Below are 55174 nucleotides of genomic sequence, written 5' to 3' on the forward strand. Positions count from 1 at the left end.
GTTCTCGTACGGGTCTTCGCCGAAGATCCGGGGCTCACCGGACGTCGCGAAGTTCTGAGCGGTGAGGATCGACATCAGCGTGGTCTTGCCCGCGCCGTTGCGGCCGAACAGCCCGCAGACGGTGTTCGCCGGAAGGTCGAAGCTCACGTCGTCGAGGGCGTTCGTCGATCCGTATCGCTTGGTGAGGCCTCGCGCGCTGATGGCGGGTGCGCTGGTCTGGCTGGTCATGGCCGGACTCCTTCCGACGGCTGATCGATGGTGGTGGAACGTTCGTGAATGAGGGCGACGACGTCGTCGGTGGTCAGGTTCAGCCGGCGTGACTCCACCAGCAGCGGAGTTACGAACCGGTCGGCGAAGGCCTCCCGGCGACGCACGCTCAACGCGGCGCGGGCCCCGGCGGCGACGAACATTCCCACGCCGCGCTTCTTGTAGAGGACGCCTTGGTCGACGAGCAGGTTGATGCCCTTCGCTGCGGTCGCGGGATTGATGCGGTAGAAGGCGGCGAGTTCGGTGGTGGAGGGCGCGCGAGTCTCCTCGGGCAGGGTGCCGTCGATGATCGAATCGGCAACGTGGTCGGCGACCTGCTGGAAGATGGCCCTCCCGTCGTCAATCATTGGACCGCCTCGGTTTCTTGGTTAATTACTCGACTAACTAACCATGCAACCAGTCGTCGGAGGTTGTCAAGGGGTGCGGTGCGATAGGTTGGCCGAATGAGCGATCGGCGATGCCCGTGCGGTTCGGGAGAGGTGCTGTCGGAGTGTTGCGGGCGCTACCTCACGGGCCTCGGTGTGGGGAGGCCGGCGCCGACGGCCGAAGCGTTGATGCGCAGCAGGTTCACGGCGTTCGCGCTCGGTGACGAGGAGCACCTGCTCGCGACCTGGCATCCGGACACCAGGCCGGACGAGTGTGCGCCCGACCCCGGCACGCGCTGGCTGCATCTCCATATCGACGAGGTCGTGGACGGGTCGCCCTTTCATCAGACGGGTGTCGTCGCCTTCACTGCCGTCTTCCGCGACTCCGGAGGCCGCGGTGAACTGCACGAGCGCAGCAGATTCGTCCGAGTCGGCCGTGTCTGGCTCTACGTGGACGGCGTGCACGCGGGGTGAAGCGGCCGCCACGCGCTGTGAACGGGCTGCCGCGGCGTTCTCCTGCGACAGGCGGCAGTCGTCGATACTCAACCAAGGGGTTGACAACGCACCTCACGCGGCGTCTACTCGTAGACAACCATTTGGTTGAATAAGGAGGTCGACGGCGATGGCCGACGAGTTGTCTCTCATATTCGCGGCACTGGCAGATCCGACGCGTCGAGACATGGTCGCGCGTCTCACGTCCGCGGACGCGACCGTGGGGCAGCTCGCCGAACCCTACGACGTCAGCGTGCAGGCGATCTCCAAGCATCTGAAGGTGCTCGAAGAGGCCGGCCTGGTGACGCGCTCACGGGACGGGCAACGACGTCCGGTGCACCTGGAGACCGAGGTCTTCGACCTGATGGCCAAATGGATCGAACGGTATCGCCGCCGAGCGGAAGCGCGGTACCAGCGGCTCGACGCAGTCCTCGCAGAGATGACGGGCGCCGATGCCGCGCACTCCACCGACACCGAAGGGGCCGCATCATGAACACCGAGACCTATCCCGAAGCCGCGATCGACGCCGACCCGGCGCTGCCGATCATCCGGATCACCCGCGACTTCCGGGCCACACCGGCCCAACTCGCCAAAGCGCACCTCGACCCGGAACTTTTCATGCGGTGGGTGGGACCCGACGCCATCACCTCGCGCGTCGTGATCTGGGATGCCCGCAGCGGCGGCGAATGGCGGTACGTCTCCGAACACGAGGGGCAGGAGTTCGGGTTCCGGGGCTGCTTCCACACCGTCGGCGACGATCGCATCGTTCAGACTTTCACCTTCGAGGGCATGCCCGACGAGGTGTCGTTGGAGACCCTCCGCTTCATCGATCTGGGCGACGGGCGCACCCGATTGGAGGCGCAGTCGCTCTGCGACTCCATCGAGGTCCGTGACGCCTGGCTGCGGTCGGGTATGGAGGTCGGCGTGCGGGAGGGCTATGCGAAGCTCGACCGATTGCTCGCCGACGGCGAGGTCCGGGCGTGAGCCGACTGAGCGGTCTCACGGCGTCCGATCGTCACCGCGTGGTCGCCTCCGACTTCGGTTCGCAGGCGGCCGCCACGGCCGACTGGGACGCGCCGTCGCCCGTCGACGGCTGGCGGGCACGGGACGTCGTCGCCCACCTCACCGGGTGGTTTCCGGCGTTTCTCGCCGACGGCGGCGTTCGGTTCGACGCGGCGCCGTCGGCCGACGATCCGGCCGCCGTCTGGTCGGCGCACTCGGCGCGTGTCCAGGAGCTGTTCATGCGCGACGACGTCGAGTTCTCGCACCCGAGGGTGGGCACGATGCCGCTGGCTGATGCCGTCGACCGCTTCTACACAGCCGACGTGTTCATGCACACCTGGGATCTCGCGCAGGCGAGCGGCCGTCGCCCGGACCTGGACGCGGAGTTCGCGGCGCAGTTGCTGGACGGACTGCGGGGGATGGAAGAGGTGCTGCGCTCGTCCGGTCAGTACGGTCCCGCGAAGACCGCACCGGCCGGCGCCGACCCAGTGATGCGCCTGGCGGCGTTCATCGGCCGCGACCCGCACTTCGCCGACGCCCGATAGCCGTCCGGAGCAGGGCCCTCAGGCAGACCAGTCCGGGTCCCGGCCGGCGAATCCGAGGATGTGGTCCGTCTCGTCGCGATCCGCGCCGACCTCGACGGGGGCGCCGAAAACGCCGGGCCTGCGGGTCACCTCGTCGGGGACGTGGGCGAAGACGTCGCGGATGAACTGGACGGCTTCGGCCGGGAACCGCACGCGCGAGCCGGTGGCCGCGGCGAGGTCCCAACCGTGCAGGTACAAGTCCACCGCGGGGAAGGACAGACCCTCCCTGACCGTCCGGCGTCCGACGGGGCTGTCGACCTCGCGGTCCAGATCGGTCACCTCGGCCAGTGCCTGACGGGCCTGTGCCGCTGCGGCCGCCCACCACACCGCCGGGTCGCCCTCGACCGCCGACGAGGGCGGATCGTGTCTGTTGAACTCGCGCTCGCCCCCGCGGAGTATGCGCGCGCCGACCAGTGCCGCCTCGCCCACGTGCCCGAGGACGTCCAGTGCCGTCCATCCGTCGCAGGGAGACGGAGCGGTCCAGCGGTCGGCGGGCACGGTCTCCACCACGCCGGTGAAGAAGGTCAGCCCGTTGTCGTAGGTGTCGAGGGAATCCCAGGGAGCGGTGTTCGAGGACATGATGCGAATCCTTCCGAAGAGGTGAGTAGAGCGTATCGACGAGCACTGACAGACCACGGACGAATTCGCCGCCTTCAGCGGGCGGGCCGGATCGGGAGGTAGCGTGGATGACGTGGCTGTCACCGATATCGACACTCCTGCACCGGCTCTCACCACCGTCGGCGAACTGCGTGCCTCCGGGCACGTGGAACGTGACGTCCGGGACGAGATCCGCAACAATCTGCTGACGGCGCTGCGCGCGGGCGACGACCCGTGGGACGGCATCGTCGGATTCGACGACACCGTGATCCCGCAGCTCGAACGCGCGTTGATCGCGGGGCACGACGTGGTGATGCTCGGTGAGCGCGGACAGGGCAAGACCAGGCTGCTGCGCACGCTGGCCGGGCTGCTCGACGAATGGACGCCGGTCATCGACGGCTCCGAACTCGACGAGCATCCGTACAACCCGATCCTGCCCGCCTCGATCCGGCGGGCCGCGGAGCTCGGTGACGCGCTGCCGGTGGCATGGCGGCACCGCAGCGAACGGTACAGCGAGAAGCTCGCGACCCCGGACACCTCGGTGGCCGACCTGGTCGGCGACATCGACCCGATGAAGGTGGCCCAGGGGCGGAGTCTGGGCGATCCGGAGACCATCGCATTCGGTCTCATCCCGCGGGCTCATCGCGGCATCATCGCGATCAATGAGCTGCCCGACCTCGCCGAACGGATCCAGGTGTCGATGCTCAATGTGATGGAGGAGCGAGACATCCAGGTCCGCGGCTACAGCCTGCGACTGCCCCTCGACGTCCTCGTGACGGCCAGCGCGAATCCCGAGGACTACACCAATCGAGGGCGGATCATCACTCCGCTCAAAGACCGGTTCGGTGCCGAGATCCGCACGCACTACCCGCTCGACCTGCAGGACGAGGTGGACGTCATCGAGCAGGAGGCCGACCTCGTCGCCTCGGTGCCGTCCTATCTGATCGAGGTGCTGGCGCGATTCACCCGCTACGCCCGCGAGCATCCGTCGATCGACCAGCGCTCGGGTGTGTCCGCGCGGTTCTCGATCGCCGGTGCGGAGACGGTGGCCGCGGCCGCGCTGCATCGTTCCGTGGTGGCCGGCGAGGAGTTCCCGGTCGCGCGACCGGTCGACCTGCACGCGGTGATCGAGGTGCTGCGCGGCAAAGTGGAATTCGAGTCCGGCGAGGAGGGGCGTGAGCTCGAGATCCTTGACTACCTGCTCCGCAAATCCGTCGCCGACACCGTCCGGGCCCACCTCGGCGGCGTCGACATGGCGCCGCTCGTCGCGGCGTTGGAGGCGGGCGAGGAGGTGCTCACCGGCGACCGCGTTCCCGCGGGCGACGTGCTGACAGCGCTCGGCGACACCGGCGCGGTGGCCGAGGTGATCGACGAGATCAGCCGGCGCCTGGACTCCACCGACGCCGCCGAGCGCGCCAGCGCCGCCGAACTGGCCCTGGAGGGGTTGTATCTCGCGCGCCGGATCGGCAAGGACACCGACGAGTACGGCCGCACCGCCTACCTGGTGGAACAGGTCGACGAGGACGACACGGCGTAGCTCATGAGCAGAAGGCGCTTCCACCGCTCGTCCTACCGGCGCTACACCGGCGGGCCCGACCCGCTGGCGCCGCCCGTCGACCTCCGCGACGCCCTGGAGGCGATCGGTGACGACGTGATGGCGGGATCCTCGCCCGACCGTGCGCTTCGCGAGTTCCTCCGTCGCGGGAGCGAGAACATGCGCGGGCTGGACCGGCTGGCGGAGATGGCGAACCGCAGACGGCGCGAACTGCTACGGAACCGGAACCTCGACGGGACGTTCGACGAGATCCGCGAACTGCTCGATTCGGCGGTGCTCAGCGAACGCAAGCAACTCGCGCGCGACCTCGACGACGACGCGCGGCTCGCCGAGATGCAGATCGAGAGCCTTCCGGCGTCGACGGCGCAGGCGGTCCGCGAACTCGCCGACTACGACTGGCGCAGTCCCCAGGCGCGCGCCGACTACGAGAAGATCTCCGACCTGCTCGGGCGCGAAGTGCTCGACCAGCGGTTCGCCGGAATGAAGCAGGCTCTGGAGGGCGCCACCGACGACGATCGTCGGCGCATCTCGGAGATGCTCGACGATCTCAACGACCTGCTCGCCGCGCACAATCGCGGCGAGGACACGAGCGAGCAGTTCGCCGAGTTCATGGACAAGCACGGCGAGTTCTTCCCGGAGGATCCGCGCAGCACCGAGGAGCTGATCGACTCCCTGGCGCGCCGGTCCGCCGCAGCGCAGCAGTTCTTCAACTCGCTGACCCCCGAACAGCAGGCGGAGCTCGCCGAACTGTCGCAGCAGGCCTTCGGTTCGCCTGCGCTGATGTCGCAGCTCGCGCAGATGGACGACGCGCTGCGTCAGGCGCGGCCTGACCTCGACTGGAACGGCGGCCAGGAGTTCTCCGGCGATCAGCCGATGGGACTCGGCGAGGGCGCGGCGGCGCTGCGCGATATCGCCGAGCTCGAGAACCTGGCAGAGCAGCTGTCGCAGGGATACGCGGGGGCGCAGCTCGAGGACGTGGACCTCGACGCCCTCGCGCGGCAACTCGGCGACGAAGCCGCGGCGGATGCGCGGACGCTCGCCGAACTCGACCGGGCGATGCGCGAGGAGGGCTTCTTCGACCGCGCCCCGGACGGTCAGACGAGGTTGAGTCCGAAGGCGATGCGCCGACTCGGGCAGGCGATCCTGCGTGACATCGCCCAGCAGTTGTCCGCACGCGGCGGCGACCGGCAGTCCGACCTCGCCGGCCGGCTCGGGGAGCCCACCGGAAGCAGCCGTGAGTGGCAGTTCGGCGACACCCAGCCGTGGAACGTCACCCGCACCGTCACCAACGCGGTGTTGCGCACCGTCGCCGAGGACCCGTCCGCGGCCGCTCGTCTCGCATCGGGCGACGGCGTGCGCCTCGACGTCGGTGACATCGAAGTGATCGAGACCGAGGCGCGGACCCAGGCCGCCGTCGTCCTCCTCGTCGACACCTCGTTCTCCATGGTGATGGAGGGCCGTTGGACTCCGATGAAGCGGACGGCATTGGCCCTCAATCAGCTCATCAGCACCCGGTTCCGCACCGACGAACTGCACTTGATCGAGTTCGGCCGCGTGGCCCGCGACACCACCGTCGACGTATTGACCGCGCTCGAGCCGCGGATGGAGCAGGGCACCAACCTGCACCACGCGCTGTTGCTGGCGCAGCGGCACCTCCGGCGGTTCCCGAATGCCCAGCCGGTGGTGCTGATCGTCACCGACGGTGAGCCGACCGCGCATCTGGAGCCGGACGGAGAGGACTTCTTCTTCTACCCGCCGCATCCGCGCACTATCGGGCTTACGGTGTCGGAGTTGGATCATCTCTCGCGCATGGGCACCCAGATCACGTTCTTCCGGCTGGGCGAGGATCCCGGCCTGGCGCGGTTCATCGACCGCATCGCGCGCCGGATCGGCGGCCGCGTCGTGGCGCCGGACCTCGACGGTCTCGGTGCGGCCGTGGTCGGGGATTACCTCCGGTCGCGACGGGCCCGGTAGCCGGCGGTGGGGTTCACCCGAGAGGAACTGCTCGACCGGATCGGTGCGACCGTTCCGGATCTGATCGGCTCCGACTGCCGGCTGCTGATCGCGGGCATCAATCCCGGGCTGTGGACCGCGGCGACCGGGGCCCACTTCGCCCGGCCCGGCAATCGCTTCTATCCGGCACTGCACGCCGCGGGCATCACCGATCACGTGATCGACGCATCGGCGGGGATGTCCGACGACGACGCCGCGGCGCTCACCGATGCCGGGATCGGCATCACCAATGTCGTCGCGCGGGCCACCGCGAAAGCCTCCGACCTGACTCGGGACGAGCTGCTGCGCGGCGGTCGGGAACTGGAGGCGACGGTGCTCCGGGTGCGGCCGCGCGTCCTCGCGATCCTGGGGGTCACCGCCTATCGCGCGGCGTTCGGGCGCCGCACGGCCGTGGTGGGCCGGCAGCCGGAGTCGATCGGCGGCGCCGAGCTCTGGGTACTGCCGAACCCGAGCGGGTTGAATGCGCACGAGACCGTCGAGACCCTGGCGGCTGCGTACCGGCGGGCGGCGGACGCGGCCGGGGTACGCGATCTGCGTCGCCGGTGAGCCGGGCGATTCTTGTCTAGGCTTGGGCAGATGAGCGACATCGAGCCCCGCACCTCCCGTGCTCCGCAGCCATCCGCCGGTGATGCCGCCGCGATGCTGGTCAGCGACGCCGACCGCGAACGCACTCATTCCTATCTATCGGCCGCGATGACGATGGGCGTGCTCACTCCGGAGGAGTACAGCCGGCGCGCCGGCGATGCCTCGGTCGCGCGGACGCGGGCCGATCTGGACGCATTGACTCGGGACCTGCCCCTCGATCAGCTCCGCTCGGTGGCCGCCGACGCCGCATTCGGCCAGACCCGCGTCAGTGCCTCCGGTGCCGATCCCGTCACGTCCGCGTCCGGCTTCTTCGGCGGAACCGAAGTCGGCGGGGGCGCGGTCGTGGGTGATCGACTGAAGGCCACCGCAGTGATGGGCGGCGTGGTGCTCGACCTGCGGAACGTCGAGTACACGGCGCCTGTGCTCACGGTGAAGTGCAAGGCGATCATGGGCGGCGTCGACATCGTGGTCCCGCCGGACGTCACCGTGGAGGTGCACGGGAGGGCTGTCATGGGCGGCTTCGACGGCAGCGCCGCCGGTCCCGGCGGCGAGGGCGCCCCGCGGGTGGTGATCACCGGGTTCTCGTTGATGGGCGGGGTCCGTGTGCAGCGGCGCGGCCGGGCCGACCGGCTCGGCCCCCGTCGTGCCCGCTGACGGCGGGCCGGTCAGGCCAGCGTGGCGGCGATCAGCGCGATGACGGGGATCGACAGGAGCGTGGTGATCAGGGCCGAGTCGCGGGCGAGGACCTCACCGCGCCGGTATCTGGTCGCGTAGACCAGGACGTTCTGCGCGGTCGGCAGGGCGGCGATCACGACCTGCGCGAACAACCGATGCCCGGTCATCCCGAATCCCCAGCGTGCGAGCGCGTAGGCGACGAGCGGCATCGCGACCACCTTCATCGCGGCGGCCAGCGCGACGTCTCGCCGCGGACTCTGGCCCTTCTTGAAGACGGTGACGCCGGTGAGCGTGAGACCGAAGGTGAGCAGCGCCAGCGGGACTGAGGCCTGCCCCAGCATGTCCAGTGGTTCCATCACGGCCTGCGGCGGATGCCATCCGGCCACCGAGACGATCAGGCCGATCACGCCGCCGACCAGGATCGGGTTCTTCAACGGCGTGGTCACCGTGCGCAGCGTCGAGGTCCGTCGCTCGGCCGACAGCGCGGTCAGATCGAGGGTCGCGAGGGCGACCGGGGAATAGAAGACGATCTGGAACAGCAGCAGGGGAGCGATGAACGACGCGTCGTCGAGCACGAAGATCGCGATCGGCAGACCCAGGTTCACGCTGTTGACGTACGAGGAGGACAACGCGCCGATCACGATCTCCGGTACGGCGCGGCGCAGCCAGAACCACGCGATCAGCGCGTAGACCGCGCCCACGGCGACGGCCGATGCCGAGGCGACCACGAGCGTGGACGAGAAGATCGCCGACAGATCGCTGGTGGCCAGAGAGTGTATGAGCAGTGCGGGTGTGCAGACGAAGAAGACGGTGCGCGCCAGCACCGCCGCCGCGTGTTCGCCGAGACTGCCCGTCCGGCCGAGAACGTAACCCAGGGCGACGACGATGAAGATGACGGTGAACCCCGAGATGACGCCAGACACCCGACGCATTATGCCCGCGGCGCCCGAACCCTCCGGTCACGACCTCGTCCGGGCCGCCGCGTTTTGCATCCGGGAGCCCGCGGCGGCTAACCTGGTCTGGTTGTGTGCCGCGGCCGCTGTGCCGTGGTGAGAAGACTTCAGCGGGTCTGGCGGGTCGGGAGACAGCCCGAGCCCACCCGCGCCAGGTAAGAGAAGGGCTGGAACCATGGCAGTACCCAAGCGCCGGATGTCGCGGGCCAACACCCGTAGCCGTCGTTCGCAGTGGAAGGCGGACAACGTCGCACTGCAGGAAGAGAAGATCAACGGTGTTTCGCAGCGCATCCCGCGCCGCCTGGTCAAGGCAGCGAAGCTCGGTCTGGTCGATCTCGACCGTCGCTGAGCGCGGCTGACACACAGACTTCAACGGCTGGGGCCGGCGAGAGATCGCCGGCCCCAGCCGTTTCGTCGTGGGGCCTGCGGAGGCTCCGTCTCGTCGGAGGCTACTGCGAGAGGATCTTGTTCACGCCGCGGTTGAGGACGTTGGGAATGAACTTGGCCGCGTTGCCCAGAACCGTGGTCTGCAGCCCCACCGAGTAGCTCGTGCGGCTCAGCACGCGGTCCGCGATGGTCGGATGAACCGATTCCCAGACCTTGTCGGCGACCTGTTCGGGGGTGATGCGGACACCGAGCGTCCTGGTTGATTTCGCATCGTTGTCGGCGAGCGCGGTCTTGGCCCACAGCGGCCAGATGCTCACGACGCGGATGTCGTCGGCCGCCCACTCCAACTCCAGCGCCTCGGTGAGGCCTGCGACGTAGAACTTGGTCGCGCTGTAGGTGGCGATTCCCGGCTGGCCGTAGATCGCGGATGCGGAGGCGATGTTCACCAGATGCGATCCCGGAGTCGCCTTGAGATACCGGTGGGCCGCCTGGGCGCCCAGGGTCACTCCCAGTGCGTCGATGTCGATCTGCGCCTTGATCGCGTCGGTCGAGATCTCGGTGAGGGGGCCCGCCACCAGGATCCCGGCGTTGTTGTCGAGCACGTCGAGGCGGCCGTCGGTGTGCGAGGTGAACTCGGCCAGTGCCGTCGACCACTGCTGCGGGTCGCGGACGTCGAGGTGACCGGTGATGAAGTCGGGGTGCTCCTCGCGGACGGCGGCCAGCGCCTCGTCGCTGACGTCGTAGACGCCGACCGTCCAGCCTTCGAGGGCGAATCGCTCGGCGGTCGCGAGGCCGATGCCCGCGGCACCGCCGGAAATGAAGATCGAAGGCATGACTCTGGATTCTCCCCACTGTGACCTGCGAGGACGCCCCTCGCATTGATATTACTCTCCGGTAGGAACTCTAGACCGTTTACGTCTCAGGACGCGAGTGTTACCGTGACAATGATTGTTGTTACAAGATGCGATGGAATAATGTACCGGAGGTCAACATGACGGCAGCGATCGAACGGGAGAACGCGGGCGACAACCTGATCAGCCTGCAGGACTCGGGTGCCGAGCAGGTGTCCGAACGGTTGCTGCGATCGGCCGCCCGGCTCTCGCGCAATGCGATGACCGAGATCGACTGGTCGTTGCCGATGGATCCCGACAAGTACGGATGCAGCCCGGAGTGGTCGTCGCTGTACGGCACCGACTACTGGGACGAGCTCACCCACGAGCAGCGAGTCGATCTGACGCGTCACGAGTTCGCGTCGATCATGAACATCGGCATCTGGTTCGAGATGATTCTGCAGGAGATGGTTCTGCGCGATCAGTACGTCGGCGACTACCACTCCTCCGAGTTCCAGTTCGCGCTGGTGGAGATCGCCGATGAGTGCCGGCATTCGCTGATGTTCGCCAAGGCGTCGGAGAAGATGGTCGGCACTTCGTATCATCCGCACCCGAAGATCGCCCAGTTGGGCAAGTCTTTCAAGCTCCTTGCGCGCAACGAGGTCGCCTATGCGGGCATTCTCGTCGCCGAGGAGGTTCTCGACGTGTTCCAGCGCGGATGCATGCGCGACGAGCGGGTGCTCCCCTTCATCCGGACCGTCAACGAGATCCACGTTCTCGAGGAATCCCGGCACATGAAGTTCGCGCGCGAACAGGTGCGTGAGTCGGTCGACGGGATCGGCTGGGCCCGCAGGCAGTTCAGCGCGCTGTCGGTGGCGGCGGGCGCGTACCTCATCGTGAGCAGTCTGATCCAGCCGAAGGCCTACGCCGATGCGGGACTCGACGTGAAGCGTGCGCTGGCCGAGCGCCGCGACAACGGCCACTTCCACTCGATGATCCGCAGCAGCTGCGGTCACCTCATGGAGTTCCTCGACGAGGTGGGCCTGCTGACCAAGCCGGCCATGCACTACTACCGCAAGGCGCACATGATCTAGCGGCGGATCGATCGCCGGACCCGCTTCCCGACCAGCCCGGACGCGCTCGAAGTAAAGGGGCACTCGTTGTCGTTCGTCATCACCCAGTCCTGCTGCAGCGACGCCGCGTGCGTGTCGGTGTGCCCGGTGAACTGCATCCACCCGACGCCGGAGGAACGGGGTTTCGGCACCTCCGACATCCTGCACATCGACCCCGACGCGTGCATCGACTGCGGAGCATGCGCCGACGCGTGCCCGGTCAATGCGATCTTCCCGGCCGACCGGCTCGGTGAGCGCGACGAGATCTTCGCCGACATCAACGCCGCCTACTATCGCGACCACCCCGATGTCTCGTCCGGCTGGACCGATGTGGTGTACCCGGAGATCCCGCGTTTGCCGCGCGATCTGCGGGTCGCGATCGTCGGCACGGGTCCGTCGGGCGGATACGCCCTGCGGACGGTGCTGAACCGGACGGACGCGCAGGTGACGGTGTTCGACAAGCTGCCCACACCGGGCGGATTGGTCCGCGCGGGCGTCGCGCCCGACCATCCGAGCACCAAGGACGTCATGAAGACCTTCGACATCCTGTACCGGGACCCGCGGGTCACGATGGCCACCAATGTCGAGATCGGCCCCGATGTACGGGCCGGTCAGATCACGCCGGGCGAACTGGCGCACCACTTCGACGCCGTCTTCTACGCGACCGGTGCATCGCAGGCCCGCCGCCTCGGGATCGCCGGCGAGGATCTGCCGGGCAGTACGTCGGCCACCGAACTGGTGGCCTGGTACAACGCCGTGCCCGGCGCCTCGGGTCCGAACATCCCGGTCGACGGCAGCGGCCGGGCCGTGATCGTCGGGACGGGCAACGTCGCGCTCGACATCGCCCGCATCCTCGTATCGCAGCCGGAGGCACTGGCGGTCACCGACATCGCCGACCGTGCGCTCGACCTCCTGCGCAGGCAGGACATCCATGAGGTGGTTCTGCTCGGCCGGCGAGGTCAGGACGCCGCGGCGTACACCGCGGCCGAGCACCGCGCGCTGTCGGTGCTTCCCGGCGTGGAGGTGGTGGTGCACGACGGCACGGCCTCGCTCGACCTGCTGCCCGACCTGCTGCCCGACCTCTCGGGACCCGCGTCCTCCGACCGCCGCCGGATCGTGTTCCTCTTCAACACGGTCCCCGAGGCCGCACACGGAGACGGCGCGCTGCAGTCGGTCTCGGTGAACACCGGCGGACGCTCGTACCGCATCGCCGCAGATCTGCTGGTCCGATCGATCGGTTACCGGTCCGTACCGGTCGGCGGGCTTCCGTTCGACACCGAAGCGGGCCGGTTCCCGGTGCGCGAGGGCCGAATCGTCGACGCCGAGGGCATGCCGATTCCCGGTGCGTACGCCGTCGGCTGGGCCGCCCGCGGATCCACCGGCGGTATCGGCTCCAACAAGTTGCACGCCATCGACACGGTCGAGGCGTTCATCGAGGACGCCGCATCCGGTCTGCGTCGCGCAGGCGGTACCGCCGAGGAGTTCAGTGCACTGTTGCGGCGCAGGCGACGTCAGGCGATCGGCTACCGGGGGATCGCGGCGATCGACCGGCGCGAGCGCGAGCTGGGCGCCCGTCAGGGGCGTCCCCGGGTGAAGTTCACCGAGGTGGCCGACATGCTGGCGGCGGCGGGACGGCGGCGTCGCTGAGCGCGACCGAATCGCGCCGAACGGCGTGTTCGCTCAGTCGAATCTCAGTTGTGGATATAAGACTGTAACCATGCGCATCCTGGTGGTGGACGACGATCGTGCGGTCCGCGAATCGCTCCGACGGTCGCTCAGCTTCAACGGATACTCGGTCGAGACCGCGGGCGACGGGCTGGAGGCGCTGGAGAAGGTGATCGCCGATCGCCCGGACCTGATGATTCTGGACGTGATGATGCCGCGTCTGGACGGTCTCGAGGTGTGCCGGCGACTCCGGTCGGCGGGCGACGACCTGCCGATCCTCGTGCTCACGGCCCGCGATTCGGTCTCGGAGCGGGTCAGCGGGTTGGACGCGGGCGCCGACGACTACCTGCCCAAGCCCTTCGCACTCGAGGAACTGCTGGCCCGGTTGCGGTCGCTGCTGCGCCGCACCACCCGGGACGAGGAGGAGAGCGAGGCGGTCTCCTTCGCCGACCTCACCCTCGACCCCGTGACCCGCGAGGTGACCCGCGGCGAGCGCCAGATCAGCCTCACCCGCACGGAGTTCGCGCTGTTGGAGATGCTGATGAGCAACCCGAAGCGGGTGCTGACCCGCAGCCGCATCCTCGAGGAGGTGTGGGGCTACGACTTCCCGACCTCCGGCAACGCGCTGGAGGTCTACATCGGCTACCTGCGCCGCAAGACCGAGGCCGACGGCGAGCCGCGTCTGATCCACACCGTGCGCGGCGTCGGATACGTTCTGCGCGAGGGCACACCGTAGCCGATGCGTGGTCCGTTCCGCCTGACGCGCGCGGTCTCACTGCGACGCCGCGTCGCGCTCCTGGCCGCCGCGGTGGTCCTGCTGTCGGCGGTGCTGATGGCCGGAGCCGCGTACTTCGTGGTGTCGCGCGCGATGTACAACGACGTCGACACCCAGCTCGTCGCCCGTGCCGACGGTCTCACCGCCCTCGCCAAGCTCGGCCGGCTGAGCAACGGTCCCGAGGCGCTGGTGGCGGGCACCGTGTTCTCCACGTCCATCTCGATCGCACTGATCGAGCAGGACGGCCGCGCCATCATGGTCGGCGACGTCCCCTTCGGGGATCCGGAGAAGGATGTGGCGAAGTCGACCAATCCGCCGGGCAAGCTCAATCAGAGTCTGCGAACCACCGCCAACCACCGGGTGCTGGCGCGCAAACTGTCCGACGGCAGCACGCTGGTGCTGGCGCAGTCGCTGGACCGGACGGACGCGGTCCTCGGCCGGCTCGGCTCGGTGCTGTTCATCGTCGGCGGAGCGGGGGTGGCCTTCGCCGCGATCGCCGGAACCGCGGTGGCCCGCACCGGACTGCGCCCGGTCACCCGTCTCACGGCCGCGGCCGAACGCGTCGCACGAACTCAGGACCTCACGCCGATCCCGGTGACCGGCAAGGACGAACTCGCGCGGCTCACCGAGAGTTTCAACACGATGCTGCGCGCGCTCGCCGAGTCGCGCGACAAGCAGGCCCGTCTCGTCGCCGACGCCGGACACGAACTCAAGACTCCGCTCACCTCGCTGCGCACCAACCTCGAACTGCTCATCGCCTCATCGGCACCGGGTGCACCGCCTGTACCCGCGGCCGACATGGTGGAACTGCGCTCGGATGTGATGGCGCAGATCGAGGAACTGTCGACCCTGGTCGGCGATCTCGTCGACCTCGCGCGCGACGACGCGCTGGAGGCCGTGCATCAGGAGGTCGCCCTCGAAGACGTCATCGACGCCGCACTCGAGCGGGTCCGGCGCCGGCGCGCCGACATCGACTTCGACGTGGAAACCGTTCCGTGGTTCGTCTTCGGTGAGGAGCACGGCCTCGCGCGGGCGGTGCTGAACGTGCTCGACAACGCAGCGAAGTGGAGTCCGCCTGGCCGCACCGTGCACGTGCGGCTCCGTCAGGTGGGACCGGCCAGTGCCGAGCTGACGGTGGCCGACGCGGGACCGGGCATCGCCCCGGAGGATCGCGAGATGGTGTTCGAACGGTTCTACCGCGCCGACGCGACTCGATCGATGCCGGGTTCGGGCCTCGGCCTGGCGATCGTGCGGCAGGTTCTCACCCGTCTCGGGGGCTCGGTGGCGGCCGAGGGATCCGACCAGGGAGGTGCGCTGATTCGCATGCGGATACCCGGTCTGCCGCACCATACTGAGCCCGATCCGATCGTCGTGAGACGCTGACGATCGTTCACAGGTACTCGGCAGGAACCTCGCAGTAACTCGGCAACGGGGACTGAGCGGCTTCACAGAATGGTGCAATAGGGTTTAATCCATGACCAACGGCGAACACCCCGGCAACGACGATTGGCGTCAGGTCCCCGGAGATCCGAATCAACCTCCGACCGGCGGACTTCCCACGAATCCCTACGGCAGTGCGGACGCTGGAAACCATTCACCGGGCTCGCCGTCGAACCCGCCCAGCGGTCAGTTCCCGTCGCCGCCTCCGGGAGCGACCGGCCCGCTCGGTCAGTACCCGCGGCCCGATCAGCCGAATGCGCCGTACTACCAGCAGCAGCCGGGCGGAACCGCACCGCTAGGGCAGATGCCGCAGGCGACCGGATCGTCGTCGGCCGACGTTCCGCCGGCACGGTCGAACGGGGGCCGCAAGCTTCTCATCGGCGCCGTGGCCGTCGCGCTCCTCGCGGGCGGCGCGGGAGGAGCGATCGGCGCCTCGGTCGCGGGCGGTTCAGACAAAGACGGATCGTCGACGTCGAACGTCGTCGCCTCCGGACCCACCAACACCGCGCAGCCCAGTGCCGCGCCGGGTTCGGTCCAGGCCACCGCGGCCCAGGTCCTCCCGTCGGTCGTCTCGATCACCGTCGAGGTCGGGAATCAGGTCGGATCGGGCTCGGGCGTCATTCTCAGCGACAACGGCGTGATCCTGACCAACAACCATGTCATCAGCGCCGGCGGCGGTAAGCCCGCGGACAAGATCCTGGTCAGCTTCTACGACGGCAGTCGAGCGATGGCGAAGGTGCTCGGCACCGATCCCACATCCGACATCGCGGTCATCCAGGCCGACAAGACCGGTCTGAGGCCGATCACCATCGGCTCGTCGGCCAACCTCTCGGTAGGCCAGGAGGTGATCGCCGTCGGGTCGCCGCTCGGACTCGAAGGGACGGTCACGACCGGCATCATCAGTTCCCTGAACCGGCCGGTGTCCACCTCCGGCGCCGACGGTTCGGTGGAATCGGTGATGGACGCCATCCAGACCGACGCGGCGATCAACCCGGGCAACTCCGGCGGTGCACTCGTCAACGCCAACGGTGCGTTGATCGGCATCAACACCGCCATCGCGACCGTGAACGGCGGCACTGAGCAGCAGTCCGGCAGCATCGGCCTGGGTTTCGCGATTCCGGTGGACCAGGCGATGCGGATCGCGAACGCGCTGCGCTCGGGCGGCCGTGTCCAGCAGGCGAGCCTCGGCGTCAACGTCCGGCCCAGCAGCGACGTGACGCAGCCGGGCGCCCAGGTGGTGAATGTCGTCGGCGGCGGTGCCGCCGATCAGGCGGGAATCCCGAAGGGCGCGGTCATCACGCAGGTCGAAGACCGCAAGATCGCTTCGTCGGACGCGCTCGTCGCCGCTATCCGTTCCTATGCTCCGGGGGATACCGTGAAGATCACGTACGTCGTCAACGGGCAGACCAAGACCGTCGACGTGAAGCTGGGCGCCAGCTGATCGGCACCGGGCGCCCGGAGGACAAGCCACACACGAGCGCCGCGACGGCGGTGCACTCGAGGAAGGTCGAATCATGATTGACGCCGCAGAAGCCGAAGCCGAAGCCGTGGTCCAGGGCATCGTGACGCCGCGGGCCCTGGTGGTGGTGATCGACGACCGCGCCGTCGGCGGGGAGGATCACGATCTGCTGGGGCCGCTGGTGGTGGAACTGCTCGAGGAGGCGGACTTCCACGTCGACGCGACCACCACGGTCTCCGGCGACGAGGTGGAGATCCGGAACGCGATCAACACCGCCGTGATCGGCGGCGTCGATCTCGTCGTCTCGGTCGGCGGTGTCGGGGTGGGGCCGCGGGACGTGACGCCCGAGGCGGCCGAGCCCCTGCTCGATCGTCGGCTGGCCGGCATCGAGGAGGCCATTCGCAGTTCGGGACTGTCCGCGGGCGCTACCGACGCGGGGCTCTCGCGCGGACTCGCCGGCATCTCGGGGCAGACGGTCGTGGTCAATCTCGCCGACTCCCGCGCGGCCGTCCGTGACGGCATGGCGACGCTGATCCCGTTGGCGCATCACGTCATCGCCGCGATCAGTGAGTTCTGAGACGTCTTCGGCCGACCGGTCGGAGGAGGAGGCGTGGCGTCGCAAGCGGCGCCTCGACGCCGTCTTCGGCGATGAATTGCCCGAGGTCAGGACCGACCCGGGCGAAGACGCGCATTCCGGGCGTGGTCGTCGTTGGTACGACGAGAACCGGCCCCCACACCATAACTAGCGGGTAAGTGACCCTTCTCACGTGAAATCCGGCAATCCTCTCCGGCGCCGAGCGGCGACTGTGCGGCTGGGTTAATCTAAGCCGCGGCTGAGAATCCATTATCTGCCGCACAGTCTTAAGCCGACCATGGTGTCGGTCACGTTGAAGGGTGATACGTGTGAAGTTCAGTGGTGTCGGTAAGCGCCGCGCTGCAGCCCTGGCTGCAGTCGCGCTCACCGCAGTAACCGGAGCAGTAGTCGGAGCAGGTCAGGCTGACGCAGGTCGTCTGCCGGGTGGCCACACCAAGGCCGTCGGTGTCGACGGCCAGGTGGTGGAGATCTCGCGCAGCGGCGAGAGCAGCCGGATCATGCCGTCGTTGGCCGCCAACGGTGCGGGCCGCGCGGCCGCCGTGTCGGGAACCTACAAGACGACCTTGAGCAAGGGCACCGGTGTCATGACCGTCGGTTACCTGGTCGGTTGCCAGGTGAACCTGACGGGCTTCAAGGGCACTCTCTCCGGATCGATTGATCTAACGAAAGCTAGCGTGAGCGCTGGACTGTCTGTGCCTCTGGCACCGGGCCAGGTCGTATTCGCTACGACCGACAAGCTCACCCTCAAGAAGGGTAAGGGCACGGTCATGGTCGACAGCTTCTCGATCGACGTGCAGCAGTGCGGCGGCTACGCCTCGGCACGCTCGGTGGTTCGGGTCGTCGCGGCCGACGGCTACGACGCCCAGGAGAAGTCCCTGTCCGGCAACAGCGGTTACGTGCAGGCCAACCTGCTCGGCACCCCGTTCAGCCTCGGCTGACCCGAGATCACAGACTCACGAGGTAGAAGAATGAACAAGCGCGTAGTCCGCGGTCTCACCGCGTCCGCAGCACTCGTCGGCGCCGTCGCCGCCGGCGCCACGCTCGCCGCTCCGGCCAATGCGGTCGCACTGCCGAGCGTCTCGAAGACCAAGTCGCTGCCCGAGGGCAGTGTCTCCATCAAGCTGTACGGCGAGTCGGCCAGGATCAGCCGCGCCGTCACCAGCACCCCTCTCTCGCGCGAGGTTCTGGTCTCCGGCAAGGTTCGCGTCACCACCACCGGTGGCGTCAAGGGCGGCAGTGTCAATGCCGGTTACATCGTCGGTTGCCAAGTCAATTTCGGCGCAAGTGCGAACGGCGGTGTGGGCGAGACGTACACGTTCGAGTCGGAGAAGGCTGCCCCGTCGGCGAACGCCGGCGGAGCGATTGAGCTTTCCCCGGGCAAGGCTGCTTACACGCCGGTCATCCATTCCGTGGTCGACGACTACGAGACCAACGCGTTCACCTTCAAGAACGCTCAGGGCGGCGTCGCCTACAGCAACGAGCGCTTCGGCGTCGACGGCTGCGCGGGCTACGCCCAGGCGCGTGCCAAGGTGACCGTCCGCGTCTCCACCGACACTTACGTCGGCAACGTGACGCTCTACGGCAAGCCGTTCAGCATCGGCTGACCGAGCACCAGGCGAAAAAGGGCCGCGACCTCCGAGGAGGTCGCGGCCCTTTCCTGTGCCGGTGGCTTTCGAGCCGGGCGCCGGTCAGCGGCGGTAGTCGTCCAGCAGGCCGACCAGTTCGGCGAAGAGTTGCTGGTTGAGTCGGAAGGCCACCCGGACCTCGTCGACGATGCGCTCGCGGTCGGCGGCGCTGAGCGAATCGCCGATCGCGTCGAGCTTGGCCCGGTACGCGTCCTTGTAGGGCTTGTTCGCGGTGGCGAGCTCGAAGGAGTACATCGAGACGCCCTCGCCGCCGAGCTCGAACTCCCGGTCCAGGAGGCGGCCGATGGCCTGGCCGCCGGACAGGTCGCCGAGGTAGCGCGTGTAGTGGTGAGCCACCAGATGGCCACCCCACGACGCGGATTCGGTGATGCGCGCGGCATAGGCGTCGGCGGCCGGAGAGTCGACCGGCTCGGGAACGATGCCCCCGCGCGCGCTCCAGTGAGCCAGATCGGCGTCGATCGTCGCGACCCGCTCCAGCGCCGGGTCGTGGACCAGTGACACCTGGGGGTCGTCGGCGAGGGCACGCGATGCGCGCTCGAGCGCGTCGTACACGATGCGCAGGCGCTGCAGGTAAGCGATGTACCCAGCCTCGTTGATCCGGCCGGCCAGCAGCTCAGAGATGAACTCGGAGTTCTCGGCCTGCTCGTGCTCGGAGGACGATCCCTGCTTCATCTGCTCCGACAAGCGGAGGTCTGCCGCGAGGTCGGGAGATGCGGTGGTCGGCATAACGTCCCCTTCAGAGATCGAGTTAAAGGCAAGGCTAAGGTAACAATTTCGCGTCGTACACGCGAGTCGGAGTGCCCGAAAACGACGCACGGCACCCGCCCCGCAGCGGGTGCCGTGCGTCTCGTCGAGAATTCGGTCTCGTCGATGAGTCAGCGTGAGTGACGCGGCGCGTCACCGGGATTCTGACCCGGAGGCGGCGGGTACTGGCCCGGAGCGTACTGACCCGGGGGCAGATTGCCCGGAGGCGGGTACTCGCCCGGCGCCGGATTCGGGGTCGGAAAGCCTCCGGTCGGCGGGCCGGACGGCGGCGTGAAACCCTGGTGCCCCGGCTGCTGCTCGTGCTGCGGGTGGGCCTGCGGCGGAGCCTGCTGCGCCTGAGGCGGGATGTTCATGGTCTGCGTCCGATCGCCGTAGCCGGGTGACGGGGGAGGCGCCATCGGCGCAGGCGTCGGTGCCGGCTCGCGGTTCGCGCGATCGGCGGCAGCCATCTCCGCCTCCTTCGCGGCCTTCTCGGCTTCGTCGCGCTCCTTGGCGTCGGGGTCGAGGGCATTGCGGATCTGCGTCAGCAGGACGATCTCGGGATCCGGATCCTCCTCCTTGTCCTGGAGCTTCCGGAGTTCCTGCAGCTTGTTGTACGGAACGACGATCAGGAAGTAGACCACCGCGGCGACGATGATGAAGTTGATGACCGCGGAGATGACGGCACCGAAGTCGAGGAAGGTCGCGGGGTCGTCGGACTTGATCGAGAATCCGAACCCGCAGATCTGGGCGGGGCCACTGGCGGCGCCGTCCGCGGTGGGGCAGTCGCCGCTGGGAATCGTGGCGAGGAGGGGATTGATGATCTTCTCGGTGAATGCGGTGACAATCGCCGTGAACGCCGCACCGATAATCACCGCTGTGGCCAGTTCGACCACATTGCCCCGCATTATGAAGTCTTTGAAACCTTTGAGCACGCGCGTCCCCTCTGATCTTGGTGCTATTGCTGGTTGCTGAGTCTAAACCACATATAAAGGTTTCGTGCGGTGGAACAGGACCGTTCGGCTGTCATTCAGTGGAGTATGACGGCCAAGGCCATGTCTAATCCGGTCGATGCCACTCGGCGGGCCGCCTGCTCGTTCATCGCCAGAAGAATCGGCGTCGCCGCCGAGTTCATCGGTTTGCCCGACGGATTCGACGGTTCGCCGGCGACTATCGCGCCTCGGGCCAGAACGGTGGCCTCCGAATCGAGGACGTCCACCACGTCGCCCTGGCGGACCAGGGCGACGACCGACTCGTCGGCGGGGCGGATCGGCACCAGCCGCGCTCCCGGATCGCCGGTCAGTGCGGTGGGCAGCCGCGACGTGAGCAGCCGTGTCTCGGTGATCATCTCGCCGCGGCGCACCGGTCCGGTCAGCTTGCGGCCGATCGCGGAGCCGGTATCGGTGAGCGCACCGGGAGGGGACAGGTCGGCCGGTACGGCACGCGCGGCGAGATCCGCGGCGGTGAGGAGAGTGCCCGGTCGAAGATCGGTCGCAGCCGTCAGTACGATCGGCGAACCGACGTGCCGCCGCGATACGGCGAATGCGCCGAGCGCGGCGATGACGAGAAGTGCCGCAGCGATTCGTCGAATCCGAATTGACCGAAATCGTCCAGTGCCGAGAATGGCCTGCACCCGAGACAACGCGCTCGGTGAGAGGTGGCCGGGGCGATGCGAAATCGTCATACCTCAACAGTCCGCTGGGTGGCGCCGCCGGTCGTGGGCAATTCGCCGATTGTGGATGCGCACGCTCGCTCGACAACGATTTCCACAGATTCGGTGTCTGCAAAGATGTGTACATGAGCGATCACGGGGTCTACGGCCCATCGACGACCGACTCGGGGACCGATCAGGGATCGTCGCGGCGACAGGCGTGGAAGGGCTGGATCAGCGGTGACATCCAGGGCGGCGCGGTTCTTCTGGTCGCCGCACTGCTCGGCTTCGCCCTCGCGAACTCGCCGTGGCGCGAGGGGTATCACTCGATGCTGGAAACCGTGGTGGGGCCGGCGTCGCTTCATCTCGACCTGTCGCTGGCCGAGTGGGCGGCCGACGGTCTGCTCGCGATCTTCTTCTTCGTCGTCGGGCTCGAACTCAAGCACGAATTCGTCGCAGGCAGTCTGCGTGACCCGCGCCGCGCCGGTGTGCCCGTGGCGGCGGCGGTGGGCGGGATGGTGGTTCCCGCACTCATCTATGTGGCGATCGTCGCCACCAACGATCCCGAGGCGCTGCGCGGGTGGGCGACGCCGACCGCTACCGACATCGCCTTCGCGCTGGCGGTGTTCGCGATCTTCGGCGCAGGACTGCCCAGCGCGCTGCGCGTCTTCCTGATGACACTCGCGGTGGTCGACGACCTGCTCGGAATCATCGTGATCGCCACGGTCTACACCGAGACCATCGACTTCGTGATGCTCGCGATCGGGCTGGTCTGCGTCGTGGCCTTCGGGTTCGCGGTGAGATTGCGTCGCACGCACTGGTGGATTCTGGCGCCGCTGGGGCTGGCCGCGTGGGGATTCGTCCACGCGTCCGGTGTCCATTCCACCGTGGCCGGCGTCCTCCTCGGTTTCGCGGTCCCCGCCGCTCTGGTATTCGACGAGCGTCACCCGCGCACCGAATCGTTCGCGGAGACCGTGGCGCCGATCTCGGCGGGCATCGCCCTGCCGTTGTTCGCGTTCGCCTCTGCGGGTGTGACGGTCATCGGGGTGGGGCACATCGTGCAGCCGGTGAGCATCGGCGTGTTCTGCGGTCTCGTGGTCGGCAAAGTGCTCGGAGTGGTGGTCACCACCTTCCTGGTGACACGGCTGACGCCGCTGCGTCTCGCGGAGGGCATCTCTGTGCGCAGCCTCGTGCCCGTGGGACTGCTGACAGGTATCGGCTTCACAGTCGCACTGCTGATCGCCGAACTGTCGTTCTCCGACGCCACCGGTCTCCCCGCGGATCACCAACCCGCGGCGAAGGTGGGGATCCTGCTCGGTTCGCTGGTCGCGGCCGTCCTCGGCGGTGCGTTGCTCCGGTGGGACGTGCGGCATGCGCGCGTGAACGGCGAGGCCGCCGTCGAGCTGGACGACTAGGCCGAAAGCACTCGATCCGCACCGTCGCTGGCACTCGGAATGATTGAGTGCCAGATTCGGTTTACACTAGACAACGAGTTCTCGACCTTCGGAGGTTTCCGTGCCCACCTACAGCTACGCGTGCACTGAGTGCGACAACAAGTTCGACATCCAGCAGGCGTTCTCTGACGACTCGCTGACCGAGTGCCCGCAGTGCAGCGGCCGCTTGCGCAAGCTCTTCAATTCGGTCGGCATCGTCTTCAAGGGCAGCGGTTTCTACCGCACCGACTCTCGCTCGGGCGGATCGGTGGCGGCCAATTCCTCCTCCAGCGACTCCGGCTCGACCTCGTCGTCGTCCGACTCGTCGACGAGCGGTTCGGCCTCCGGGACGAGCGCCGCGGCGGCACCGGCGGCAGCCTCCGCCTGACACGGGCTCGCGCGGGTCGCTCCGCGCAAATGTCCGATCAGCCCGGTGACACGCGGCTGAATCCGCCGCCCGGGGTCAGCACCCAGTCCATCGGGACGTCGTTGGCCTCGTGCGGGACGCCGTCGTCGAACAACTCGGCATCGTGCACCACGGCCACCACCGGCGCCTCCACAGCGGCGAGGGTGCGGTCGTAATAGCCGGCACCCCGGCCGAGCCGCGCGCCGGTGCGGTCGGCGGCCACCGCCGGGACCAGGATGAGGGCGGCGTCGTGCAGCACATCCGGATCGAGCCGGTAGCCCTGAGGTTCGAGCAGGCGCCACCGGCCCTGAGTCAGTGAGCTCTCGCCGCGGTACTCGCCCCACTGCAGTCGTGCCGGATCGCCCTCGGGGACGATCGGCAGCAGCACCCGCAGCCCCTGATCGAGCAGCGCGTCGAGCATCGCGGTCCCGCCGGGTTCGGCGCGGGTGGCGACGTACGCCGCGACCGTGTCGCCCGCGGCGAGTTCGACGGGCAACCGATACATCCATTCGGCGAGTTCCGCATTGCACTGGGCGAGAACGAAGGGCGACATCCGGGACCTGGCATCGAGGACGCGGCGCCGCATGTCGGACTTTTCGGTGCTCATGGCTCCCTTTCAGAGACTCACGTCCGATCCTGCCAGAAACGGCCATTACGCTGAGGCACATGTCCGACACCTCCGCTCGACCGTCAGGCCGGCGCGCCGTGATGCATGCGCCGCCCATCCCGTACACCGCCGTCGTTCCCGCGGCCGGTCTCGGCACCAGGTTTCTGCCGGCCACCAAGACGGTGCCGAAGGAACTGCTGCCCATCGTCGACACCCCCGGCATCGAGTTGGTGGCCGAAGAGGCGAAGTCGGCGGGTGCCGAGCGGCTGCTGATCGTCACCTCGCCGGGTAAAGACGGTGTGGTCGCGCACTTCGTCGAAGACCTGGTCCTCGAGGGCCGCCTAGCCAAGCGCGGCAAGGAGGCGATGCTCGCCAAGGTGCGGAACGCCCCGTCGCTGCTGGAGGTGGACTCGGTGGTGCAGGACCGCCCGCTCGGCCTCGGCCACGCCGTCGGCTGCGTGGAACCGGAACTGGCCGACGACGAGGATGCGATCGCGGTGCTGCTGCCCGACGATCTGGTGCTGCCCGGTGGAGTCCTCGGCCGGATGGCGGCCGCACACGCTCGGTACGGCGGCAGCGTCCTGTGCGCGATCGAGGTGCCCGGGGAGAAGATCAGCGCGTACGGCGTCTTCGACGTCGAGGAGGTCGCCGACGATCCGGAGGTCAAGCGGGTGCGCGGCATGGTCGAGAAGCCGCCCGCAGCGGAAGCTCCCTCGAATCTGGCGGCGGCGGGCCGGTACATCCTCGACCGCAAGATCTTCGACGCGTTGCGCACCATCGAGCCGGGCGCGGGCGGCGAACTCCAGCTGACGGATGCGATCGCGTTGTTGATCGAGTGGGGCGAGCCCGTCCATGTCGTGGTCCACGAGGGCAGCCGGCACGATCTCGGGAATCCCGGCGGATATCTGAAGGCCGCCGTCGACTTCGCTCTCGACCGTGACGACTACGGTCCGGAGCTGCGGGAATGGCTGGTTCGACGGCTCGCCGACGACTGACCGATCTCGCTGTGTTCAGCGCGCCTGCGGGCTCTGCGCGAAGCGGGCCGTTAGCCTCGAACTGCGCGTTGCCCGGTCGTGCGAGCGGTCGGCGCGCACCGATCTGAGACCACTCGGGGGACGTGAGGAGAACTATGCGCTCGGTCGAGGACCATTTGAGCCTCGTGACGGCTTCGGTGGTCGCACCGCGACCGGTGCAGGTGGCCATCTCCGAGGCCGAGGGCCTGCTGTGCGCGGAGGAGGTCGTCACCTCCGACCCGCTGCCCGGTTTCGATCAAGCCGCCGTCGACGGTTACGCGGTGCGCGCGGTGGATGTGGCGCCGGCCGGCGCTCCCGCCCCCGACGATGTGACCGAGCTGAACGCGGACGGGATCGAGGTGGAGGAACTCGACGACAGCGGCCGGCTCGTGGTGCATCTCCCGGTGGTCGGAGACGTGACCGCGGGTTCGCGCACCCCGACCCGGCTGCAGCCGGGACAGGCGGTCCGGGTCGAGACCGGAGCGCCGATGCCCACGCTGGCCGACGCGGTCGTGCCGGTCAGATGGACCGACGGGGGCGAATCGCGGGTGATGGTCGGGCACGCCGTCGACAGCGGCGACTACGTCCGGCGCACCGGCGACGACGTCCGTCCCGGTGACGTCGCGGTCAGCGCGGGCGCGGTGATCGGCCCCGCGCAGGTCGGTCTGCTGGCCGCGGTCGGACGGTCGCGGGTCCTGGTGCATCCGCGACCGCGGGTCTCGGTGATCGCCGTCGGCAACGAACTGGTCGACATCGATCGGAAACCCGGTGCCGGGCAGGTCTTCGACATCAACAGCTATTCCCTCGCGGCCGCCGCGCGCGACGCCGGCGCCGACGTGCACCGCCTCGGGATCGCCGAGCGCGACCCCGCCCGCCTGCGCGAAGCCGTGGAGGCCCAGCTGATCCGGTCGGAGATCGTGGTGATCTGCGGATCGATCGGCGGGGCCGCGTCGCGCGCCGTGGGCGAGGCGCTCGCCGATCTCGGCGACCTCGAGATCGGGCGTGTGGCAATGCATCCGGGATCGGTGCAGGGCTTCGGACGGCTCGGGCGGGACGAGATCCCCACCTTCCTGCTGCCCGCCAACCCGGTCAGCGCGCTCGTCACCTTCGAAGTGATGGTCCGGCCCCTCATCCGCATCGCCCTCGGCAAACGGCAGCCGATGCGGCGCATGGTGACGGCACGGACGATCGGCCCGATTCTGTCGGTGGAGGGCCGGCGCGGATTCCTGCGCGGCCAGCTGATGCGCGACGAGCGGTCCGGGGAGTATCTCGTCCAGGTGATCGGCGAGTCGGAGAGCGGCGCCTCCCATCTGCTGGCGGAGTTGGCCGAGGCCAACTGCCTGATCGTGGTGGACGAGGACGTCGAAGAACTGCGGACCGGTGATCACGTCGATGTCATGTTCTTGGCGCAGCGCGGATAGCGGGCCGGGCCGCCTGACTACAATCGCCCTGTGCTGAGGTGGTTGGTCGATTCGCCGCGGAGCCCGGGTTGGCCGGCGGAGCTGGGACCCGTCCGGGTCAAGTCCGGTGTGGTTCGCGTGCGCCCGATCCGGATGCGTGATGCGGGCGAGTGGAGTCGACTGCGGATCAAAAACCAGAACGACCTGCTTCCGTGGGAACCGACCGGCCAGGGGCCGTGGGACGCGCGCCACCAGCCGTCGTCCTGGGCGCCGCTGTTCTCGCTCCTGAAGTCCGAGGCCAAGCGCGGAACGGTGCTGCCCTTCGTGATCGAGGTGGACGGACGGTACGCCGGGCAGCTGACCATCGGCAACGTTCAGCGCGGGGCGGTGCGCAGCGCGTGGATCGGGTACTGGGTCGATTCCGACGTGGCGGGCGGTGGCGTGGCCTCGGCCGCCGTGGCGCTGGGTGTCGATCACGCCTTCGGGCCGGTCGGACTGCACCGGCTGGAAGCCACCGTGCAGCCGGAGAACGCGGCGTCGCAGGCGGTGCTGACCAAGATCGGCTTCCGTCGCGAGGGATTGTTGAAGCGGTACATGGATGTGAACGCGCGGTGGCGCGACCATCTGCTGTTCGGGCTTACCGTCGACGAGGTGTCGGGGAGCGCGGTCGACACACTGATCCGCGCCGGTCGCGCCCACGCCGTCTGAGGTGCTGATCGTTCGCTGAGAAATGGAAGTTCCCCGGCGCGCCTGAGCCGCACGCCGTCGGACGGTTCCTACCCTGTGGAGTGGATACTCGTCGCTCGACCCGGAAAGGAGCTGCCGGTCATGCCGACTTCTGTGCTGTGGGTGACCCTGATCGCAGTTTGGCTGTTCGTGCTGGTCCCCATGGTGCTGCGCGGTCGGCCTCAGGCCCGCAAGACAACCGAAGCGGCTGCGAACACCCGCCTGGTGCACCGTGGCGGCTCGAGTCGGCGGACGTCGAGCAGGACCGCGGCTCGGGCGCGCGCCGCCCAGCGCGCAGCCGCGAAGGCCGCCGAACAGGCGAAGGCCGCGCAGCGCAAGGCCGACGTCACGGCCGTTTCCGCGACGCAAGCGGCGGACGAAGCGGATGCGGCAGTCGACGATCGGGATGACGACGTCGACCGTCTGGAGGCCGATTCGGGGGTCATCGAGACCGTCGACGCGGAGCTCGTCGACGAAGCCGGAGACCAGACACCGGCGGAGACCGAGGACGACGATGTGGTCGATGTCGAACTCGACGACGCCGACCTGGATGGACTGGACGACGCCGAGATGGTCGACGCCGAAGAGTCTGCCGAGGAGCCTGAGGCGGAGTCTGAGGCGGGGCCGGATGTGGACGTCCTGTCGGCGGTCGAGATGACCGACCAGATCCCGGTGGTTGTAGCGGACGTGGTCGACCTCGACGAGGCACAGGCCGCGCGTGACGCGGATCAGATCCCGGTGGACGAGGCATACGACGAGGCGAACGACGGCGAGGTGTTCGAGGAAGACCAGTACGAGGAGCACGCCGAGGACGACCAGGACGCGTACGAGTACGACGAGTACGACGCCGAGGACGACGAGAGCGAGTACGCGCAGGACGAGTACGCGCAGGACGATGACGACGATGCAGCGGCGGCGGGCGAGTTCGGCTCCGTCCTGGACGACGACGCGGGGTCTGCTCCGACGGCGCGCGAACTGCGCGGTCGCGGCGGGCGCGGACCGGACCATGTGGCCGAACGCGAGCGGATGCAGTACCGCGAACGGCAGCGGATGGTCCTCATCCTGGCGGTGCTCACGATCGGATCTATCGTCGGCGCATTCGTCTTCCGGCCGTGGGGGATCATCGCCGCGGTCGCGATGGTCACGGTGTTCTCGCTGTATCTGGTGTTCCTGCGCAGAACGGTGCGTGAGGAGCACGCGCGAGCTGCTCAGCGCGCGGCTCGCCGCCGACGTCAGCGGTTGGAGGACGAGCGGCTGCAGTCTCGTCGAGCCGAACCCACCTACATGGAGCCGCCCGCACGCCTCCGCCGGCCCGGCGGAGCGATCGTCCTCGAGATCGACGACGAGGACCCGGCCTTCGACCATCTCCCGGCTTACGACTTCGCCTACCAGTCCGAGTACGACGACAGCGCCGACGATGATCACGACAGCCTGCAGTTCCGTCGAACGGCTGTGTAACGCTGCCGTGCGGCATGATTCGCCCTAGGCTGGAGACATGAGCGACGACGACCAGTGGTACTTCGATCTCTCCACGGGCAACGTGACGCAGGGCAAGATCGGCAACGTATTCAATCGGATGGGACCCTATCCGGATGAGGCGACGGCGCGTCGTGCGCTGGAGATCGCCGCCGCGCGCAACGCGGCGGCCGATTCTCAGGACGACGAGGAGTCGTAGGCGTCTTCCGCGAGATGCACGCTGTCAGGGCTGCTCGCCGGTGCTGATCGTGTCGGGGTGGGCGACTACCCATTCCCTGCACAGTTTGGCAGCGCGGCGAAGTGCGATGAGTTCACCGAGATAGCTCGCGGCGCCGCCGACGAACGGGATCCAGCCCAGCCAGCTCAACAGGCGTGGAGAGCCCGGTCGATCGCCGAGCGACCGGGACAGGTCGTGAAGGGTGCGGCCAACGCTCCACAGCCGGGACACGAACGCCTTCTCTCGGCGGGTCGAACCGTCGTCGAAGGGTTCGGCGTCGGCAGGGGATTCGAGTCGGACATCGAGGTTCCGGCCGAACAGGATCGATGCGAGCATCGTGACCGCGGCGTCGCGTGACACCACGCCGTACTCACGGCTCACCGCACGCAGCACCAGCGCCTGGCTGGCGAATCCCAGGTAATCGGACATCGGCAGCTTCTTGGTCCAGGGACCGAAGATGCTGGGGAACGCGACGCCGCCGGTCGTCACCAGACCGATGCGGGAGACCCACCAGTCGGCGTGGTCGCGCAGTGGCAGGTCGTCCCATCCGGCGGTACCCGGCCAGTCGAGGACGTTGAGAACGCCGGACGCTGCGACGGCACTGCGGTCGAGGCAGTTCCGCGGATTCTGGAAGGCGTGCGTCCGAGGCTTCAGGTCCAGCGGATCGGCGGTGATGAGCACGTCGAGCATCGGGTCGATCGTCGCGATCGCACGGTCGAGGACCGTCGCGACCTCTGTATCACTGAGCGCCATGCCGCTGAGCTTATCGTCGTGGGCCGGGGCGTGCAGGTCCCGTCATGGCGACGGGACCTGCGGACAACCCGGGCGATTAGCTGCTCGGCTGGCTCTCCTCGGTGGGAACGCTGTAGGTGCAGTTCGCGGTGGCCGCCGGACCCTTGCTGGTCTGGGTGTTCTTCACCTGGCCGTTCACCAGGATCTCGCAGGTGATCGTCTGGCTCGCGTCGGCCTCGAAGTCGTTCGTGGCGGTGAGGCTGGCGATCTTGCCGAACCCCTGCAGGGTCACGTCCTTGGTCCAGGGCAGCTGCGCTGCGGTGTCCTGGGCCATGTTGAAGTCCTTGTCGCTGTAGGTCACCGACGCGGTGCCCCCGCCGGTGACCCGGTAGGTGACGGTGGCGGTGCTGTTCGCGGCCTTGTCGATCTCGTTCGCGACGCCGCCGACCATGGCTGAGCAGCCCGCGATCACGGCGATGAACAGCACCACCAGTCCGCCGACGATCCACGGCCACTTCTTTCGCTTCTTCGCCGGCGGCTGCGGGGCGTACGGGTACGGCTGACCGTAAGGATTCGGCTGCTGACCGTACGGATTCGGCTGCTGAGGCTGCGACTCGGGGTTTGTCATCTCGGACTCCTGTGAAAGGTGTTGCCTGAGGGATGAAACCCTCAGTCGGACATCCGGGATGGTATGCGAAGGGTCGGACAAACCGGCTTAAGTCGTCTAGTCGGACGACAGAACGGCGTCGCGTGAACGGACGCGCGCGGTGGAATGGCGCGCTCAGTAACTCCGCGCGAATCCGAGGACGTTGCTGACGTACTCGGCGGAGTTGTTGTATCGCAGGACGGCGCGGCTCTGCCCGGCCGGATCGGCCAGGTCCAGGTTCTCGTCGCAGAGGTAGCGCGCCGTCGTCAGTGCCGCGTCGAAGAGGTTCTGCGGGTCGGCTTTGCCGTCGCCGTTGCCGTCGGCCGCATAGTGTTCCCACGTCGCGGGGAGGAACTGGGTCGGTCCGACGGCGCGGTCGTACTGTGCGTTGCCGTCGAGGCGTCCGCCATCGGTGTCTGCGATGACCTGGTTGCCGGCGAGCGAGCCGTCGAGGACGGGGCCGTATATCGGATGCCGCAACTGGCCGCGCGAGTCGGCGTCACCGAAGTTGGCGTGCTGCGACTCCACCCGGCCGATGCCTGCGATCAGCTTCCAATCGATATGGCATCGGGGCGTGGTCTTGGCCATCGTGGCCGCAGCCGAGCGGTAGGCCTCGAAGTTGATGCGCGGGATCACGCCGGTCGTCACCGAGGCGGGCAGCGCGGGTGCGGGAGGGGTGGCGTGCCGTGTGGCGGCGACCGGCCGGACTGGGGTCTGGGTGGTCGACGGTGCCGGACGGGGGTCGGCCTCGGCACGGATGGGCGTCGAGGCCGCGGCGTGGTCGGAGGATGCCACGCGGTCCGGGGAACTCGACGTCACGCCCATCAGGGCTCCGGTGACCGGAACCAGGCCGGCCGCGACGAGCAGGGCGGACTTCAGCGGTTTGCGATTCGGATGCATGGTCAGACCTTGGTGTCGGGGAGGGTGGCTTCCTCTCGACAGCCGGCCACGCAGGCGATTCGGGCCGCGAACGGCGGCTGTTCGAGGACTGCGGACGAACGTACATGAGTTCGTCGCGATACCGTTATTAGGTCGTTACCAAGCTCCTATGGTGCTTTGTAGTAGTTCGGTGATATTGCAGGTCAACGACGGCGCCTCGCCCAGTTTGTGAGGTGAGACACGAAACCGCAGGTAGCGTCCGATTTCCGGAGTTCGGGGTGGAGCTCACGCGCGGTGTGTCTCGCGCGGCTTGCACCTCACGCGACGTGAGGTTGCATGGTGGAGACATGGCGAACGTGTCGAAGCGGTGGAGCGCCGGTCAGGTCGCGGAGACGAGCGGACTGACGGTGCGGACCCTGCATCACTGGGACGAGATGGCTCGCCCCGCTACGGGTGCTGTCTGATCAACTCCGGCGCGTCGATGCGGAACTGATCGCTCTGGGCCGGTTGCGGGAACGACTGGCCGCAGTGGTCGCCGCCGGGGACGCCAGTGTCGAGTGCGTCGACCCTGCGGAGATGCTGCGGCTCATGCGAGCGGCTCGCACCGGCGCGGGCGAGGTGCTCGACCGCCACTTGAACGGGGAGCAACGCGAGCGCCTCGCTGCCGCAGCGGCGGAGACCGGTCCGGGCCTGGCCTACCGGACCGAGATCGAATGGCCTCATCTGTACCGACGAGTCGAGGAATTGCGCCTGTCCGGTGCGACCGCCGACGACCCGCGCGTGCAGAAGCTCGTGAGCCGGATGGAAGAACTCTCCGTACAGGTCACGGGTGATGACGCTGAGATCAGCGCCGCAGTGCGCGGCGCGTGGCGGGATGATCCTGCGGGCATGTCGGGGGGCCGCACAGGTAGCGGACCCGTGGCGTGCGTTGGCGGAGTTCGTCGATCACGCGCGGCGCGTCCACCTACCCGACGCCGCCGCCGGCGACGGCTCATGAGCTCGTGGCCCGGTGCGGGCTCGCTCCTCCCGCTGTTCGTGCCCCTGGTGATGCTGCTGATCTTGGCTGGTCTCGGCGTGATCGCGTGGGCGGTGCCGATCAGCGTGGCGATGGCGTGCGCCGTCTTCTCATCGCTCGTCTGTTGGCGGAAGCGCTTCCGGGGATGCGGCCGTGAGAACGAGTGAGGCCAGGTCGAGGATTTCCTCTGACCTGGCCTCACTTCTGTGGAGCTAAGGGGAATCGAACCCCTGACCTACTCGATGCGAACGAGTCGCGCTACCAACTGCGCCATAGCCCCTGAGCGTCTTGCCGACGACCGGAGATCAGTCTAACAGGACGCGAACGCCGGTACGCAAAGCCCCTGCGTCGAGGGGCCGCGTACCGGCGTCCAACGGTGGCCTATCCGCCGAAACCGATGGTGATGGCGACGTGCAGGAGGTCGCCGCCGAAGACGGTGAAGTCGTTGAAGAACTGGGTCAGAGCGGGGAACATGTGTTCGCCTTTCGGTAGGAGTTGGCCGCATCGGGCGATGCCAGAAAATCGTTACACAACCGGTCGAATCGGTATCTCTATGCAGACCCGAATCACATTCACCTGCGGTGGTGGCTACGAACACAGTGCCGTTCGTGCATGAAAGAAAGTGCGTTTTACCTGCGGGTTTGCTGTGAATATCTGGTGCGCGCCGCGCTCCGCGGAGATCCGGACACCCGAAGTTAACCTGACCTCACTTCTGGTTAACGCACGGGGCGCCGGGGAAGTCTTGAGTGGCAGTCGAGACTCGCTGGTTCCGGTGTCCGAGGCGCCGTCTACTCTCGCGCATGTGGGAATGACGAGGAGGCCGCGACGGACAGCTCTGGCAGTCGCCTCCGGAGCGCTCGTCGCCGGCCTGGTGTCCGGATGCTCGCTGCCCGCGCCCGCCGCGCAGGCTCCGGCAACTCCCTCGGTGACGCGCTCGCACGTTCCCGTACCGGTGTCCCCGTCCGGGGCCGTCGAGCCGGAGACGCAGGCGCCCGCTCCCGTGGGGACGGCGCGGGCCGGGCTGGCGCGACTCGCGGTCAAGGGGCGGGCGCCGAAGACGGGGTACGCGCGCGCCGAGTTCGGTCCGGCATGGACCGACGACCAAACCGCCGCCTGGGGTCGCAACGGGCTGAGTACGCGGGAGGACATCCTCTCCCGCGATCTGACCGATGTGACGTGCAAGGTCCGCGGCACCTCGCCCCGCGTGCCGCCGTGCGTGGTGCAGTCAGGGACTCTGCACGACCCGTACACCGGCTCGGTGGTCGAATTCGTGCGCGGGAACAAGACATCGGCATTGGTGCCGATCGACCACGTCGTGAGCCTGGGCGACGGGTGGCAGAAGGGCGCACAGCAGTTGAGCCGGGCCGAGCGGATCGCCTTCTCGAACGATCCGCTGAACCTGATCGCCTCGACGCGCGCCCCCAACTCCGCCAAGTCCGACTCGGACGCGGCGTCCTGGCTCGTGCCGAACAAGAGCTTTCGCTGCGCATACGTGGCGCGGCAGGTGGCGGTCAAACTCAAGTACCGCCTGTGGGTCACCGGCGCCGAGAAGGACGCGATCTCCCGGGTTCTCGAGAAGTGCCCTGATCAGCCGCTGCCGACCGAGTCGGACGCCGTGCGCCGCACCTACGGTTGACGGCGAGGTCTTATCGCCGAGTGGGGTCGTCGACGCCGGAAAGTGGCGTGACCATTCGGACGGCCGAAATCCACTGATCTGGAACACATTCCGCGCCATCGGGTGCTACCGTGCGCCGGTCTTCGGGCGAGTTGTCCAGAACTCAGCGGCGAGTCGGAGCCGGTGCTAGTTCAAATCACATGAGTCACACCGCGGTCTTCCGTGCGGAGACGGCGGCGGGATCACCGCTCGATGTCTTTCAAGGGGATGGCATGCATTTGACGCCGCGTGAGCTCGACAAGCTGACGATTCTGAATCTCGCGATGGTGGCCGAACGTCGAAAAGCCCGCGGGCTCAAACTGAACCACCCCGAGTCCGTCGCGATCATCACCGCCGCCGCACTCGAGGGCGCTCGCGACGGCAAGACCGTCGAACAGGTCATGAGCGAGGCCGCCAACGTCCTCACCGTCGACGACGTGATGGAAGGCGTCGGCGACATGATCACCAAGGTCCGAGTGGAAGCCGTGTTCACCGACGGCACCCGTCTCGTGACGGTCCACAATCCGATTCGTTGACCACCACTCGGCGAGCTTACGAAGGGTAGCGCAGCATGGCCTCGGAGAATTCGACGAACGACGATGGGGTGCCCTCGGGAGTCCCGGTGGGCGGGTACGTCCTGCGGGACGAGCCGATCGAGCTCAACGTCGGGCGGCCCCGACAGAAGATCACCGTGCGCAACACCGGTGACCGGCCGGTCCAGGTCGGATCACACTTCCACTTCACGGAGGCGAACCGGGCACTCGAGTTCGATCGGCCCGCCACCTTCGGATGGCGCCTGGACATTCCGGCGGGCACCGCGGTGCGATTCGAGCCGGGCGACGAACAGGACGTGACGCTGGTTCCGTTCGCCGGCAAGAGCCGGGTGTACGGGTTCAACGGCATCGTCAACGGCTGGGCTCCGGTGCGCGACGTCTACCGGCCGCGCTATCAGCACGTGGTGGACCTGCTCGAGCAGCGAGGCTTCAAGTCCGCGCCACAGCCCGCACAAGCCCGTACGTCAGAAATTGAGGACAAGTGATGACCAGCATTTCTCGGAAGGATTACTCGGGACTCTTCGGTCCGGTCGCCGGCGACAAGATCCGCCTCGGCAACACCGATCTGTACGTCGAGGTGGAGAAGGACCTCCGGGTCATCGGAGACGAAGCCATCTACGGCGGAGGCAAGACGCTGCGCGACGGTATGGGCCAGGACCCGTCGTCGACGAGCGACACCGGCGCCCTCGACATCGTCATCACCAACGTCGTCATCATCGACGCCGAACTGGGCGTGGTGAAGGCCGACGTCGGTATCAAGGACGGCAAGATCGCCGGTATCGGCAAGGCGGGCAACGCGTCCACCATGCACGGAGTCACGCCGGGCCTGATCACCGGGCCGGCCACCGATGCGATCTCCGGCGAGCAGTTGATCCTCACCGCGGCGGGCCTCGACTCGCACGTCCACATGATCTCGCCGCAGCAGTCGTACACCGCACTGTCCGGCGGCATCACCACGCTGATCGGCGGCGGCGTCGGTCCCACCGACGGAACCAACGGCACCACGATCACCTCCGGCGCATGGAATCTGGAGATGATGCTCAAGGCCAACGAAGGTCTGCCGGTGAATGTCCTGCACTGCGGCAAGGGCAACTCGTCGCGGCGTCCGCCGATCGAGGAGCAGCTGCTCGCCGGGGCGGGCGGTCTCAAGATCCACGAGGACTGGGGTTCCACACCGGAGGCGATCAAGACGGCGCTGGCCGTCGCCGACGATTACGACATCCAGGTGGCGATCCACACCGACACGCTGAACGAGGCCGGCTACGTCGAGGACACACCATCGCCGCATTCGACGGCCGGACGATTCACACCTATCACTAGGAGGGCGCGGGCGGCGGTCACGCGCCCGACCTGCTCCGCGTGACCGCGGAACGCAATGTGCTGCCCGCGTCCACCAACCCGACGCTGCCCTACGGGATCAACTCGCAGGCGGAGCTGTTCGACATGATCATGGTCTGCCACAACCTGAATCCGCTGGTGCCGTCCGACGTCGCCTTCGCCGAGAGCCGCGTCCGCGCCGAGACGATCGGCGCAGAGAACGTGCTGCACGACATGGGCGTCATCTCGATCGTGTCGAGCGACTCGCAGGCGATGGGCCGGATCGGCGAGAACTGGCTGCGCACCGTTCAGATGGCTGACGCGATGAAGCGGTCCCGCGGCAAGCTGCCCGAGGACGCGCCGGGCAACGACAACTTCCGCGTGCTCCGCTACGTCGCCAAGGTGACGATCAATCCGGCGATCACCTTCGGTCTGGCCCACTCGGTCGGTTCGATCGCCCCGGGCAAGATGGCCGACCTGGTGCTGTGGGAGCCGGCCTTCTTCGGCGCCAAGCCCCGCACCGTCATCAAGGGCGGAGTGATCAACTGGCATGCGATGGGTGATCCGAACGCGTCCCTGCCGACCCCGCAGCCGGTGATGTACCGCCCGATGTACGGCGCCTACGGGAAGACCCTGCAGGAGACGTCCGCGACCTTCGTCTCCAAGGCGGCGTACGAGTCGGGGATCGCCGAACGGTACGGACTCGAACGCCAGGTGATCCCCGTCCAGGACACCCGTGAGATCAGCAAGGACAACATGGTCCGCAACGACTACATACCCGACATCGAGGTGAATCCCGAGACCTTCGCGGTCACCGTCGACGGCGAGCACGCGTACGTCGAACCGGCCACCCACATCAGTCTCAACCAGCTGTACTTCTTCAGCTGAACTTCATCAGCTGACCGCACCCGCTACCGACCGCATTACGGAGGCAACTCTTCATGAAAAGTCCGGCGACCGGGCTCAACGTCGTGGAGTCGATTCTCGGCAACGAGCACGACGACGAATGGAAGGCGCGGTTGGCCGACGCCGACTGCGACTACGTCTTCCTCGACCAGTGGGAGGCGCAGAAGTCGCGGCTGTGGCGGACCACCGCCAACGGCGACGAGGTGGCCGTGTCGCTGGACCGCGGCGTGCAGCTCCGCGACGGCGACGTGCTCGAATACGACGAGGACGCAAAGACCGCGATCATCGCCCGGATCACCCTTCAGGACGTGATGGAGGTGGACCTGAGCCAGGTGGCTGGACGCGACGAGAACACCGTGATCCAGACCTGTCTGGAGCTGGGGCATGCGATCGGCAACCCGCACTGGCCCGCCGTGGTCAAGGGCGTCAAGGTGTACGTGCCGCTCACCGTCGCGCAGCCGGTGATGAACTCGGTGATGCGCACGCACGCACTCGAGGGCGTGGTGCACCGGTTCATCCCCGGCGCCGAGGTGATCCCGTACATCGCGCCGCACGAGGCTCGACGGCTGTTCGGCGGTGCGGCCCGCGAGGGCGGGGGCCACACCCACACGCATCCGCACGGCCACGCCGGTGACGACCACTGACGTGACCGAGACCGGCGCCGTCCCCGACATCACCCGCTTCATGCGGGCGATGCAGTTCTCCGACACGATGCTGCCGGTCGGCTCGTTCTCCTTCTCCAACGGCCTGGAGACGGCCGTCGCCGAAGGCCTGGTCACCGACGCCGAGAGCCTGCGGCAGTTCGTGCAGGTGTGCGTGAAGCAGGGAGCGTCCTGCGACGGCATCGCCGTGCTGCACGCGCACCGCGCCGCGCTCGCCTGCGACGACGCGGGGCTCGCGGATGCCGACTTCGCGGTGATCGAGCGCAAGCTCAACGAGGAGGGCCGCGTCATGGTGACGCGGATGGGCCGCAAGCTCGCCGAACTGGGACTCCGTCTGGCGCCGGAGTCGGCGCCGATCGCCGACTGGCTCGAGCGGATCAAATCGGGCGAGGTGCCCGGCACCTATCCCGCCACCCGGGCCCTGGTGCTCGCCGAAATCGGTGCCGGCGAACAGGAGTCGTTCGGCATCCACCAGTACGGCGTCGCCGCGACCGTGGTGGGAGCGGCGCTGCGGGTGGTTCGCGTGGACCACATGGACACCCAGCAGATCCTCTTCGATGTCGGCGCGACCGCCGACGAGGACTACCACGCGGTGAAAGACCTGAGCTTGGACGACATGTCCACGTTCGCTCCCATGCTCGACATCTTCGCGTCGATCCACGTCCGATCGCACGTACGCATGTTCATGAATTGAGGACCCAATGAAGAAGACCACTCGCATCGGCGTCGGCGGACCCGTCGGCTCGGGCAAGACGGCACTGCTGGAGGCGATCACGCCGCACTTCGTGGAGCGCGGCACCAGCGTGCTGATCATCACCAACGACGTCGTCACCACCGAGGACGCCAAGCACGTGCAGAAGGCGCTCAAAGGGGTGCTCATCGAGGAGCGGATCGTCGGCGTCGAGACCGGCGCGTGCCCGCACACCGCGGTGCGGGAGGACCCGAGCATGAACCTGGCCGCGGTCGAGGAGATGGAGGCGACCTTCCCCGACGCCGACATCGTGTTCATCGAGAGCGGCGGCGACAACCTGACGCTCACCTTCAGCCCGGCCCTCGTCGACTTCTTCATCTACGTGATCGACGTGGCCGCCGGCGACAAGATCCCGCGCAAGAACGGTCCGGGCATCGCGCAGTCGGACATCCTCGTCATCAACAAGACCGATCTGGCGCCGTACGTCGGCGCGGATCTGTCGGTGATGGAACGCGATTCGGCCGCGCAGCGCAACGGTAAGCCCTTCGTGTTCACCAACTGCAAGACCGGAGAGGGTGTCGAAGAGGTCGTCGACCTGATCGCCCACGGAGTCCTCTTCGACTCCGTCGGCGGCTGACCGAGGCCGTGGGCGCCGTGGACCTGCCCGAGCTGGCGATCTACCAGGATCAGCCCAGACAGGCCCGGGTGGGCACCCCCGGAAAGATCGGTGCGTTGCGAATGCGATTCGAACAACGGCGTGGCAGAACCGTTCTCGCCGACCTGTACCGCCAGACGCCGCTGCTGGTGCAGCAGGCCCTGTACTGGGACGAGGCCGTCCCCGACATGGCGTGCGTCTGCATCGTCTCCACCTCCGGCGGAGTGGTGCAGGGCGACCGCCTGTCGGTCGACGTCGTGGCCGAGACCGATACGCGCGTCCACATCACCACCCAGTCGGCCACCAAGGTGCAGCAGATGGACGCCAACTACGCCGTGCACGCGCAGACCTTCGTGCTCGGCGATGGGGCCTACGTCGAGTACCTCCCGGGTTCGACGATCCCGCACCGCAACTCGCGGTACGTGGTGACGAGCGACATCGAGATCGCCGAGTCGGCGACCCTGCTGTCCTCGGAGATCGTGCTGTCCGGCCGCAAGCACCACCGCGCCGACGAGGTCTTCGGGTACGACGTCTTCTCCTCGCTGATGAAGGCGCGGCGCCCCGACGGGACGCGGTTGTTCACCGAGAAGATCCTGATCGAACCGCAGCGCAGCCCCATCCGCCACCCCGGCGCCATGGGGCGCTACGACGTGTTCGGCAACGTTGTCGTGCTGACCCCGCCCGAGCACGCCGAGGCCATCCTGGCCCGAGTGCCGACCGGCCTCATCGACGGCGCCTACAGCGGCGCGAGCCGGCTCCCCGGCGACTGCGGACTCATCTTCAAGGTGCTCGGCGTGGAGCGCCAGCCCGTCACCGAACGGGTCCGGGCCTTCTGGTCGATCGTGCGCGAGGAAGTGCTCGGTGCACCGATCGGCCCCGCACAACCGTGGCGGGGCCAGCAGTGACGACGGCCGCGGCTCACCCCGCCCGCGGTTTCGCCAACCCCCTGCAGGAGGAGCCTGCAGACTCCGACAAGCCGAGGAGACGAGTGAATGTCTGAACCTTCAGCGAGCGTGCTGGCCGCCGGAGCGTCCCTGGAAGTGAGTCCGGGTGACACCGGCTGGGTGCTGATCTGCGCGGCCCTGGTGCTGTTCATGACGCCGGGTCTGGCGCTGTTCTATGCGGGCATGGTCAGCAAGCGGAACGTGCTGACGATGATGCAGCAGAACATCGTGCCGATCGGAATCGTCACTCTCACGTGGGTCGTCATCGGATACACCCTGGCGTTCGGGCCGTCGAAGGGCGGGGTCACCGGCGATCTCGAACTGTTCGGGCTCTCGGATCTGGGGTCGGTGCCCACCAACCCGCGTCACGTGGTCGACGCCGCGACGCATCTGGCGATTCCGACGCTCGCCTTCGTCGCCTACCAGATGATGTTCGCGATCATCACACCCGCGCTGATCACCGGCGCGGTGGTCGGCCGGTTGAAGGCCTTCGGGTGGGTGGTGTTCCTGATCGCCTGGTCGGTGGTGGTGTACCCGCCGATCACGCACTGGCTGTGGAACCCGGGCGGCTGGCTGGTGAAACTCGGAGCGCAGGACTGGGCGGCGGAATTGTGGTGCACGCGTCGGCGGGAGCCGCCGTGGTCGCGTTGCTGCTGGTGCTCGGCCGGCGGAAGGTGTTCGGGAACCGCGCTCCGCTGCCGCACTCGATCCCGTTCGTGATCGTCGGTGCCGGAATCCTGTGGTTCGGCTGGTTCGGGTTCAACGCGGGCGACGGCCTGCGCGCCGACGGGCTCGCCGCGCAGGCCCTGCTGAACACGCACGTCGCCGGTGCGGCGGCACTGGTGGTGTGGCTGTTCATCGAATGGGTCCTGACCCGCAAGGCCACCGTGCTCGGCGCGGTGACCGGCGGCGTCGCCGGACTGGCGACGATCACTCCCGCGGCCGGATACGTCAGCACCGTCAGTGCGTTGGTCATCGGCGTGCTGGCGGGCGCCGTCTGCCACCTGGCGCTGCGGCTCAAGGACGTCTTCAAATACGACGACGCGCTCGACGTGATCGCCGTCCACTTCGTCGGCGGCGTTCTCGGCACCCTCGCCGTCGGTTTCTTCGGCAGCCGTGAGATCAACGACTCGGGCCACGACGGGCTGTTCTTCGGCGGCGGCGGGGCACTCCTCGGACACCAGGTGGTGGCACTGCTGGCGGTCATCGGCTACTCGTTCGTCCTGACGTTGATCATCGCGCTTCTCATCAAGTGGACGGTCGGGCTGCGGGTGGACCCGGCCGACGAGGACCGCATGGACGAGGTGGAACAGGGGGCCTGCGCCTACAACGACGACGAGTCGGTGACGGGTTCCACGTCGGTCCGGCCGACGGCCGGCAGCTGACCCGCAGCGTCGTCCGACAGGTCCAGCACACACCGGCTGCGCGCTCGCACGAGCGCGCGGCTGTGGCTCACGAGTGCGACGCCGACCCCGTCGCGCGCCAGCGCGCTGATCACCTCGACGACGGCGCGCGCCGAGATCGGGTCGAGCATCGCCGTCGGCTCGTCGCACAGCAGATATCCCGGACGCTGCACGAGCACTCGTGCCAGGCAGGCGCGCTGGAGCTGACCGTCGCTCACTTGTGACGGGAACCGGTCGAGAAGATCGAGGGCGAGCCCGGCGCGTTGCGCCGCGACGGCGGCGGTGTCGCGCTCGGCGCGCCTGCCGGCGATCCGCGCCGGTTCGGTGATGGTCTGGGCCAGGGTCCATCGGGGATCGGCCACCTGTCGCGGATGCTGCGCGAGCATGGCGATCGATCCCGGCCTCGGACAGACCGATCCGCCGTACGTGACCGATCCGCGAGCGGGCCGGACCAGGCCGGCGAGAGCCCGCAGCAGCGTGGTCTTGCCACTGCCCGACCGCCCGAGGACACCGGTGATCGAGCCGGGACGGACGTGGACGTCCACGTCGCTCACCACCTCGACACCGTCGTAGCAGACGGTCAAACCCTTCGCCTCGATCACCGGACCTCCTGCAGGAACTGCGCGATGTACTCGTCGTCGGTCAGTCGCGTCGTCGCGTCCGCAGAGTACGCAGCGTCCGCCGCGTCCGACGCCGACGTGGCGGCGAGGCCGTCGAACTCGCCGGCTGAGAACCGGGCGAGCAGTCGGCCCTCGCGCATCACGGCGATCGCATCGCAGACGCCGACCTGCCGGAGGGTCTCGATGTCGTGGGTGACGACGAGGACGCCCGCGCCGTCGGCCGCGGCTCCGGCGAGCAACCGCCAGGTCGCCGCGGCCAACTCGGGGTCGAGCGCCGAGGTCGGCTCGTCGGCGACGAGGACTCGCGGCCGGCCCGCGACGGCCCCGGCTATCGCCGCACGCTGCGCCATCCCGCCGGACACCTCGTGCGGATACCGGTCCAGCGCCCGCGCCGGATACGCGACCGCGTCGGCCAGTTCACGGACCGAGCGGTCCGCGCCCAGTACCGTCACCGTCTCGGACAAGTGGCTTCCGATGGTCCGCACCGGCGTGAAGCTCGTGGCCGGCGACTGCGGGACCAGGCCCACCTCTCGTCCTCGTACCCGATGCCACGCCGAGTCGCGAGGGTCCAGCGTGCGGTCGCCGATCCGCACGCGTCCGGTGGCGACCGAGCCGACGGGGAGCAGTCCGCACAGAGCCGAGGCGACCATCGACTTGCCGCAGCCGGATTCGCCGATCAGCGCCGTGACCGTGCCGGGTGCGAGTTCGAGCGAGACGTCGTCGAGCACGCGCACCGCGGTGCGCCGCCGGCCCCGGTCCGCGGACACGTCCACCGTGACGCCGGCCAGGGAGGCGACCGCCGCCGTCACCAGACGCTCCCGGCCGGCGGTCGGTGACGCCGCGCCACCAGTGTTCCCAGGCGCGTCACCGCGAGCGCGGCGGCGATCAGCGCCAGCCCCGGCACCACCAGCGTCCACCACGCACCGGTGAGCACGTCGCCGCGGGCGTCGTCGAGCAGGGTGCCCAGGCTCGCCCGATCCGGCGACAGACCCACGCCGAGGAACGACAGTGTGGTCTCGTGCCAGACCGCGTGGGGCAGAAGCACCACCATCGCGACCAGGGCCTGCCCGGTCACCGCGGGCACCATGTGCCGGGTGGCGATGAAAGTGCGGCCCGCGCCCGCGAGCCGCGCCGACTCGATCCATCCCGCGGTCTGCAGACTCAGGAGTTCGGCGCGGACCACACGAGCCACCGCGGGCCAGTGGGTCAGCGCGATGGACGCGATGATCGCGAGCGGGGCGCCCCGCCACATCGCGGCGATGACCACCCCGAGCACCAGATGGGGAAGGGCGTTGACACCGTCGACCAACCGCATGGTCAACGCGTCGAACCAGCCGCCGAAAGCGGCCGCTCCCACGCCGACGGCGATGCCTATGGCGGTCGACACCAGGGCGCAGATCGCGGCGATGAGCAGGGAGATCTGCAGGCCCTGAGCGGTCCGGATCGCCAGATCGTGGCCCGAATGATCGGATCCGAGCAGGAAATCGTGTCCGGGCGCGGTCAGCGCTCGCGCGAAGTCGGGCTGCTGCGGGCCCGCGACGAGCGGCGCGATCACCACGACGGCGACGGCCGCCAGGCCCGCCGCCAGCCATCCGGTCCGGCCGGGGCGCAGCTTCACTCGCCCGATCATGCGGTGAGCCCGATCCTCGGGTCGATCCAGGCGGCGGCCGCATCCGACAGCGCCGAGCCGACGATGACCAGCACCGCCGATCCCAGGGTGAGCGCGGCGAGCAGCGGGAAGTCGAGTCCGACGGCCGAATCGACGAGTGCCTTCGCCAGTCCGGGCCAGCCGAAGACGGTCTCGACGATCGCGGCGCCCGCGATCAGTTCGGGCAGCCGGGTCCCGATCAGTGCGAGCGTCGGCAGCACCGACACCGGGAGCACGTGGCCGCGCAGCAGCCGCATCCCGCTGATCCCGCGCGCACGCGCCGCGAGGACGGCATCCGAGCCCGTCGCCTCGACCACCGAGGCCCGGGTGGTCAACAGCAGCCACGGGATCATCGACACGGTCAGCGCCACCGTCGGCAGCACACCGTGCGCGAGCAGATCCGACGGCGAGTAGCGGCTGCCCGGGGTTCGCGCACCCGAGGACGGGAACCAGCTCAGACCGACGGCGAAGACGGTGACCAGCACCAGCGAAACCACGAACGGCGGGACGGCGGCGAGAACGGTGGCGCCCGCGGTGCAGCATCGGTCGAGCAGTCCGCCCCTCCGCATGCCCGCCACGGTCCCGACCGACAGTGAGATCACGGTCGCCAGCGTCAAGCTGACCGCGGCCATGCCGAAGGTGAAGGGCAGGCGTTCGGTGAGCGCCGTCGCGACCGGCTGGGACAGCGTCGAGGACCAGCCGAGGTCGCCGCTGAGTACATCGCGCCACCACTGCCACCACGCCGACCACCAGCTCTGATCGACGTGATAGGCGGCGGCGGTGGCCTCACGCTGAGCCTGCGTCGCGCTCTGATACCGGCTGCCCAGATACGCGGTGAGGGGATCGAACGGTGATGCCGCGGCCAGCGCGAAGATGCCGAGCGAGATGAGGCCGACGGTCGGGACCCCGATGAGGGCGCGGCGCACGAGCAGTCGGCCCGCGCGGCGCGTCCGGGATCGGCCGGCGCGCGGTTCGGGCGGTTCGTCGATGGAGGCCGGTACCCGTACGGCGGGCCGGTTCGGCGCGATGGTCATCGTCTCACCGCCGCCAGGACGGCAGGTTCCACCACGGCCCCCACACCACCCCGTGAGCATGCGGTTCCAGCACCGGGGGATCGTAGCGCCAGCCGTCGTCGCGAACGGCGTAGGTGTGATGGACGAAGGCGAGGAACACCGAGGACGGCGCCTCCCGGTACAGCCGCTGGATCTCGCGGTAGCGGGCTTCGTTCGCCGGCCCCGGAGCGCTCGCGCGCGCCTGTTCGAGCAGTCGGTCCATCTCCGGAGAGCCGAAGTCACCTGGATTGGAGAACGGCGACGCACCGGGCGTCCGGGTGTGCAGTGCGGAGTAGACCTGGGAATCGATGCTGTACGGGAACTCGCCGCCGGCCAGGAGCACCGCGTCGTCGGCGAGCCGGGATTCGATCTCGTCCCAGCTGGCGCCGTGCGGATCCACGGAGATCCCGACGCGTTTCACCGCGGCGGCGAACGCGACCGCCAGGTCGCGACGGAGGGTGTCGTCGGCGGGGTAGAGCAGTGTGAACTCGGCCTTGTCGCCGCCGCACCGGCGGACGCCCGACGGCCCGCGGACCCACCCGGCGCGGTCGAGGATCGTGCCCGCGCGAGCGACGTCGACCGTGAACCGGGCGGCGGGCTCGTAGTTCTCGCCGTAGACCGCCGAGATCGGGGTGGCGGCAGGGGTGCCTCGACCGCCGAGCACATCGTCGACCAGCGCACGGCGATCGACCGCGAGATTCATCGCGAGCCGGGAGGCGACGTCCGCCGTGAACGCGTTCTGCGAGGGCAGACTCACGCTGCGCCAGTCGGCGGAGTCGGCGTCGACCACCGTGACGCCGGATCGGTCCGCCAGACTGTTCGCGAGTTTGGGCGGCAGGTTCGCTCCCGACACCTCGCCGCTGACGATCCGTTGCGCCCGGGCGTTGTCGTCGGGCGTGTAGGTGTAGACCACCTTCTTCAGGGCGGGCGCCGACCCCCAGTAGTCCTCGCGCGCGACGAAGACCGCTTGATCGGGCTGCAGGGATTCGAGTCGGTACGGGCCGGTGCCCACCGGATGCCTGCCGATGTCCCAATCCGCGGCCGGACGATTCTCGACCTTCTCCGAGGGAACGATGCCCAGCAGCAGATACGGCGACGGATCGGCCTCGCCGGTCACGTGGACGGTCACCGCGTGCGGACCTTCGGCCGCGACTTCGGAGATAGGGCCGATCGCCGCGCTCATCGACGAGGCGACCGCGGGGTCGGTGAGCGCGCGGTAGGTGGCGACCACGTCGGCGGAGTCGAGTGCCGAGCCGTCGGAGAATCGGACGTCCTCGCGCAGCGGCAGCCGCCAGACCCCCGGGCTCACCGCGCGCGGGGGCTCACTCGCGAGCGCCGGCACCAGGTCTGGTACCCGGGAGCTGTCCGCTGCCGACGGCCGGAGGAGACCCTCGTAGAGGGGCGAGACGCCGAGTGTCCCGTAGCCGTCGAGGGGGTTGTAGCCGCCGAGCTCGACGGCGTCGGCGAGGACGATCTGGCCGGTGCCTCCGGCGTCGGACGACGTGCACCCGGCGAGGCCGAGGACGAGAGCCGGAACGAGGACGAGGGCGGGACACAGGAGGCGGCTGGTGCGCATGGAGCTGTGCCTGACGTCGAAGGAGGACGGGACATGTGTGTGAACTGACATATGTCGAATTGAACGTGTATCAGAGATTCGGCGGCGCGGCCGGATTCGCGGAAACGATCGACGGACCCGTCGCGGGCGCGGCCCCGACCGTGATGGAATGACCACACGAGTTCGAGAGGAAATGCGCATGGCGGAACGGTCTGCGCAGTCGCGGGAGCGGCTGACGCCGAGACAGATCGAGATCTGGTCGACCCGTTTCGCTCTTCTCGGTGATCCCACCCGCCTCGCGCTCCTGGTGGAGATGCATCGCGAGCCCGATCTGGCGGTGGCCGAACTCGCCGAGCGCGTGGGGATCACCGAGAACGCGGCATCGCAGTCGCTCCGTGCCCTCCGCGACAGCGGGTGGGTGCGGACCGCCCGGGCCGGGCGCCGCGTGCGCTACTCGATGATCGACGACGCCGTGGTGCACCAGATCCTGCACGACGTAGTCGGGATCGCCCACGTACACGGCCATCCGCACAGCGCGCGACATCCGGGCGCGGGCGGCGACTGACGTCGCGAGGTCCCCGACACCCGCCGGTCGCTCACAGGGTCAGGGCCAGCCCCAGCAGGCACGCGACCACCGACCCGGCGAGAGTCGACGCCTGATAGATCACCGCGCGGGGTGTCAGACCGAAGAACAGGGTCTCGTACATCGAGGTGGAGAACGTGGTGAACCCGCCGCAGAAGCCGGTGGCGATGATGACGTTCCAGTTCGAGTCGAGCGAACCGGTGGTCGCCCACCCGGCGATCAGACCGATGAGCAGTGAACCCAGGATGTTGATGATGGCGGTCGGACCGATCGCGGTGGTCAGCTTGCGTGTGCGCATCAGCGCGTCGAGGACGAAGCGGGTCACGGCGCCGAGCCCGCCGCCGACCATCATGGCGAGGACGATCACGGTGTCGCCTCCGCGGGCTGCGGGACGCACCGGCGCGCGGCGGCGACCCCCACCGCCACCGCGATCAGTCCGATGAAGACGCTCGCCGCGGCGTACCCGGCAGCCAGATACGGGAAACCGTCACGACCGAGGTCGGAGAGGTCCAGGGCGAAGGAACTGTAGGTGGTGAGGCTGCCGCAGAAGCCGGTGCCGACCCCGAGCCGGATCTTCTTGCGAAGACCCGCGTCCGGCCCCAGTCGCAGCAGCAACTGCAGCAGGAAACCGAGAATCAGTGCGCCGGCGATGTTGACGGTGAAGATGTCCCACGGCCACCGCCCCTTGCCCGACGGCAGATTCTCCTCGGCGAGCCACCGGACGAAGGTGCCGGCCATTCCGCCGAGGAACACCCAGATCACGCCGGTGCCGCGTAAGGCGTCCGGTACGTGCATGCGCTCTGACATGTCGGTCCCTCACCCCCGTAACTGTCGTGAACAAGCGAATCCTATAAGACGCGAGGCCGGTTTCGGCCGAAGCCGCCGATCGCGAATCCGGCTCGCGCGCAACGGGTGACTGACCGCCGCGCCGGGTAGCGTGGACATGTGACCCACACCTCATCTGCATCTGCACGCGGCGGTGCGTCCGGACTTCCGAGCGGCGGTTCCCCGGTGGTCTCGACCACCGCCGGGCGTGTCCGCGGAAGGATCCGCGGCGGCGTCGCCGCGTTCCTCGGAATCCCTTACGCCGCACCGCCCGTCGGGGCCGCCACCTTTCAGGAACCGCGTCCGCACGAGCCGTGGGACGGCGTCCGCGACGCCACCTCCTACGGTCCCACCGCACCGCAGGTCGGGTATCCGGCACCGATAGCCGCGATCCTCGACAACGTCGTCGAACTCGGCGACGACTATCTGAACCTGAACGTGTGGACTCCGGATCCTTCGTCCGAAGGTCGACTGCCGGTGATGGTCTGGATCCACGGCGGTGCCTTCGCCCGAGGATCGAACCGGATCGCGATCTATGCCGGCGACACGTTCGCGCGTGTCGGTGTGGTGTGCGTCGGCGTCAACTACCGTCTGGGAGTTCCGGGATTCGGCGCCTTCCCGGACGCGCCGGACAACCGGGGACTGCTCGATCAGATCGCGGCGCTGGAGTGGGTGCGCGACAACATCGCCGCCTTCGGCGGCGATCCGGCGAACGTGACGATCTTCGGTGAGTCTGCGGGGGCGATGAGTGTCGCGTCGCTGCTGTCGTCACCACGGGTCACCGGCCTGTTCGGGCGGGCCGCGATGCAGAGCGGCAACGGCATCACGGTGGCCGACGTCGACGACGCCCGGAAGGTGACCGCGCGACTCGCCGAGCGGCTCGGAGTCCCCCATGCCGCAGCCGCGTTCGGCGAGATACCGACGGCGGATCTGCTGAAGGCGCAGACTCAGGCGGTCCTCGAGTTCACGATGAACCCCGACCCGGAGATCTGGGGCAAGACCGTCACCGACATCGGCATGGGCATCATGAACATTTTCCCGGTCCTCGACGGCGAGATCTTGCCCGACATTCCGCAGAATCGGATAGCCGACGGCGCGGGCGCGGGGATCGGGCTGCTCGCCGGCTGGAACGCCACCGAGTTCCGGTTCTTCTTCGCTCCGACCGGAGTGCTCGAGGCGGCGACTCCCGAGATGGCGCGGGCGATGCTCTCACGTGCCGGAATGCCGACCGCACTGCTGGACGAACGGCTCGCCGACGGGGTGAGCGCCGGGGATGCGTTATGCGAGGCGATCACGGCGATCGCCTTCGCCGACCCCACCAGAGCACTCGCCGAACTGCGTCCCGAGTCGCCGACATACCTCTACGAGTTCGCCTGGGAGAGCCCCGTGTGCGACATCCGGGCCGGACACGCCGTCGAGCTGCCCTTCGTCTTCGATCACCTGGAAGCGGCTCACGCGCTCACCGGACCGGACCCGGACCAGTCGGTCGCCGACGCGATGCACGCGGCGTGGGTGCGGTTCGCGAAGACCGGAGATCCCGGATGGGCGCGGCACACCGAAGCCGCCGATCCCCACGTATTCGGCTGAGATCCCGATGGGCCTCCATGGGCCTCGGCGGAGTCATCTTCCGGGCGTCACCAGGCTCAGCCCCTCCTCGATCCATCCGCCGACGACGTCGAGGGCGTCCTGCGCGGCGTCGATATCCGGGGCGCGTTCGATGTACGGGGGCGGACAGCGCCCGGCCACCACGGCGGCCATCGCCCGCATCGCCCCGGAACCCTCGTCGTCGAGATAGCCCGAGTGCGCGGAGCGTCCCGCTACCGGCGTGCCGTCGCTGTAGTTCCCGGTGTCGAGCCGTGTCACACCCGGCGCGGTGTCCGGATCGCCGCCGTGGACCGATGAGCCCATCTGCTGCCAGTACTGGATCGGGTCACCGGGCGGGGTGAGCGAGTACCGCTGGACGTGCGGCTCGGCGTTGTTCCAAGGCCGGTCCTCCACACCGGTGCCCGCCGACGAGGCGTACACCACGCGATCGGATCGCAGCCCCGACTGTTCCGCCGTGCCGACCACGGCTCCGCCGTACGAATGCCCGATGACGGTGGTCTTCAGGTCGAGCCCCGACGCGTCGATCTGCCGGTCGAGCGCCGCGGCGAACTCCACCAGGCCCGGCGCCATCCGGCGTGCGGGCTCGGCGTCGGAGGCGGTGCCCGCGATCGGGCTGAGATCGGCGTCGATCAATTTCTGCGGCAGCGGGCCGTCGGCGTAGACGATCACCGGTGCGCCGCTGGCGTGCGACAGGTTGGCTGCGCGCCGCCGATAGACGTCGACGCTGTGTAACCCGGTTCCGGTGCCGGGGACCAGCACCGCCGCGCCGGTGGCGTCCGCTGTCAGATCTCCGACGAGTTCGATGAACCGGCCGTCTCCCACGTCGCGGAAACCCAGAAAGGTCCGCGGAACCAACCTGCCGGGATGCAGCGGGTCGGGTGCGGGACGCAGGAGGGCGCGCAGCTGTCGGGCTTTCGCACCGTCGCGCCGGCCGGCCGCGACTTCGGCGTCGAGCGTCCGCTGAATCGAGATGGTGTTGGCCTCCGCGCGGTCGGCGAAGTCGATGCCGTTGAGGTTCCCGACAACCTCCGGCACGGAATCGATGAGATTGCGTCGCTGCGCCGGAGCGAGTGATTCCCAGTACCGTTCCACCACGTCCGGCGGCATCAGGTCCAGCAGTCGGCCCGCTTCGGTGGCCTCAGCGTATCCGCCGATCGGGAGGGGCACCACGTTCCCCGACCCGTCGAGGTGCCGCATCAGCATCGTGAGCCTGCCGCTCAGCGCGGTGTCGGCGGCGTCGGCCTCAGTGAGGAGGGCGGTGATCCGCTCGGTGAGATAGTCGGCGTCCGCGCGACGTCGAGGATCCGGGTGGGCGACGGCGCCGTCGTCGCCGATGTTGAAGCCCGAGCTCCGCGCCGTGCGGATCTGGCCGACGATGCGGTCGCGCACCGCGGACAGCCGTCCGTGTCCCTCTCGCGTGGCGTCGGAGAGGTCGACGAGCGTCCGCTCGAATCGATGCAGCGCCGTGACTTCGGCGTCGACGCGGTGCCCGGCACTGGTTCGGGTCACTCCCGACCAGGTCGGATCGAGGTCGAAGGACCGGCGGACGGCATCGGCGGTGTTGGCGACGCTCTCACCGCCGACGTCGAAAGCGGTGGCCGTGGCCAGCAGGGTCTCCGGACGCCATCGGAGAACCTGGGCGACGCCGGTCACCGCGGCCTCCGGAGGGCGGCGAGGTCGGCGGCGCAGGCCCGGTCCGACTCCACCGTCGTCGTGTTGAACTTCTCGAGCGCCGCGGCCGAGCCGGCGAGGTGCCGTGAGAGGGCTGCGGCGGCGTCGTGCACCGCTGCGGCGCACGCTCGCAGTGATTCCGCCGACCGGCTGCCCGCCAGAGACAGATCGCCGGCCGCGCAGTCGAGGCCGGCGATCTCATCGCTGGACCGTCGCCAGAGGGCGACGATGCTGTTCAGTTGATCGGGAGTGATGCCGAATCCCATGGACGCCTCCGAATGATCGAGATGAACTCTTCATTCGTTAGACGCACGCGGAGCTTGTTCGGCTCCATCGTTCATCCACAGGCCGGCGTGGCCCGTCTCCTCTCGGGTCAGGCCGGGACCGGTGCGGTTCCGGGCCGGGGGAGGGCGCCGGCCTCGGCGTCCGCGAGCAGATTCGCCACGGTTTCGCCGGAGTCGGTCTTGTTGGTGCCGATGAATCCGGTCGGGCCGCGCTTGATCCATCCGGTCACGTACAGGCCCGGAATCGCCTCGCCGTTCTCCACCACGCGGCCGGCGACGTTCGCGACCGTGCCCTTCTCGTCGTCGAAGGGCAGACCCGGAACGGGGCGACCGCGGTAACCGATGGCCGTGAGCACCAGACCCGCGTCGATCACCGACTCCTCGTCGCCGCCGGTCTTGACGAACCGGACTCCGGAGGCATGCCCGTCGCCCAGGATCTCCACCGGGGTGAGCCCGAACGACAGCCGGATGAAGGGCTCGGCGGGCTTGCTCCGCTGCGAGATCTCCCGCAGTAGATTCACCTTGGCCGCCACCGTCGGGTCGTCGATGTTCGTCGCGTCGACACCGGACAACTCGGCGGGATCGACCCACACTCGCGCGGGACCGTCGGCGAGGCCGATCAGCTCCGGGAGCGTGAACGCCGCGTGCTCGGGACCGCGGCGCGCCACCACAACCACTTCGCGCAGATTGGATGCGCGCAGTGCCGCCAAGGCGGTGGGATCGATCGTCGTCGGTGCGAGCCGATCGGTGTCGGCGGTGAAGATCCGCGCGACGTCGAGGGCCACGTTGCCGTTGCCGATAACGACCGCTCGCTCGGCCGAGAGATCCGGTGCGGCGTACGCGAAATCGGGGTGGCCGTTGTACCAGCCGACCACCGAGGTGGCGCTCTGCACGCCTTCGCGATCCACACCGGGGATCTGCAACGGCCGGTCGGTGGGTGCTCCGCCCGCCCACAGCACTGCGTGGTGAGCACTGCGGAGCTCGTCGAGCGAGACGTCGCGGCCGATCTCGGTGTTGAGCAGGATCTGGATGTTCGGATGACGCGCGATCTCGTTGAAGAGGTCGGTCACCGTCTTGGTGGACAGGTGATCGGGCGCGACGCCGAAGCGGACCAGACCGAAGGGTTCCGGCAGACGCTCGGACACCGTGACCCTGACCTGGCGATGCTTCAGAAGCTCGTCGGCGGCGTACATGGCCGACGGTCCCGAGCCGACGATCGCGATGCGCAGTTCGTCGGGTGTCGCGCCGCCCAGCGCCGCGGGCTTGACGATGGGCGCCATCGGCAGCCGCCAGTCGGTGCGGACCGGGAAGCGCGTCTCGGTCGGCGCCGGATCCGGGTAGTGACCGGCGTTCACGTCGGCGAAGCGCGCGGCCTCCTCGGGAAGTCGGCGCCCCGGGACGATCGCGCCGACCGGGCACGCGCTGACGCACGCACCGCAGTCGACACACGTCGACGGATCGATGTAGAGCATCTCCGAGATGCCGAAGTCAGGCTCGTCTGGAGTGGGATGAATGCAGTTGACCGGGCATGCGTAGACGCACGAGGCGTCGCCGCAGCAGGCCTGCGTGATGACGTGAGGCACTGTTGTCTGTTCAGCTCGCGTTGTAGGTGGGCTCGCTGCGGTAGCGAGAGGAACGGCCGTCGATGCCCATCGCGCGCCACACCTGGCGGGAGGCCGGGTTCATCAGGCCACACTGCTCGGCGAGCATGCGGACGTCGCCGAACACGCCGGACAGGAAGATCTGCGACTGCTCCGACTTCCAGAAGATGTCCTTCATGACGCTCTTCGGCACGTCGAACTCGCGCTCGAAGTCCTTCGGCGGAACCACGATCGCGCTGCACAGCACGCGCATGACGATCGGCATCGCGATCGACAGTGCGAACTTGGTGATCGGGCCCTTGCGGGGGACCGTGTTGCGCAGGTGGTTGTGCGCGAACGAGATGTGCCGGGCCTCCTCGGCCACGTGGAGTTCCATCACCGCGGACATCGCGGGGTGCAGTTCCTCGCGTGCGCGCAGGAAGTCCTTCTGGATGTGGTCGATCGGCTCTTCGCCCGCCAGGACGCCGAAGTAGAAGATCGTCGGCCAGAAGGTGGAGAACAGCGGGATGATCGGCGATGCACGGCGCAGCCACCAGCGCATTCCCTTGGTGTCCATGCCGATGCGGTTCACCAGCTCCTGGAACATGAGGGTGTGGTTGCACTCCTCCTTGGCCTCGTGAGTGGTGTAACGGAACCGCTTGTCACCGTTCGGGAGGCGGTCGGCGTACTGCATGAGGCCGCGGATCAGGATCGACTCGAACTGAAGACCGACCTTCGCGACATTGGCCTGGCGCCACATGCCGATCTTGATCTGCTTCTCCTTGGGGAGGCTCTGGTACCAGGGATGCCGGCCGATCGGGTCGACCTTGTACGAGAGGATCCACCGCGGATCGTTCGGGATCACGGCCATGTGCGGCGCGTCCCAGTCGATGTCGATGTAGGGGTCGAAGTTGCGCCGGACCGACGCGGTCGAGAGGTCCTCGAGGACCTGCTGGTAGTCGGTCCCGGTGTCCTGCTTGGCAGGCGGTGTGTACGTGGTGGGCCGGGGCTGCGTGGACGTCATTGTCTTCTCCTGACTTGCGTCGGTGGACGAAGGCCGCCGAAGTAGAACTTGTTGTCCCAAGCGTCGCACCGCAGCCCGATCTTGTCAATGTTCGATGGCACAGTCAGCGTGGACAAATGGCGGTGTCGCGGGTCACACCGCCGGCAAGGGAGAATGACCGCGTGGAGATCGTGGGAATCGTCGTCGTGTGCGTGCTGGCGGTCGCCGGCGCCAACCAACTCGCCCCCCGCGTGCGGATCGCCGCGCCGTTGCTGCTGGTCGGTTTCGGGGTCGCCGTGAGCTACCTGCCGGGAGTCCCGCCTATCTGGGTGGATCCGGAGGTCGTGTTGATCGGCGTGCTTCCGCCGCTGCTGTACGCCGCGGCCGTGGCGCTGCCCGCGATGGACTTCAAGCGCGACTTCCAGGCGATCAGCGGACTGTCGATCGTGCTGGTCGTGATCAGCGCGCTCCTGCTGGGACTGCTCTTCATGCTGATACTGCCGGACGCGGATTACGCCACCGGCGTGGCGCTCGGTGCGATTCTCAGTCCCACCGACGCGGTCGCGACCACCACCGTCAAACGGGTCGGTGCGCCGCAGCGGCTCATCACGGTGCTCTCGGGGGAGAGTCTGTTCAACGACGCGAGCGCGCTGGTGGTGCTCCGCGCCGCGATCGCCGCGATGGCGGGCGGACTGTCGATGGTGGGCGTGGCCCTCTCGTTCGTCTGGGCGATCATCGGCGCCGTCATCGTCGGCGGCGCAGTGGGCTGGGTCTTCATCGTCGCCCGCGCGCGCATCTCGAACGCCGCGGTGGCGACGGCGGTCTCGTTCACCGCGCCCTACATCGCGTACGTGCCGACCGAGATCATGGGCGCCTCCGGACTGGTGGCCGCGGTGGCCGCCGGACTGGTGACGGGCCGAGGGTCGGTGCGCAGGCTCACCGCGGCGCACCGGCAGTCGGACCAGCAGACGTGGCGAACCGTCGAGTTGCTCTTGGAGGGCGGCGTCTTCCTGCTCATGGGACTCGAACTGAAGGCCCTGGTGATGGATGTGACGGCGAGCCACGAAAGCGTCATCCACGCCTTCTGGCCCGCGGCGATCGCGTTCGTGCTGTTGATGGTGATCCGGTGGGGATTCGTGATGACCCTGGTCGCGGCCATCTCCCGGCGGTCGCGCAGGTGATCGCCCGGGAGCCGATTCTCGAGCAGATGCAGGACCGACTGGGAGATCCCGACGCGGCCGCCGACCGGCTGACGCCGCGGTTCCAGCGCCGGATCGACCGGCGGCTCGCGGACATCGAGTACTACCGGACCGAGTCGATCGGCTTCCGCGAAGGACACGTGGTGGTCTGGGCGGGGATGCGCGGTGTCGTCACGCTGGCCGCGGCGCAGACCCTCCCCGCCGACACGCCGTACCGTTCGCTGTTGGTACTCGTCGCCTTCGTCGTCGCGACCGGGTCGCTGATGATCCAGGGCAGCACGCTGGGTGCGTTCATCAAATGGATGAGGCTGCCCGACCACCGTGCCGACGCGGCGCGTGAACTGCAGCGGCTGAACCGGGAGATGGCCTCCATCAGCGTCGAAGTGCTCACCGACCCCGCTGTCTGTTCCGACAGCATGCTCGCCCGCAATGTGGAACAGGTGCGCTCGCTGGAGGCCTCCGACGACGGCGACCCCACCGGCGACGTCCTGGACCGGCGTCTGCGCAACGCGGTCGAGATGCGGCGCGTCCGACGCGTCATCATCGACCGCCAGCGTGCCGAACTCATCGATCTCCGCGACCGCGGCGCCTACAGCTCGGAGGCCCTGACCTCCGCGCTGGCGCGCCTCGACGCGGAGGAGATCAGCCTCGACGCGCAGGCGAGCCGGTGAGCGGCTGCGGGCCGGTCAGTCCACGATGACGCTGGGCAGTGCGCCGGTGAACCAGAGAAGCGAGAGCGCCAGCAGGAACCACGTCGCACCCTGCCAGATCTGCCACCGGCCGCCCGATTTCCAGTTCAGGTAGGTCCGGACCATCGCCGC

62 protein-coding genes, 1 tRNA gene and 1 pseudogene (2 of these 64 running past the window's edge) are annotated in these 55174 nt (G+C 68.4%); 39 read left to right on the top strand and 25 right to left on the bottom strand.

Going from position 1 to position 55174, the window contains the following annotated elements:
• Together ACZ5QD_RS00260 and ACZ5QD_RS00265 are read right to left on the bottom strand one after the other, a co-directional pair.
• Positions 1-228: the start of an ABC transporter ATP-binding protein gene (locus ACZ5QD_RS00260; protein WP_222111750.1), read on the bottom strand. The gene continues 699 nt to the left of window position 1, outside the view; only the first 228 of its 927 coding nucleotides appear in the window; the start codon lies at positions 226-228; the stop codon falls past the left edge of the window.
• Positions 225-614: a GntR family transcriptional regulator gene (locus ACZ5QD_RS00265; RefSeq protein ID WP_464367009.1), complete on the bottom strand. Its 390-nt coding sequence runs from the start codon at positions 612-614 to the stop codon at positions 225-227. The genes ACZ5QD_RS00260 and ACZ5QD_RS00265 overlap by 4 nt, the downstream gene beginning before the upstream one ends.
• 96 nt (positions 615-710) lie before the next feature.
• Between ACZ5QD_RS00265 and ACZ5QD_RS00270 the strand changes: the two genes are divergently transcribed.
• The 4 genes from ACZ5QD_RS00270 (at position 711) to ACZ5QD_RS00285 (ending at position 2671) form a co-directional block, all read left to right on the top strand.
• Positions 711-1106, top strand: coding sequence for a YchJ family protein (locus ACZ5QD_RS00270; RefSeq protein ID WP_006894681.1), 396 nt, complete (start codon positions 711-713; stop codon positions 1104-1106).
• 148 nt (positions 1107-1254) lie between these two features.
• A complete protein-coding gene (locus ACZ5QD_RS00275; protein ID WP_006894682.1) occupies positions 1255-1617 on the top strand; it encodes an ArsR/SmtB family transcription factor in 363 nt (120 codons plus the stop codon).
• Positions 1614-2108 (top strand): SRPBCC family protein, encoded by a 495-nt coding sequence (locus ACZ5QD_RS00280; protein ID WP_045539336.1) that lies wholly within the window; start codon positions 1614-1616, stop codon positions 2106-2108. Before ACZ5QD_RS00275 ends, ACZ5QD_RS00280 begins: the two co-directional genes overlap by 4 nt.
• A complete protein-coding gene (locus ACZ5QD_RS00285) occupies positions 2105-2671 on the top strand; it encodes a maleylpyruvate isomerase family mycothiol-dependent enzyme (RefSeq protein WP_006894684.1) in 567 nt (188 codons plus the stop codon). The genes ACZ5QD_RS00280 and ACZ5QD_RS00285 overlap by 4 nt, the downstream gene beginning before the upstream one ends.
• An 18-nt stretch (positions 2672-2689) precedes the next feature.
• Here ACZ5QD_RS00285 and ACZ5QD_RS00290 read toward each other — a convergent pair whose 3' ends face one another.
• Positions 2690-3289: a TIGR03086 family metal-binding protein gene (locus ACZ5QD_RS00290; protein ID WP_045539334.1), complete on the bottom strand. Its 600-nt coding sequence runs from the start codon at positions 3287-3289 to the stop codon at positions 2690-2692.
• 103 nt (positions 3290-3392) lie between these two features.
• Between ACZ5QD_RS00290 and ACZ5QD_RS00295 the strand changes: the two genes are divergently transcribed.
• The 4 genes from ACZ5QD_RS00295 to ACZ5QD_RS00310 are packed head-to-tail and all read left to right on the top strand — an operon-like array spanning position 3393 to position 8114.
• Positions 3393-4844, top strand: a complete 1452-nt coding sequence (locus ACZ5QD_RS00295) for a sigma 54-interacting transcriptional regulator (protein WP_006894686.1) — start codon at positions 3393-3395, stop codon at positions 4842-4844.
• Positions 4845-4847: 3 nt separating this feature from the next.
• Positions 4848-6836, top strand: coding sequence for a VWA domain-containing protein (locus ACZ5QD_RS00300; protein WP_006894687.1), 1989 nt, complete (start codon positions 4848-4850; stop codon positions 6834-6836).
• Between the two features lie 6 nt (positions 6837-6842).
• A complete protein-coding gene (gene mug / locus ACZ5QD_RS00305; protein ID WP_006894688.1) occupies positions 6843-7421 on the top strand; it encodes a G/U mismatch-specific DNA glycosylase in 579 nt (192 codons plus the stop codon).
• Between the two features lie 30 nt (positions 7422-7451).
• On the top strand, positions 7452-8114 hold the full coding sequence (locus ACZ5QD_RS00310; RefSeq protein WP_006894689.1) for a DUF1707 SHOCT-like domain-containing protein: 663 nt from the start codon (positions 7452-7454) through the stop codon (positions 8112-8114).
• An 11-nt stretch (positions 8115-8125) separates the two neighbouring features.
• Here ACZ5QD_RS00310 and ACZ5QD_RS00315 read toward each other — a convergent pair whose 3' ends face one another.
• A complete protein-coding gene (locus ACZ5QD_RS00315; protein WP_006894690.1) occupies positions 8126-9058 on the bottom strand; it encodes an AEC family transporter in 933 nt (310 codons plus the stop codon).
• Between the two features lie 205 nt (positions 9059-9263).
• Between ACZ5QD_RS00315 and rpmF the strand changes: the two genes are divergently transcribed.
• A complete protein-coding gene (gene rpmF, locus ACZ5QD_RS00320) occupies positions 9264-9437 on the top strand; it encodes a 50S ribosomal protein L32 (protein ID WP_006894691.1) in 174 nt (57 codons plus the stop codon).
• Between the two features lie 100 nt (positions 9438-9537).
• Here rpmF and ACZ5QD_RS00325 read toward each other — a convergent pair whose 3' ends face one another.
• Entirely contained in the window at positions 9538-10308 is a 771-nt protein-coding gene (locus ACZ5QD_RS00325) for an SDR family oxidoreductase (RefSeq protein ID WP_006894692.1), read from the bottom strand.
• A gap of 158 nt (positions 10309-10466) precedes the next feature.
• Here ACZ5QD_RS00325 and ACZ5QD_RS00330 point away from each other — a divergent pair, with 158 nt between their 5' ends.
• The 8 genes from ACZ5QD_RS00330 (at position 10467) to ACZ5QD_RS00365 (ending at position 18955) form a co-directional block, all read left to right on the top strand.
• Entirely contained in the window at positions 10467-11399 is a 933-nt protein-coding gene (locus ACZ5QD_RS00330) for an AurF N-oxygenase family protein (RefSeq protein ID WP_006894693.1), read from the top strand.
• Between the two features lie 66 nt (positions 11400-11465).
• The gene (locus ACZ5QD_RS00335; RefSeq protein WP_464367010.1) at positions 11466-13064 is read left to right on the top strand and encodes an FAD-dependent oxidoreductase; all 1599 of its coding nucleotides are present in this window, start codon (positions 11466-11468) and stop codon (positions 13062-13064) included.
• 70 nt (positions 13065-13134) lie between these two features.
• Positions 13135-13818, top strand: a complete 684-nt coding sequence (locus tag ACZ5QD_RS00340; RefSeq protein WP_006894695.1) for a response regulator transcription factor — start codon at positions 13135-13137, stop codon at positions 13816-13818.
• Positions 13819-13821: 3 nt separating this feature from the next.
• Positions 13822-15240 carry a HAMP domain-containing sensor histidine kinase gene (locus tag ACZ5QD_RS00345; protein WP_006894696.1) on the top strand — a complete coding sequence of 473 codons (1419 nt, stop codon included), beginning with the start codon at positions 13822-13824 and terminating at the stop codon, positions 15238-15240.
• A gap of 91 nt (positions 15241-15331) precedes the next feature.
• Positions 15332-16738 (top strand): trypsin-like peptidase domain-containing protein, encoded by a 1407-nt coding sequence (locus ACZ5QD_RS00350; RefSeq protein WP_222111749.1) that lies wholly within the window; start codon positions 15332-15334, stop codon positions 16736-16738.
• Positions 16739-16811: 73 nt separating this feature from the next.
• On the top strand, positions 16812-17333 hold the full coding sequence (locus ACZ5QD_RS00355) for a MogA/MoaB family molybdenum cofactor biosynthesis protein (RefSeq protein ID WP_006894701.1): 522 nt from the start codon (positions 16812-16814) through the stop codon (positions 17331-17333).
• A gap of 326 nt (positions 17334-17659) precedes the next feature.
• Positions 17660-18289, top strand: coding sequence for an MspA family porin (locus ACZ5QD_RS00360; protein WP_006894702.1), 630 nt, complete (start codon positions 17660-17662; stop codon positions 18287-18289).
• 30 nt (positions 18290-18319) lie between these two features.
• Entirely contained in the window at positions 18320-18955 is a 636-nt protein-coding gene (locus ACZ5QD_RS00365; RefSeq protein WP_006894703.1) for an MspA family porin, read from the top strand.
• An 84-nt stretch (positions 18956-19039) separates the two neighbouring features.
• On the opposite strand, the gene ACZ5QD_RS00370 is transcribed toward ACZ5QD_RS00365, so the two are convergent.
• From ACZ5QD_RS00370 to ACZ5QD_RS00380, 3 genes are all read right to left on the bottom strand, one after another.
• Positions 19040-19723, bottom strand: a complete 684-nt coding sequence (locus ACZ5QD_RS00370; RefSeq protein ID WP_006894704.1) for a biliverdin-producing heme oxygenase — start codon at positions 19721-19723, stop codon at positions 19040-19042.
• Between the two features lie 149 nt (positions 19724-19872).
• Complete coding sequence (mscL, locus tag ACZ5QD_RS00375) at positions 19873-20676, bottom strand: large conductance mechanosensitive channel protein MscL (RefSeq protein ID WP_006894705.1); 804 nt, start codon at positions 20674-20676, stop codon at positions 19873-19875.
• 95 nt (positions 20677-20771) lie between these two features.
• Entirely contained in the window at positions 20772-21425 is a 654-nt protein-coding gene (locus ACZ5QD_RS00380) for an SAF domain-containing protein (protein WP_006894706.1), read from the bottom strand.
• Between the two features lie 113 nt (positions 21426-21538).
• On the opposite strand from ACZ5QD_RS00380, the gene nhaA reads away from it, so the two are divergent.
• A complete protein-coding gene (gene nhaA / locus ACZ5QD_RS00385; protein WP_006894707.1) occupies positions 21539-22807 on the top strand; it encodes a Na+/H+ antiporter NhaA in 1269 nt (422 codons plus the stop codon).
• 100 nt (positions 22808-22907) lie between these two features.
• Complete coding sequence (locus ACZ5QD_RS00390; protein ID WP_006894708.1) at positions 22908-23213, top strand: FmdB family zinc ribbon protein; 306 nt, start codon at positions 22908-22910, stop codon at positions 23211-23213.
• Positions 23214-23250: 37 nt separating this feature from the next.
• Here the strand turns inward: ACZ5QD_RS00390 and ACZ5QD_RS00395 are convergent, their stop codons facing one another.
• Positions 23251-23838: a 5-formyltetrahydrofolate cyclo-ligase gene (locus ACZ5QD_RS00395; protein WP_006894709.1), complete on the bottom strand. Its 588-nt coding sequence runs from the start codon at positions 23836-23838 to the stop codon at positions 23251-23253.
• A 59-nt stretch (positions 23839-23897) separates the two neighbouring features.
• Between ACZ5QD_RS00395 and ACZ5QD_RS00400 the strand changes: the two genes are divergently transcribed.
• From ACZ5QD_RS00400 to ACZ5QD_RS00420, 5 genes are all read left to right on the top strand, one after another.
• Positions 23898-24833 (top strand): UTP--glucose-1-phosphate uridylyltransferase, encoded by a 936-nt coding sequence (locus ACZ5QD_RS00400; protein WP_039866719.1) that lies wholly within the window; start codon positions 23898-23900, stop codon positions 24831-24833.
• A gap of 134 nt (positions 24834-24967) precedes the next feature.
• On the top strand, positions 24968-26272 hold the full coding sequence (glp, locus tag ACZ5QD_RS00405) for a molybdotransferase-like divisome protein Glp (protein WP_006894711.1): 1305 nt from the start codon (positions 24968-24970) through the stop codon (positions 26270-26272).
• Positions 26273-26302: 30 nt separating this feature from the next.
• Positions 26303-26959, top strand: coding sequence for a GNAT family N-acetyltransferase (locus tag ACZ5QD_RS00410; RefSeq protein ID WP_039866720.1), 657 nt, complete (start codon positions 26303-26305; stop codon positions 26957-26959).
• A 120-nt stretch (positions 26960-27079) separates the two neighbouring features.
• Positions 27080-28435, top strand: a complete 1356-nt coding sequence (locus ACZ5QD_RS00415) for a gephyrin-like molybdotransferase receptor GlpR (RefSeq protein ID WP_006894713.1) — start codon at positions 27080-27082, stop codon at positions 28433-28435.
• A 37-nt stretch (positions 28436-28472) separates the two neighbouring features.
• Entirely contained in the window at positions 28473-28652 is a 180-nt protein-coding gene (locus tag ACZ5QD_RS00420) for a hypothetical protein (RefSeq protein WP_006894714.1), read from the top strand.
• A gap of 24 nt (positions 28653-28676) precedes the next feature.
• Here ACZ5QD_RS00420 and ACZ5QD_RS00425 read toward each other — a convergent pair whose 3' ends face one another.
• The 3 genes from ACZ5QD_RS00425 to ACZ5QD_RS00435 all read right to left on the bottom strand — a co-directional run bounded on the left by ACZ5QD_RS00425 (position 28677) and on the right by ACZ5QD_RS00435 (position 30948).
• Positions 28677-29423, bottom strand: a complete 747-nt coding sequence (locus ACZ5QD_RS00425; RefSeq protein ID WP_006894715.1) for a hypothetical protein — start codon at positions 29421-29423, stop codon at positions 28677-28679.
• Between the two features lie 76 nt (positions 29424-29499).
• Positions 29500-30030 (bottom strand): MmpS family transport accessory protein, encoded by a 531-nt coding sequence (locus ACZ5QD_RS00430; protein ID WP_006894716.1) that lies wholly within the window; start codon positions 30028-30030, stop codon positions 29500-29502.
• Positions 30031-30183: 153 nt separating this feature from the next.
• Positions 30184-30948 (bottom strand): lytic transglycosylase domain-containing protein, encoded by a 765-nt coding sequence (locus tag ACZ5QD_RS00435; protein ID WP_006894717.1) that lies wholly within the window; start codon positions 30946-30948, stop codon positions 30184-30186.
• Between the two features lie 432 nt (positions 30949-31380).
• Between ACZ5QD_RS00435 and ACZ5QD_RS00440 the strand changes: the two genes are divergently transcribed.
• Positions 31381-32109 carry a hypothetical protein gene (locus ACZ5QD_RS00440; RefSeq protein ID WP_006894718.1) on the top strand — a complete coding sequence of 243 codons (729 nt, stop codon included), beginning with the start codon at positions 31381-31383 and terminating at the stop codon, positions 32107-32109.
• A 40-nt stretch (positions 32110-32149) separates the two neighbouring features.
• On the opposite strand, the gene ACZ5QD_RS00445 is transcribed toward ACZ5QD_RS00440, so the two are convergent.
• Positions 32150-32222, bottom strand: a tRNA-Ala gene (locus ACZ5QD_RS00445).
• Between the two features lie 528 nt (positions 32223-32750).
• Between ACZ5QD_RS00445 and ACZ5QD_RS00450 the strand changes: the two genes are divergently transcribed.
• The 10 genes and pseudogenes from ACZ5QD_RS00450 to ACZ5QD_RS00495 all read left to right on the top strand — a co-directional run bounded on the left by ACZ5QD_RS00450 (position 32751) and on the right by ACZ5QD_RS00495 (position 40710).
• Positions 32751-33578: an HNH endonuclease family protein gene (locus ACZ5QD_RS00450; protein WP_081598052.1), complete on the top strand. Its 828-nt coding sequence runs from the start codon at positions 32751-32753 to the stop codon at positions 33576-33578.
• A gap of 251 nt (positions 33579-33829) precedes the next feature.
• On the top strand, positions 33830-34132 hold the full coding sequence (locus ACZ5QD_RS00455) for an urease subunit gamma (protein ID WP_006894743.1): 303 nt from the start codon (positions 33830-33832) through the stop codon (positions 34130-34132).
• A 35-nt stretch (positions 34133-34167) separates the two neighbouring features.
• Positions 34168-34635, top strand: a complete 468-nt coding sequence (locus ACZ5QD_RS00460) for an urease subunit beta (RefSeq protein WP_006894744.1) — start codon at positions 34168-34170, stop codon at positions 34633-34635.
• Complete coding sequence (locus tag ACZ5QD_RS00465; protein WP_006894745.1) at positions 34635-35513, top strand: urease subunit alpha; 879 nt, start codon at positions 34635-34637, stop codon at positions 35511-35513. Before ACZ5QD_RS00460 ends, ACZ5QD_RS00465 begins: the two co-directional genes overlap by 1 nt.
• Positions 35510-36355 carry an urease subunit alpha gene (locus tag ACZ5QD_RS00470; protein ID WP_006894746.1) on the top strand — a complete coding sequence of 282 codons (846 nt, stop codon included), beginning with the start codon at positions 35510-35512 and terminating at the stop codon, positions 36353-36355. Before ACZ5QD_RS00465 ends, ACZ5QD_RS00470 begins: the two co-directional genes overlap by 4 nt.
• Before the next feature lie 53 nt (positions 36356-36408).
• The gene (locus tag ACZ5QD_RS00475; RefSeq protein WP_006894747.1) at positions 36409-37017 is read left to right on the top strand and encodes an urease accessory protein UreE; all 609 of its coding nucleotides are present in this window, start codon (positions 36409-36411) and stop codon (positions 37015-37017) included.
• Complete coding sequence (locus ACZ5QD_RS00480; RefSeq protein ID WP_233500102.1) at positions 37004-37729, top strand: urease accessory protein UreF; 726 nt, start codon at positions 37004-37006, stop codon at positions 37727-37729. Before ACZ5QD_RS00475 ends, ACZ5QD_RS00480 begins: the two co-directional genes overlap by 14 nt.
• A gap of 7 nt (positions 37730-37736) precedes the next feature.
• A complete protein-coding gene (ureG, locus tag ACZ5QD_RS00485; RefSeq protein WP_006894749.1) occupies positions 37737-38363 on the top strand; it encodes an urease accessory protein UreG in 627 nt (208 codons plus the stop codon).
• A gap of 8 nt (positions 38364-38371) precedes the next feature.
• Entirely contained in the window at positions 38372-39286 is a 915-nt protein-coding gene (locus tag ACZ5QD_RS00490; protein WP_006894750.1) for an urease accessory protein UreD, read from the top strand.
• Between the two features lie 189 nt (positions 39287-39475).
• Positions 39476-40710 (top strand): annotated as a pseudogene (locus tag ACZ5QD_RS00495) (ammonium transporter).
• On the opposite strand, the gene ACZ5QD_RS00500 reads toward ACZ5QD_RS00495, so the two are convergent.
• The 5 genes from ACZ5QD_RS00500 to ACZ5QD_RS00520 are packed head-to-tail and all read right to left on the bottom strand — an operon-like array spanning position 40650 to position 45624.
• Positions 40650-41330, bottom strand: coding sequence for an ABC transporter ATP-binding protein (locus tag ACZ5QD_RS00500; protein ID WP_062367632.1), 681 nt, complete (start codon positions 41328-41330; stop codon positions 40650-40652). The pseudogene ACZ5QD_RS00495 and the gene ACZ5QD_RS00500 sit on opposite strands and share 61 nt — an antisense overlap.
• Positions 41327-42157 (bottom strand): ATP-binding cassette domain-containing protein, encoded by an 831-nt coding sequence (locus ACZ5QD_RS00505; RefSeq protein ID WP_062367631.1) that lies wholly within the window; start codon positions 42155-42157, stop codon positions 41327-41329. Before ACZ5QD_RS00505 ends, ACZ5QD_RS00500 begins: the two co-directional genes overlap by 4 nt.
• Positions 42154-42978: an ABC transporter permease gene (locus tag ACZ5QD_RS00510; protein ID WP_062367630.1), complete on the bottom strand. Its 825-nt coding sequence runs from the start codon at positions 42976-42978 to the stop codon at positions 42154-42156. The genes ACZ5QD_RS00505 and ACZ5QD_RS00510 overlap by 4 nt, the downstream gene beginning before the upstream one ends.
• Complete coding sequence (locus ACZ5QD_RS00515; protein ID WP_082781315.1) at positions 42975-44030, bottom strand: ABC transporter permease; 1056 nt, start codon at positions 44028-44030, stop codon at positions 42975-42977. The genes ACZ5QD_RS00510 and ACZ5QD_RS00515 overlap by 4 nt, the downstream gene beginning before the upstream one ends.
• Positions 44031-44034: 4 nt before the next feature.
• Positions 44035-45624: an ABC transporter substrate-binding protein gene (locus tag ACZ5QD_RS00520; RefSeq protein ID WP_062367629.1), complete on the bottom strand. Its 1590-nt coding sequence runs from the start codon at positions 45622-45624 to the stop codon at positions 44035-44037.
• A 178-nt stretch (positions 45625-45802) separates the two neighbouring features.
• On the opposite strand from ACZ5QD_RS00520, the gene ACZ5QD_RS00525 reads away from it, so the two are divergent.
• Positions 45803-46168, top strand: coding sequence for an ArsR/SmtB family transcription factor (locus ACZ5QD_RS00525; protein WP_278126373.1), 366 nt, complete (start codon positions 45803-45805; stop codon positions 46166-46168).
• A 31-nt stretch (positions 46169-46199) separates the two neighbouring features.
• Here ACZ5QD_RS00525 and ACZ5QD_RS00530 read toward each other — a convergent pair whose 3' ends face one another.
• Both ACZ5QD_RS00530 and ACZ5QD_RS00535 read right to left on the bottom strand, forming a co-directional pair.
• Positions 46200-46553 carry a fluoride efflux transporter FluC gene (locus ACZ5QD_RS00530; RefSeq protein ID WP_006894758.1) on the bottom strand — a complete coding sequence of 118 codons (354 nt, stop codon included), beginning with the start codon at positions 46551-46553 and terminating at the stop codon, positions 46200-46202.
• A complete protein-coding gene (locus ACZ5QD_RS00535; RefSeq protein ID WP_006894759.1) occupies positions 46550-46993 on the bottom strand; it encodes a FluC/FEX family fluoride channel in 444 nt (147 codons plus the stop codon). Before ACZ5QD_RS00535 ends, ACZ5QD_RS00530 begins: the two co-directional genes overlap by 4 nt.
• 204 nt (positions 46994-47197) lie before the next feature.
• Between ACZ5QD_RS00535 and ACZ5QD_RS00540 the strand changes: the two genes are divergently transcribed.
• On the top strand, positions 47198-48598 hold the full coding sequence (locus tag ACZ5QD_RS00540) for a carboxylesterase/lipase family protein (protein WP_464367287.1): 1401 nt from the start codon (positions 47198-47200) through the stop codon (positions 48596-48598).
• 33 nt (positions 48599-48631) lie between these two features.
• Here ACZ5QD_RS00540 and ACZ5QD_RS00545 read toward each other — a convergent pair whose 3' ends face one another.
• The 4 genes from ACZ5QD_RS00545 to ACZ5QD_RS00560 form a co-directional block, all read right to left on the bottom strand.
• Positions 48632-50269 carry an alpha/beta hydrolase gene (locus tag ACZ5QD_RS00545; protein ID WP_062367627.1) on the bottom strand — a complete coding sequence of 546 codons (1638 nt, stop codon included), beginning with the start codon at positions 50267-50269 and terminating at the stop codon, positions 48632-48634.
• Positions 50266-50553, bottom strand: coding sequence for a hypothetical protein (locus ACZ5QD_RS00550; protein ID WP_062367626.1), 288 nt, complete (start codon positions 50551-50553; stop codon positions 50266-50268). The genes ACZ5QD_RS00545 and ACZ5QD_RS00550 overlap by 4 nt, the downstream gene beginning before the upstream one ends.
• 107 nt (positions 50554-50660) lie before the next feature.
• The gene (locus tag ACZ5QD_RS00555; RefSeq protein ID WP_464367011.1) at positions 50661-52154 is read right to left on the bottom strand and encodes an FAD-dependent oxidoreductase; all 1494 of its coding nucleotides are present in this window, start codon (positions 52152-52154) and stop codon (positions 50661-50663) included.
• Positions 52155-52164: 10 nt separating this feature from the next.
• On the bottom strand, positions 52165-53175 hold the full coding sequence (locus ACZ5QD_RS00560) for an AurF N-oxygenase family protein (protein WP_006894764.1): 1011 nt from the start codon (positions 53173-53175) through the stop codon (positions 52165-52167).
• A gap of 161 nt (positions 53176-53336) precedes the next feature.
• Between ACZ5QD_RS00560 and ACZ5QD_RS00565 the strand changes: the two genes are divergently transcribed.
• Both ACZ5QD_RS00565 and ACZ5QD_RS00570 read left to right on the top strand, forming a co-directional pair.
• The gene (locus ACZ5QD_RS00565) at positions 53337-54335 is read left to right on the top strand and encodes a cation:proton antiporter (protein WP_464367012.1); all 999 of its coding nucleotides are present in this window, start codon (positions 53337-53339) and stop codon (positions 54333-54335) included.
• Positions 54281-55024, top strand: coding sequence for a cation:proton antiporter (locus ACZ5QD_RS00570; RefSeq protein ID WP_464367013.1), 744 nt, complete (start codon positions 54281-54283; stop codon positions 55022-55024). The genes ACZ5QD_RS00565 and ACZ5QD_RS00570 overlap by 55 nt, the downstream gene beginning before the upstream one ends.
• Positions 55025-55039: 15 nt before the next feature.
• Here the strand turns inward: ACZ5QD_RS00570 and ACZ5QD_RS00575 are convergent, their stop codons facing one another.
• A protein-coding gene (locus ACZ5QD_RS00575; protein ID WP_006894767.1) for a hypothetical protein crosses the window boundary here: on the bottom strand, positions 55040-55174 show its 3' portion. The gene runs 165 nt beyond the window's last position; only the last 135 of its 300 coding nucleotides appear in the window; the start codon falls outside the window, past its right edge; the stop codon is at positions 55040-55042.

The organism is Gordonia sp. J1A (assembly GCF_055393515.1).

Coding starts and splice junctions, on each gene's coding strand:
- ACZ5QD_RS00265 (WP_464367009.1), bottom strand. CDS start 614: ATGATTGACGACGGGAGGGCCATCTTCCAGCAGGTCGCCGACCACGTT.
- ACZ5QD_RS00270 (WP_006894681.1), top strand. CDS start 711: ATGAGCGATCGGCGATGCCCGTGCGGTTCGGGAGAGGTGCTGTCGGAG.
- ACZ5QD_RS00275 (WP_006894682.1), top strand. CDS start 1,255: ATGGCCGACGAGTTGTCTCTCATATTCGCGGCACTGGCAGATCCGACG.
- ACZ5QD_RS00280 (WP_045539336.1), top strand. CDS start 1,614: ATGAACACCGAGACCTATCCCGAAGCCGCGATCGACGCCGACCCGGCG.
- ACZ5QD_RS00290 (WP_045539334.1), bottom strand. CDS start 3,289: ATGTCCTCGAACACCGCTCCCTGGGATTCCCTCGACACCTACGACAAC.
- ACZ5QD_RS00300 (WP_006894687.1), top strand. CDS start 4,848: ATGAGCAGAAGGCGCTTCCACCGCTCGTCCTACCGGCGCTACACCGGC.
- ACZ5QD_RS00310 (WP_006894689.1), top strand. CDS start 7,452: ATGAGCGACATCGAGCCCCGCACCTCCCGTGCTCCGCAGCCATCCGCC.
- rpmF (WP_006894691.1), top strand. CDS start 9,264: ATGGCAGTACCCAAGCGCCGGATGTCGCGGGCCAACACCCGTAGCCGT.
- ACZ5QD_RS00325 (WP_006894692.1), bottom strand. CDS start 10,308: ATGCCTTCGATCTTCATTTCCGGCGGTGCCGCGGGCATCGGCCTCGCG.
- ACZ5QD_RS00330 (WP_006894693.1), top strand. CDS start 10,467: ATGACGGCAGCGATCGAACGGGAGAACGCGGGCGACAACCTGATCAGC.
- ACZ5QD_RS00340 (WP_006894695.1), top strand. CDS start 13,135: ATGCGCATCCTGGTGGTGGACGACGATCGTGCGGTCCGCGAATCGCTC.
- ACZ5QD_RS00345 (WP_006894696.1), top strand. CDS start 13,822: ATGCGTGGTCCGTTCCGCCTGACGCGCGCGGTCTCACTGCGACGCCGC.
- ACZ5QD_RS00350 (WP_222111749.1), top strand. CDS start 15,332: ATGACCAACGGCGAACACCCCGGCAACGACGATTGGCGTCAGGTCCCC.
- ACZ5QD_RS00355 (WP_006894701.1), top strand. CDS start 16,812: ATGATTGACGCCGCAGAAGCCGAAGCCGAAGCCGTGGTCCAGGGCATC.
- ACZ5QD_RS00365 (WP_006894703.1), top strand. CDS start 18,320: ATGAACAAGCGCGTAGTCCGCGGTCTCACCGCGTCCGCAGCACTCGTC.
- ACZ5QD_RS00370 (WP_006894704.1), bottom strand. CDS start 19,723: ATGCCGACCACCGCATCTCCCGACCTCGCGGCAGACCTCCGCTTGTCG.
- ACZ5QD_RS00380 (WP_006894706.1), bottom strand. CDS start 21,425: ATGACGATTTCGCATCGCCCCGGCCACCTCTCACCGAGCGCGTTGTCT.
- nhaA (WP_006894707.1), top strand. CDS start 21,539: ATGAGCGATCACGGGGTCTACGGCCCATCGACGACCGACTCGGGGACC.
- ACZ5QD_RS00395 (WP_006894709.1), bottom strand. CDS start 23,838: ATGAGCACCGAAAAGTCCGACATGCGGCGCCGCGTCCTCGATGCCAGG.
- ACZ5QD_RS00400 (WP_039866719.1), top strand. CDS start 23,898: ATGTCCGACACCTCCGCTCGACCGTCAGGCCGGCGCGCCGTGATGCAT.
- glp (WP_006894711.1), top strand. CDS start 24,968: ATGCGCTCGGTCGAGGACCATTTGAGCCTCGTGACGGCTTCGGTGGTC.
- ACZ5QD_RS00415 (WP_006894713.1), top strand. CDS start 27,080: ATGCCGACTTCTGTGCTGTGGGTGACCCTGATCGCAGTTTGGCTGTTC.
- ACZ5QD_RS00420 (WP_006894714.1), top strand. CDS start 28,473: ATGAGCGACGACGACCAGTGGTACTTCGATCTCTCCACGGGCAACGTG.
- ACZ5QD_RS00425 (WP_006894715.1), bottom strand. CDS start 29,423: ATGGCGCTCAGTGATACAGAGGTCGCGACGGTCCTCGACCGTGCGATC.
- ACZ5QD_RS00430 (WP_006894716.1), bottom strand. CDS start 30,030: ATGACAAACCCCGAGTCGCAGCCTCAGCAGCCGAATCCGTACGGTCAG.
- ACZ5QD_RS00435 (WP_006894717.1), bottom strand. CDS start 30,948: ATGCATCCGAATCGCAAACCGCTGAAGTCCGCCCTGCTCGTCGCGGCC.
- ACZ5QD_RS00450 (WP_081598052.1), top strand. CDS start 32,751: ATGACGAGGAGGCCGCGACGGACAGCTCTGGCAGTCGCCTCCGGAGCG.
- ACZ5QD_RS00455 (WP_006894743.1), top strand. CDS start 33,830: ATGCATTTGACGCCGCGTGAGCTCGACAAGCTGACGATTCTGAATCTC.
- ACZ5QD_RS00460 (WP_006894744.1), top strand. CDS start 34,168: ATGGCCTCGGAGAATTCGACGAACGACGATGGGGTGCCCTCGGGAGTC.
- ACZ5QD_RS00465 (WP_006894745.1), top strand. CDS start 34,635: ATGACCAGCATTTCTCGGAAGGATTACTCGGGACTCTTCGGTCCGGTC.
- ACZ5QD_RS00475 (WP_006894747.1), top strand. CDS start 36,409: ATGAAAAGTCCGGCGACCGGGCTCAACGTCGTGGAGTCGATTCTCGGC.
- ureG (WP_006894749.1), top strand. CDS start 37,737: ATGAAGAAGACCACTCGCATCGGCGTCGGCGGACCCGTCGGCTCGGGC.
- ACZ5QD_RS00510 (WP_062367630.1), bottom strand. CDS start 42,978: ATGATCGGGCGAGTGAAGCTGCGCCCCGGCCGGACCGGATGGCTGGCG.
- ACZ5QD_RS00515 (WP_082781315.1), bottom strand. CDS start 44,030: ATGACCATCGCGCCGAACCGGCCCGCCGTACGGGTACCGGCCTCCATC.
- ACZ5QD_RS00520 (WP_062367629.1), bottom strand. CDS start 45,624: ATGCGCACCAGCCGCCTCCTGTGTCCCGCCCTCGTCCTCGTTCCGGCT.
- ACZ5QD_RS00525 (WP_278126373.1), top strand. CDS start 45,803: ATGGCGGAACGGTCTGCGCAGTCGCGGGAGCGGCTGACGCCGAGACAG.
- ACZ5QD_RS00535 (WP_006894759.1), bottom strand. CDS start 46,993: ATGTCAGAGCGCATGCACGTACCGGACGCCTTACGCGGCACCGGCGTG.
- ACZ5QD_RS00550 (WP_062367626.1), bottom strand. CDS start 50,553: ATGGGATTCGGCATCACTCCCGATCAACTGAACAGCATCGTCGCCCTC.
- ACZ5QD_RS00560 (WP_006894764.1), bottom strand. CDS start 53,175: ATGACGTCCACGCAGCCCCGGCCCACCACGTACACACCGCCTGCCAAG.